This window comes from Streptomyces sp. NPDC047079 (assembly GCF_040643755.1).
In the GTDB taxonomy this organism is placed as follows: Bacteria; Actinomycetota; Actinomycetes; order Streptomycetales; family Streptomycetaceae; genus Streptomyces.
The window spans coordinates 1-57,553 of record NZ_JBEYUZ010000019.1 but is presented as its reverse complement, the minus strand read 5'-3'; the positions used below and the strand labels follow the sequence as shown (position 1 = coordinate 57,553).

49 protein-coding genes and 5 pseudogenes (1 of these 54 cut by a window edge) are annotated in these 57,553 nt (G+C 71.3%); 37 read left to right on the top strand and 17 right to left on the bottom strand.

The genetic code is table 11. The annotated features are described in order from the left end of the window. From ABZ823_RS23235 to ABZ823_RS23225, 3 genes are all read left to right on the top strand, one after another. Positions 1-470, top strand: partial view of a hypothetical protein gene (locus tag ABZ823_RS23235; protein ID WP_361663518.1) — the 3' portion only. The gene continues 82 nt to the left of window position 1, outside the view; the window shows 470 of its 552 coding nt (coding positions 83-552); its start codon lies beyond the left edge, outside the window; it ends in the stop codon at positions 468-470. Between the two features lie 174 nt (positions 471-644). Further along, positions 645-2,276 carry an RNase H family protein gene (locus tag ABZ823_RS23230; protein WP_361663515.1) on the top strand — a complete coding sequence of 544 codons (1,632 nt, stop codon included), beginning with the start codon at positions 645-647 and terminating at the stop codon, positions 2,274-2,276. A gap of 441 nt (positions 2,277-2,717) precedes the next feature. Next, a complete protein-coding gene (locus tag ABZ823_RS23225; RefSeq protein WP_361663512.1) occupies positions 2,718-4,778 on the top strand; it encodes a hypothetical protein in 2,061 nt (686 codons plus the stop codon). A 106-nt stretch (positions 4,779-4,884) separates the two neighbouring features. On the opposite strand, the gene ABZ823_RS23220 is transcribed toward ABZ823_RS23225, so the two are convergent. Continuing rightward, positions 4,885-5,115: a hypothetical protein gene (locus tag ABZ823_RS23220; protein ID WP_361663509.1), complete on the bottom strand. Its 231-nt coding sequence runs from the start codon at positions 5,113-5,115 to the stop codon at positions 4,885-4,887. Positions 5,116-5,315: 200 nt separating this feature from the next. Between ABZ823_RS23220 and ABZ823_RS23215 the strand changes: the two genes are divergently transcribed. The 4 genes from ABZ823_RS23215 to ABZ823_RS23200 all read left to right on the top strand — a co-directional run bounded on the left by ABZ823_RS23215 (position 5,316) and on the right by ABZ823_RS23200 (position 11,563). Then, on the top strand, positions 5,316-5,912 hold the full coding sequence (locus ABZ823_RS23215; protein ID WP_361663506.1) for a DEAD/DEAH box helicase: 597 nt from the start codon (positions 5,316-5,318) through the stop codon (positions 5,910-5,912). A 237-nt stretch (positions 5,913-6,149) separates the two neighbouring features. Beyond that, a complete protein-coding gene (locus tag ABZ823_RS23210) occupies positions 6,150-8,099 on the top strand; it encodes an MFS transporter (RefSeq protein WP_361663503.1) in 1,950 nt (649 codons plus the stop codon). 447 nt (positions 8,100-8,546) lie between these two features. Continuing rightward, positions 8,547-10,610 (top strand): PQQ-binding-like beta-propeller repeat protein, encoded by a 2,064-nt coding sequence (locus ABZ823_RS23205; RefSeq protein ID WP_361663501.1) that lies wholly within the window; start codon positions 8,547-8,549, stop codon positions 10,608-10,610. Between the two features lie 314 nt (positions 10,611-10,924). Continuing rightward, positions 10,925-11,563 (top strand): RraA family protein, encoded by a 639-nt coding sequence (locus ABZ823_RS23200; RefSeq protein ID WP_361663498.1) that lies wholly within the window; start codon positions 10,925-10,927, stop codon positions 11,561-11,563. A 20-nt stretch (positions 11,564-11,583) separates the two neighbouring features. Here the strand turns inward: ABZ823_RS23200 and ABZ823_RS23195 are convergent. After that, positions 11,584-11,779, bottom strand: a pseudogene (locus ABZ823_RS23195) (helix-turn-helix domain-containing protein); the annotation flags it as partial. Between the two features lie 267 nt (positions 11,780-12,046). On the opposite strand from ABZ823_RS23195, the gene ABZ823_RS23190 reads away from it, so the two are divergent. The 7 genes from ABZ823_RS23190 to ABZ823_RS23160 all read left to right on the top strand — a co-directional run bounded on the left by ABZ823_RS23190 (position 12,047) and on the right by ABZ823_RS23160 (position 19,305). Continuing rightward, positions 12,047-12,880, top strand: a complete 834-nt coding sequence (locus ABZ823_RS23190; protein ID WP_361663495.1) for a PIG-L family deacetylase — start codon at positions 12,047-12,049, stop codon at positions 12,878-12,880. 141 nt (positions 12,881-13,021) lie between these two features. Then, positions 13,022-14,038 carry a GlxA family transcriptional regulator gene (locus ABZ823_RS23185; protein ID WP_361663492.1) on the top strand — a complete coding sequence of 339 codons (1,017 nt, stop codon included), beginning with the start codon at positions 13,022-13,024 and terminating at the stop codon, positions 14,036-14,038. Beyond that, positions 14,035-15,891, top strand: a complete 1,857-nt coding sequence (locus tag ABZ823_RS23180) for a thiamine pyrophosphate-binding protein (protein ID WP_361663489.1) — start codon at positions 14,035-14,037, stop codon at positions 15,889-15,891. Before ABZ823_RS23185 ends, ABZ823_RS23180 begins: the two co-directional genes overlap by 4 nt. Next, positions 15,866-16,516 (top strand): SRPBCC family protein, encoded by a 651-nt coding sequence (locus tag ABZ823_RS23175; RefSeq protein WP_361663487.1) that lies wholly within the window; start codon positions 15,866-15,868, stop codon positions 16,514-16,516. Before ABZ823_RS23180 ends, ABZ823_RS23175 begins: the two co-directional genes overlap by 26 nt. Then, positions 16,513-17,529: a ketoacyl-ACP synthase III family protein gene (locus tag ABZ823_RS23170; RefSeq protein ID WP_361663484.1), complete on the top strand. Its 1,017-nt coding sequence runs from the start codon at positions 16,513-16,515 to the stop codon at positions 17,527-17,529. Before ABZ823_RS23175 ends, ABZ823_RS23170 begins: the two co-directional genes overlap by 4 nt. Before the next feature lie 64 nt (positions 17,530-17,593). Beyond that, positions 17,594-18,571, top strand: coding sequence for an aminotransferase class I/II-fold pyridoxal phosphate-dependent enzyme (locus ABZ823_RS23165; RefSeq protein ID WP_361663481.1), 978 nt, complete (start codon positions 17,594-17,596; stop codon positions 18,569-18,571). Positions 18,572-18,756: 185 nt separating this feature from the next. Beyond that, positions 18,757-19,305 carry a hypothetical protein gene (locus ABZ823_RS23160; protein ID WP_361663478.1) on the top strand — a complete coding sequence of 183 codons (549 nt, stop codon included), beginning with the start codon at positions 18,757-18,759 and terminating at the stop codon, positions 19,303-19,305. A gap of 203 nt (positions 19,306-19,508) precedes the next feature. Here ABZ823_RS23160 and ABZ823_RS23155 read toward each other — a convergent pair whose 3' ends face one another. From ABZ823_RS23155 to ABZ823_RS23140, 4 genes are all read right to left on the bottom strand, one after another. Then, the gene (locus ABZ823_RS23155; protein ID WP_361663475.1) at positions 19,509-20,603 is read right to left on the bottom strand and encodes a phosphatidylinositol-specific phospholipase C domain-containing protein; all 1,095 of its coding nucleotides are present in this window, start codon (positions 20,601-20,603) and stop codon (positions 19,509-19,511) included. Between the two features lie 175 nt (positions 20,604-20,778). Continuing rightward, positions 20,779-22,140 (bottom strand): VWA domain-containing protein, encoded by a 1,362-nt coding sequence (locus tag ABZ823_RS23150; protein WP_361663644.1) that lies wholly within the window; start codon positions 22,138-22,140, stop codon positions 20,779-20,781. A 5-nt stretch (positions 22,141-22,145) separates the two neighbouring features. After that, positions 22,146-23,006: a MoxR family ATPase gene (locus ABZ823_RS23145; protein ID WP_361663472.1), complete on the bottom strand. Its 861-nt coding sequence runs from the start codon at positions 23,004-23,006 to the stop codon at positions 22,146-22,148. Between the two features lie 149 nt (positions 23,007-23,155). Then, entirely contained in the window at positions 23,156-23,290 is a 135-nt protein-coding gene (locus tag ABZ823_RS23140) for a hypothetical protein (protein WP_361663469.1), read from the bottom strand. A gap of 507 nt (positions 23,291-23,797) precedes the next feature. Between ABZ823_RS23140 and ABZ823_RS23135 the strand changes: the two genes are divergently transcribed. Then, positions 23,798-24,715: a restriction endonuclease gene (locus tag ABZ823_RS23135; RefSeq protein ID WP_361663467.1), complete on the top strand. Its 918-nt coding sequence runs from the start codon at positions 23,798-23,800 to the stop codon at positions 24,713-24,715. Positions 24,716-25,010: 295 nt separating this feature from the next. Here the strand turns inward: ABZ823_RS23135 and ABZ823_RS23130 are convergent, their stop codons facing one another. Continuing rightward, a complete protein-coding gene (locus ABZ823_RS23130; protein WP_361663464.1) occupies positions 25,011-25,298 on the bottom strand; it encodes a hypothetical protein in 288 nt (95 codons plus the stop codon). 55 nt (positions 25,299-25,353) lie between these two features. After that, a complete protein-coding gene (locus ABZ823_RS23125; RefSeq protein ID WP_361663461.1) occupies positions 25,354-25,674 on the bottom strand; it encodes a hypothetical protein in 321 nt (106 codons plus the stop codon). Between the two features lie 207 nt (positions 25,675-25,881). Between ABZ823_RS23125 and ABZ823_RS23120 the strand changes: the two genes are divergently transcribed. After that, positions 25,882-26,376, top strand: coding sequence for a phospholipase domain-containing protein (locus tag ABZ823_RS23120; protein ID WP_361663458.1), 495 nt, complete (start codon positions 25,882-25,884; stop codon positions 26,374-26,376). Between the two features lie 580 nt (positions 26,377-26,956). Here the strand turns inward: ABZ823_RS23120 and ABZ823_RS23115 are convergent. Beyond that, positions 26,957-27,559 (bottom strand): hypothetical protein, encoded by a 603-nt coding sequence (locus ABZ823_RS23115; RefSeq protein ID WP_361663455.1) that lies wholly within the window; start codon positions 27,557-27,559, stop codon positions 26,957-26,959. A 581-nt stretch (positions 27,560-28,140) separates the two neighbouring features. Here ABZ823_RS23115 and ABZ823_RS23110 point away from each other — a divergent pair. From ABZ823_RS23110 to ABZ823_RS23075, 8 genes are all read left to right on the top strand, one after another. Continuing rightward, positions 28,141-29,415 (top strand): serine hydrolase domain-containing protein, encoded by a 1,275-nt coding sequence (locus ABZ823_RS23110; RefSeq protein WP_361663452.1) that lies wholly within the window; start codon positions 28,141-28,143, stop codon positions 29,413-29,415. A 326-nt stretch (positions 29,416-29,741) separates the two neighbouring features. After that, a complete protein-coding gene (locus ABZ823_RS23105) occupies positions 29,742-31,202 on the top strand; it encodes a hypothetical protein (RefSeq protein ID WP_361663641.1) in 1,461 nt (486 codons plus the stop codon). A gap of 156 nt (positions 31,203-31,358) precedes the next feature. Continuing rightward, entirely contained in the window at positions 31,359-31,922 is a 564-nt protein-coding gene (locus tag ABZ823_RS23100; protein WP_361663449.1) for a hypothetical protein, read from the top strand. Positions 31,923-32,144: 222 nt separating this feature from the next. Beyond that, complete coding sequence (locus ABZ823_RS23095) at positions 32,145-32,927, top strand: DUF2690 domain-containing protein (RefSeq protein WP_361663446.1); 783 nt, start codon at positions 32,145-32,147, stop codon at positions 32,925-32,927. Positions 32,928-33,087: 160 nt separating this feature from the next. After that, positions 33,088-33,867, top strand: coding sequence for a hypothetical protein (locus tag ABZ823_RS23090; RefSeq protein ID WP_361663443.1), 780 nt, complete (start codon positions 33,088-33,090; stop codon positions 33,865-33,867). A 283-nt stretch (positions 33,868-34,150) separates the two neighbouring features. Further along, positions 34,151-35,896 carry a phosphatidylglycerol lysyltransferase domain-containing protein gene (locus ABZ823_RS23085; RefSeq protein WP_361663637.1) on the top strand — a complete coding sequence of 582 codons (1,746 nt, stop codon included), beginning with the start codon at positions 34,151-34,153 and terminating at the stop codon, positions 35,894-35,896. Positions 35,897-36,004: 108 nt separating this feature from the next. After that, complete coding sequence (locus ABZ823_RS23080; protein ID WP_361663440.1) at positions 36,005-37,018, top strand: permease; 1,014 nt, start codon at positions 36,005-36,007, stop codon at positions 37,016-37,018. Next, positions 37,015-37,785 (top strand): TIGR03943 family protein, encoded by a 771-nt coding sequence (locus ABZ823_RS23075; protein ID WP_361663437.1) that lies wholly within the window; start codon positions 37,015-37,017, stop codon positions 37,783-37,785. The genes ABZ823_RS23080 and ABZ823_RS23075 overlap by 4 nt, the downstream gene beginning before the upstream one ends. Before the next feature lie 43 nt (positions 37,786-37,828). On the opposite strand, the gene ABZ823_RS23070 is transcribed toward ABZ823_RS23075, so the two are convergent. Beyond that, a complete protein-coding gene (locus tag ABZ823_RS23070) occupies positions 37,829-38,410 on the bottom strand; it encodes a helix-turn-helix domain-containing protein (protein ID WP_361663434.1) in 582 nt (193 codons plus the stop codon). Positions 38,411-38,712: 302 nt separating this feature from the next. On the opposite strand from ABZ823_RS23070, the gene ABZ823_RS23065 reads away from it, so the two are divergent. Both ABZ823_RS23065 and ABZ823_RS23060 read left to right on the top strand, forming a co-directional pair. After that, positions 38,713-40,164 (top strand): MFS transporter, encoded by a 1,452-nt coding sequence (locus ABZ823_RS23065; RefSeq protein WP_361663432.1) that lies wholly within the window; start codon positions 38,713-38,715, stop codon positions 40,162-40,164. A gap of 60 nt (positions 40,165-40,224) precedes the next feature. After that, complete coding sequence (locus ABZ823_RS23060; RefSeq protein ID WP_361663430.1) at positions 40,225-40,680, top strand: RpiB/LacA/LacB family sugar-phosphate isomerase; 456 nt, start codon at positions 40,225-40,227, stop codon at positions 40,678-40,680. Positions 40,681-40,782: 102 nt separating this feature from the next. Here ABZ823_RS23060 and ABZ823_RS23055 read toward each other — a convergent pair whose 3' ends face one another. Next, complete coding sequence (locus ABZ823_RS23055) at positions 40,783-41,304, bottom strand: hypothetical protein (protein WP_361663427.1); 522 nt, start codon at positions 41,302-41,304, stop codon at positions 40,783-40,785. A 208-nt stretch (positions 41,305-41,512) separates the two neighbouring features. Continuing rightward, a complete protein-coding gene (locus ABZ823_RS23050; RefSeq protein ID WP_361663423.1) occupies positions 41,513-42,307 on the bottom strand; it encodes a CDP-alcohol phosphatidyltransferase family protein in 795 nt (264 codons plus the stop codon). Between the two features lie 109 nt (positions 42,308-42,416). On the opposite strand from ABZ823_RS23050, the gene ABZ823_RS23045 reads away from it, so the two are divergent. The 5 genes and pseudogenes from ABZ823_RS23045 to ABZ823_RS23025 form a co-directional block, all read left to right on the top strand. Further along, positions 42,417-43,397 carry an NAD(P)-binding protein gene (locus ABZ823_RS23045; protein ID WP_361663420.1) on the top strand — a complete coding sequence of 327 codons (981 nt, stop codon included), beginning with the start codon at positions 42,417-42,419 and terminating at the stop codon, positions 43,395-43,397. Between the two features lie 171 nt (positions 43,398-43,568). Beyond that, a complete protein-coding gene (locus ABZ823_RS23040; RefSeq protein ID WP_361663417.1) occupies positions 43,569-43,967 on the top strand; it encodes a 6-carboxytetrahydropterin synthase in 399 nt (132 codons plus the stop codon). An 11-nt stretch (positions 43,968-43,978) separates the two neighbouring features. Further along, entirely contained in the window at positions 43,979-45,178 is a 1,200-nt protein-coding gene (locus tag ABZ823_RS23035; protein WP_361663634.1) for a glycosyltransferase family 4 protein, read from the top strand. After that, complete coding sequence (locus ABZ823_RS23030) at positions 45,175-46,116, top strand: class I SAM-dependent methyltransferase (RefSeq protein WP_361663414.1); 942 nt, start codon at positions 45,175-45,177, stop codon at positions 46,114-46,116. Before ABZ823_RS23035 ends, ABZ823_RS23030 begins: the two co-directional genes overlap by 4 nt. Continuing rightward, positions 46,113-47,117: pseudogene (locus ABZ823_RS23025) on the top strand (lysylphosphatidylglycerol synthase transmembrane domain-containing protein); the annotation flags it as partial. The gene ABZ823_RS23030 and the pseudogene ABZ823_RS23025, both read left to right, overlap by 4 nt. A gap of 392 nt (positions 47,118-47,509) precedes the next feature. Here the strand turns inward: ABZ823_RS23025 and ABZ823_RS23020 are convergent. After that, on the bottom strand, positions 47,510-48,274 hold the full coding sequence (locus ABZ823_RS23020) for a creatininase family protein (protein WP_361663630.1): 765 nt from the start codon (positions 48,272-48,274) through the stop codon (positions 47,510-47,512). A gap of 203 nt (positions 48,275-48,477) precedes the next feature. Between ABZ823_RS23020 and ribA the strand changes: the two genes are divergently transcribed. From ribA to ABZ823_RS23000, 4 genes and pseudogenes are all read left to right on the top strand, one after another. Next, positions 48,478-49,110 (top strand): GTP cyclohydrolase II, encoded by a 633-nt coding sequence (gene ribA / locus ABZ823_RS23015; RefSeq protein ID WP_361663627.1) that lies wholly within the window; start codon positions 48,478-48,480, stop codon positions 49,108-49,110. A gap of 258 nt (positions 49,111-49,368) precedes the next feature. After that, positions 49,369-50,109 (top strand): annotated as a pseudogene (locus ABZ823_RS23010) (FAD-binding oxidoreductase); the annotation flags it as partial. Next, on the top strand, positions 50,106-51,161 hold the full coding sequence (locus ABZ823_RS23005) for a saccharopine dehydrogenase (protein WP_361663411.1): 1,056 nt from the start codon (positions 50,106-50,108) through the stop codon (positions 51,159-51,161). The pseudogene ABZ823_RS23010 and the gene ABZ823_RS23005, both read left to right, overlap by 4 nt. Beyond that, positions 51,154-51,837: pseudogene (locus ABZ823_RS23000) on the top strand (saccharopine dehydrogenase C-terminal domain-containing protein); the annotation flags it as partial. The gene ABZ823_RS23005 and the pseudogene ABZ823_RS23000, both read left to right, overlap by 8 nt. Before the next feature lie 140 nt (positions 51,838-51,977). Here ABZ823_RS23000 and ABZ823_RS22995 read toward each other — a convergent pair. Then, positions 51,978-53,213, bottom strand: coding sequence for a serine hydrolase domain-containing protein (locus ABZ823_RS22995; protein WP_361663408.1), 1,236 nt, complete (start codon positions 53,211-53,213; stop codon positions 51,978-51,980). A 176-nt stretch (positions 53,214-53,389) separates the two neighbouring features. On the opposite strand from ABZ823_RS22995, the gene ABZ823_RS22990 reads away from it, so the two are divergent. Then, positions 53,390-53,827: a PPOX class F420-dependent oxidoreductase gene (locus ABZ823_RS22990; RefSeq protein ID WP_361663405.1), complete on the top strand. Its 438-nt coding sequence runs from the start codon at positions 53,390-53,392 to the stop codon at positions 53,825-53,827. Here ABZ823_RS22990 and ABZ823_RS22985 read toward each other — a convergent pair. Next, positions 53,824-54,735: an NAD(P)-dependent oxidoreductase gene (locus ABZ823_RS22985; RefSeq protein ID WP_361663402.1), complete on the bottom strand. Its 912-nt coding sequence runs from the start codon at positions 54,733-54,735 to the stop codon at positions 53,824-53,826. The genes ABZ823_RS22990 and ABZ823_RS22985 overlap by 4 nt on opposite strands. Positions 54,736-54,850: 115 nt before the next feature. On the opposite strand from ABZ823_RS22985, the gene ABZ823_RS22980 reads away from it, so the two are divergent. Then, the gene (locus ABZ823_RS22980; RefSeq protein WP_361663399.1) at positions 54,851-55,456 is read left to right on the top strand and encodes a TetR/AcrR family transcriptional regulator; all 606 of its coding nucleotides are present in this window, start codon (positions 54,851-54,853) and stop codon (positions 55,454-55,456) included. Positions 55,457-55,496: 40 nt separating this feature from the next. On the opposite strand, the pseudogene ABZ823_RS22975 reads toward ABZ823_RS22980, so the two are convergent. After that, positions 55,497-55,796 (bottom strand): annotated as a pseudogene (locus ABZ823_RS22975) (membrane-associated oxidoreductase); the annotation flags it as partial. Positions 55,797-55,833: 37 nt separating this feature from the next. Beyond that, complete coding sequence (locus tag ABZ823_RS22970) at positions 55,834-57,114, bottom strand: MFS transporter (RefSeq protein WP_361663396.1); 1,281 nt, start codon at positions 57,112-57,114, stop codon at positions 55,834-55,836. Positions 57,115-57,553: the final 439 nt, after the last annotated feature.

Genomic DNA, 57,553 nt, shown 5'->3' with positions numbered 1-57,553 from the left:
ACACCGTCAGCGCCTCGCAGGACACCCGGAGCGCCGGGGACGCGCAGGACACCCAGGACGACTCCGGCAGTGACACCTTCACCGTCGCCCTGGACAAGACCGCCACGTGGAACAACGGCGTCAAGGCGCACCTGAGCGGCTTCAGCCGGGGCACCTCCGGCGAGTACGCCAGCCCGTCCGGCAAGGCCTATCTGGCCTTCTCCGTCACCATGCAGAACGGCTCGAAGTCCTCGATCGACCTGAGCATGGTCAGCTTGTCCTGCCCGGACGGAGCCGACGAGATCTTCGACACGGACGCCGGCTTCAAGGGCACGCCGGACACGCACCTGCTGCCGGGCAAGTCGCAGACCTGGAAGGCGGCGTGTGCGTTCCCCAAGGCGGCCAGGAACGCTCAGATCGAGATCACGCCGACCGACACCTCCGACTCCGGCTCGTACCGCACGGCCATCTTCACCGGCCAGGTGCAGTAGCCAACACCGCGGACGGGACCCCGCTGGGTGCCCTCGTCGTCTCCGCACGGCGGCGGCTCACGCCTCCGCCGTCCTCGGTGCACATCGATGCCGCGCCCACGGGCCCGCCGCACCCACGCCCGCGCGCACCAGGTGCGGCCCCGCTCACCACCAACCGCGACCCGGAAGGCCATTGTGACGATCACCGAGCACACACAGCTGATCCGTCGCTTCGGCGACGACTTCACCGCCTTGCAGGAGGCCGTTCTCGCGCGAATGAACGGGATCTGCGCTCCGGAGGTCGCCGCGGCCTTGGAACACGCTTCGCTCGCCGGTCCCATCACCATCTCTCTCGCCCACGCCGAGGTCCTCGCGCGCGGGGCCGTCCGGCGTGCGGAACTCTCGGCTCAGACTCCCGAGCGGCTGCGACGGCTGCGAGCCCACGCGCGCAAGGTGCGACGCGCCCGGTCGCAGGCGGAGGCCGTGTACAAGGAGCAGCGTGCCCCCCGCCTCGCCGGCCGCGCCCGGCCGGTGGACATGCTGGAGCTGAGGGTGGCGCGCATGGCGTTCCCGGCGGCCTTCGCCGAGGCCCTGCGGCAGGAACTCCGCGACAGGGGGCTGCCGGACGGCACACCGCAGGCGCCGGAGAGCGACCTTGTCCGGTGGGCCTGCGACCGGACAACGGCAGGCGACGAACTGCCGGCACCGGTGCGCGAACTGCGGGACTGCGACGACGACGCCTTCGTTCAGGCCCTTCTGCGCGATGCCCGGGAGGAAGAGAACCCGTACCTCCCGCACGACTCGCTGGTCGAACGGTGGAGCCGCCATGCCCGTGTCGCGCTGGCCTGGGGCCGCTACGCGATCGGCCAGGCTGAACGGGACCTACTCGCCTGCTCTCTCTCCGTACGGCGCGCCCGACTTGACGCTCTGGACGACGCCTACCAGGACACCGCGGTTCTCGCTGCCCGCTCACGCGAAGCCCTGATCCGGGTCACGGAACTGCACGACCGGATGCAGGCCTGCGTGACCACGGGGCCTTTCGCGGAGCTCATCGCGCATTGTCGCGCCGCGGCTCTGGCACGCTTCGCCGGCGCCCAGCCCGAGTTGTGGCACAGCGTGCGTGAGCTGACCGTGAGGCACCAGGCGCACTGCCCCGAACAGGCCGACGGCTGCCCGCACTGTCACCGCACTCTCGCCGCCCTCCTTGCCGACGCCCGTCCTGCCGATGCGGGCGAGGACGGCGACGGCGAACATCCGACGGCAACGCCTCCGGCCGATGGGGACCGCTACGCCGTGCTCGCCGACCTTCCCGACACCGCCGTCGTAGCCGTCGCCGATGCCGCCATCGGTGACGAGTCCGCACTGTGCGGCTACGGCTGGGCTGCCGAAGACGGGACAACCGGATACGGCGACTCCCTCGCATCGAGCAGCGGCGAAGCCGAAGTCATCGGTATCTGCGCGGCCGCCCTAAGCCTCCTTGAGCACCACGAGGACGCACCCGTAGTCCTCCTGTGCGACAGCGCCCAGGCAGTCGAGGCAGTCAACACGGCCCTGCGCTCCACCGACCCGGCAGCCGCCCACCGCATCCTCCTCTTCCCGGAGAGCCGGCAGTTGATGGACCGCCTGTTGCGCCACCGCCACCGCGTCCAGGTCCGCTGGCTGAAAGGCCACATCGGACACGACCTGAACGAAACCGCCGACGCCTTAGCACGCCTCGCCCTCCGCCACGCCAAGGGCCGAATCCCTCCCTCCGCCGCCCGGAAGGAGGAGGCGCGGATCCTGCGCTCGCTCGGCTCCGGGGCCGGCCCCCTCTCGGTCGCTGCCTGAGCCCATGGCCCGATGCGGACACCCGCAGGTGACGCGAGGCAGCCCCAATTGTCACAGTGGTTCGCCTTGCCTTCCCGGTCGCGCCGCCCCGACACCAGAGCAGTTGGTAAATCCCCCCGGCTCGCACACATCACCTTCACAGGTAGCCTTTGGTTGCAGGGACCCTGCAGTTGATGTCTGTCTTCCGGCGCACTGTGCAGGTGCCGCGATGGGCCGCTTGTGAAAACTTGGTGGGGAATGAGGGGATACGCCTTCGCTTGTCGCGCGGCGTTAAGTCACGCTGGGCGGTGACGGTCGAGGACTGCCAGGCCGAGGGGCCGGCGCGCCAGGGGGCGTTCGGCAGCGGCCCGTTGTCCGCGGCGGCTCGGGTGACGCGCAAGACCGTTCCATGTCCTGGGGGTATCACGAACGGGGCATCGAAACCTCTCTTTTGGGGACAGAGTGGATCATTCTTATCAGGCGTGGCAGGAAGTGCTGGCCGAGGAGTTCTTCGGACGGCAGCATGCCGGCCACCCGACGCTGTTCTACGTGGACGACGACGTGGAGCAGGAGCTCAGGCACGGATACGGCATGGAGGAGCCCCTCACCCGGTGCGTGGGCAGGTTCCTGCGGCTGGGGACCGCGGAACCGTACAGCGCGTTGGAGGACTACCGATGGCGCGTGCGGCAGCAGGACAAGGACGCCGTGCCGGCCTTCCTGCCGCTGCTGGCCTGCTCGGTGATGGCCGCGTCCCGGATGGTGAACGACCGGAACCACCGGGCCACCGCCTACCATGCCCGCTTCTCCGAGCTGCTGACCGGCGACGAGAAGCAACTGGGCAGCCACCACTACGAGCCCATCTCCCGCATGTGGCAGGTGCTGGCCTCCTGGCAGCACAGCCGGAAGGGTGCGCGGGGCCTCTGCACCATTCCCGCCCCCGCCGACCTGCCCTCCAACCGCAGCATGATCGGGTTCGCCCAGTCCCAGGCGCTCCTCAGCGGCGCGGACCGGTCCTTCATGCCGAAGGTCTTCCGGTTGTTGCGGGAGCACGGTACGACCTGGCCGCTGCCGGGGGAGACGCTGCTGGCCCAGATTGAGATCCGGGGCATGGAGCAGCACTTCTCCAAGGGCTTCCGCAACGCTCTGCAGGAGGATGAGTTCCGCCCCTTCGTCGCCAAGTTGCTCGGCAACTACGCCGCTTCCTGGGACGGTTCGGACGAGCTGCTGCCCACCGGTGTCACCCGGGCTGAGCTCCTGGTGCGGCTGGACGCGGGGCGGCTCAGCTGGGTGGCGCGCCTGCGGTCCGCGGAGCAGAAGGAGCGCATCGAGCTCAAGGGCGGCCTCGTCCTCGAACAGCTCGGAGACACCGCCTACTACGAGGTGACGGGCCTGCCCGCCCCGAGCGCGGAAACCCTCGCCAGGGGCATCCGCCGCGACGGGGACAACCTGGTGCTCAGCCGGCCCTCCTGCTCCGTCTTGGTGCTCGCACGTGACGACGTGCTCGGCGTCTGGGCCGGCACCGACAGCTTGCGCCCAGGAGAGGCACACGTGGTGCTCGCCGCCCCCACCGCGCAGCGGGACGTGCAGCGGCTGCTGGACAAGGCCGCGACCACGGGCCGGAGCGCCGACACCAGCAAGCTGGCCTGGGTGCCGCAGGGCTGGTCCATGCACAAGCCCGTCACCTTCGACGACGCGGTCACCCTGCGCCGGGCGCTGAAGGAGGTCCAGGGCGCGGTCGGCCTCCTTCAGCCTCCGGCCCAGTTCAAGCTCCGCCTTGAGGGCGGGCTGAAGCTCGCGCCCTCGCTCGATTCCCGTTTGTACCTGCGGGGAGGCGAGCCCCAGCTGGTCCTCCCGGACGCCACGGAGGGCACGGGTGCCCTCCTGGTCGACGGAAAGGAGCGGCCCGAGCTCAGGAAGGCCGTCGCCGCGGGCCGCCCCGTCCCCCTGGCCGTGCTCCGGCTGGAGCAGGGCCGCCACACGGTGAGCTATGCAGGCGTGGAGATCGACTTCGCCACCGCGGACCAGGCCGTCGTCGAGCCGAAGATGACCAAGGTCTGCGGCTTCACCGTCGTGGACGGCAAGGCGTCGGAGTCACCCTCCCTCCTCGTCGAGCAGACCCTGCCGACCGGCATCACCGGCGCCCACTGCGCGGGCGCCACGGCCCGGGACGCGGCAGCCGTCATGGAGCTGTGCCGGAGGGACGCGGACGAGGTGCTGTTCGCGGCGGCCGACGGACGGCTGTGGACGCTGGAGGTCCCGGAGCAACCGGACTGGTGGACGGAGCGTCTCCCCGACACCCCCACCCCGCTCCGCTTCGAGGCCGAGTTCCAAGGCATCGGCGGCTGGCTCCTGGAGCGCCGGAGCGGACGCTGGAAGGGCCGCCCGGTGAACCCCGGAACACCGAAGCCGAAGAGCGCCGGCAATCCGCGCCCATGGGCCCGCGCGGTCCTCAACGCCCAGCAGGCGTCCGTCGAGCCCTCGTGGGCCGCGTACGTGCAGGCAGCGAAGGAGCTGGACCGATGACGGGACCGATGAGCAGCAACGAGTTCGGTGGGATCCTCCTGCGCTGGCTGAGCGAGAGCCGCAGCGGCAAGGCGTCCGCACTGCGCGACGGCGTCCGCAGCCAGGCTCAGGCATGGGGCCTGGAGCTGAAGGAGTACGCCGACTGGGAATGGACGCGCAAGGCCGCCGCCCTCGGCTTCATCGACGTGGACCTGCGCGCCGACCGCTGGTCGGTGGCCCCGCCGGTGCTCACCCGGCTGCCCCACGCCGACGGACTCGCGTTGCTGACCGGCGCGCGCACCGCGCAGATCAGCACGCGCATCGAGGAGGCGGCACAGGAGTGGATGGAGCTGATCACCGTCCCTCACCGGCCGGAGGCCGGTGAGGCGCCGCTGCCCGACACCCTCCTGTTCCAGTACGAGGACCCGCGGACCCTGCAGGAAGCCGCGGAGTTCCTCGGAGCCCGTCACGTGCCCTGCGCCGTTCTGCAGTTGATGGAGCTGCTTCCGCAGGCGGCGCCAGGCCCCGAGTTCGCACCGGTTCACGCTCCCCGACGGCGTGACCAGCCTCTACCGGCATCAGCACGACGCCCTGGTCGCCGCCTGCAAAGCCAAGGACTTCGTGGTCACCGCAGGCACCGGTTCCGGCAAGACGGAGTCATTCCTGCTGCCCGTCCTCGCCGACTTGGTCACCGAGTCCGCCCACTGGCAGGGCACCGGTGCGGTGCAGCGGGAATGGTGGCAGGGAGACGGCGACCACGTGCCCAGCCGGCAAAGCGAGCACGGGCACCCCGCCGCGATGCGTGTGCTGATTCTCTATCCCACCAACGCCCTCGCCGACGACCAGCTGGTCCGGCTACGGAAGTCGCTGGACAGTCGCGAGGCCCACGCATGGCTGGACCGGAAGCGCAACGGACACCGCTTCTACTTCGGCCGCTACACCGGAGCCACCCCCGTCTCCGGCAGCCGTGATTCCGAGCCGGCGAACTTCCGTCTCCGGCAGTACCTGCGAGAGGTCCAGGAACGGCAGCGCAAGGCCGACGAGAAGCTCGACGAGGAGCTGCGGCCCTTCATCCCGCGCCTCGGCGGAGCGGAGATGCACGCCCGCTGGGACATGCAGGCCGCGCCGCCGGACATCATGGTCACCAACTACTAGAGGGTGCGAGCCGTCGACCATGACCGAGGTGTAGCGGCCCGAGGGCCAGCCGTGATCTCCCCGCCCGATCACGGCTGGCCACCACATGTCATACGCAGGGGAAAACTGCCGCTGCACGACCCGTTGACGTCCATACCGTCCGGTCAGTACGTTCCCGGCAATCGCGGCGCCGACCCCTGTTCCGTCCCCACCCTGTCTCCTCCCCGCGCTGCCCCGCGCCAGAGAAGGGATCACCTCATGACTACGAGGACATTCCCCCCGCAGGAAACTGCCGCCGCTCCCCTCGACGTTGCCCGTCGGCTCTGGGATCGCCGGCTCCCCCGCTACCCCGCCAACGTTCCGCGGTACCGCTACCTGGCCATTACCGTGCTCGCGACGGTGGAGCTGTACTACCAGCTCTACATCCAGGGCGCGGTGGCGACGCAGATCATGGCGGACCTGCACCTGTCGTTCACCTCCTTCGTCTTCGTCTCGGTCGTCGGCAACCTCGTCGGCGCGTTCGCGTCGCTGTTCGCCGGCATGGCCGACCGCTGGGGACGCGCCAACCTCGTCGTCACCGGACTGCTGATCACGGCGCTGATCACCGGGCTGGCCCTTCCGAACGCGTCGAGCGGCACGGTGTACCTGGTGCTCTTCGCGGTGCTCAGCTTCGTCGAGGGCATTGTCCTGGTGGCCACGCCGGCGCTGATCCGTGACTTCTCGCCGCAGGTGGGCCGCGGGACCGCGATGGGTTTCTGGACCCTCGGCCCGGTGCTGGGAAGCCTCGTGGTGACCGAGGTGTCCAGCCACACCCTGTCCAGCCACCCTGACTGGCGGTTCCAGTTCTACCTGTGCGGCGTCATCGGCGCGATCGTCTGGCTGGTGGCGCTGTTCGGCCTGCGGGAGCTCTCCCCGGCCCTCCGTGACCAGCTCATGGTCAGCATGCGTGACCGCGCGCTGATCGAGGCGCGGGCCGCGGGCATCGACCCTGAGCAGGCGCTCAAGGGCCACTGGCGGCAAATGCTGCGCATCGACGTCATCGGCTCGGCCTTCGCGATCAGCGTCTACCTGCTCCTGTACTACGTCCTCGTCGGCTTCGCGGTCGTGTACTTCGCGACCGTCTACGGCTACTCGCCGGCTCGGGCGAACTCGCTGGCCAACTGGTATTGGATCACCAACGCCTGCACGCTGGTCGTGGTCGGCGTGCTGTCCGACCGGTTCCGTGTGCGCAAGCCGTTCATGATCCTAGGCGCGTTGATCAATCTGGTCGGCACGGTCCTGTTCGCGCTCTCGGCCACGCACCACCAGGACTACTACACCCTCGCGGTGTACTTCATGCTCGGTTCAGCAGGCGGCGGCATGGCCTACGTCGCGTGGATGGCGAGCTTCACCGAGACCGTGGAGCGGCACAACCCGGCCGCCACGGCGACCGGCCTGGCCATCTGGGGCTGGACCCTTCGGCTGGTGGTGACCGGCTCCCTGGCGATCCTGCCCCTGGTCGTGCCGGCGACCTCGACCCTGGTCGACCACGGCGCCCGGGTGCAGGAACTGGCGACGAAGTACAAAGAGCCGCTGGGCGTGCTGCAGTCCCTCGACCCGGCGACCGCGAAGGCACTCTCCGCCAACCCCGGCGACGTCCCGGCCCTGTCCAAGGCCCTGGGTGAAGTGGCCACCCAGCAGGGCGCGACACCCGCGCAGGCCCGGGCGGTCTCGGCCGCCGTGGTCAACCGGGCGCCCCAACTGGCGGCCGTCAAGGCGGTGCCCCCAGCGACGCTGGCGACACTGCGGACCGCCCCGGCCGACCCAGCAGCCGGTGCCACGGCGGTGGGCGCGATCACGGAGAAGCTGCACGTCACCCAGCAGCAGGCGACCGCGCTGCTGCAGAGCCTGGCCGACCCGGCGGTCCGGTCCGACCTGCAACTGGTCGACAAGTTCGGGACGGTGCTGAAGTCGGCCGACACGGCCGTTCCGAAGGCCGACCTGGCCTACCTCGAGGCACACGGTGCCGCGGTCCAGAAGGCAGCCGCGGACAACCCCCACCAGTGGCAGACCTGGTGGTGGGTGTGCGTCGCCGGACAAATCCTCTTCCTGCCGTTCGTCTTCCTGATGGCCGGCCGGTGGAGCCCCCGCAGGGCCCGCGAGGACGAGCGGGCGCACGAGGAGATGGTCCAGCGCGAGCTGGCCGCCCTGGCAGACGTGCGGGCCTAGTTCAGCCCCCGGGCCGGGGCCATCGCGCACCGGCCCGGACCGCGTCTCGATCCCTTTTGCCCAGCGGTGACGTGCCGGCAGCGGCCGCGCCGGCCCCACTGTCCGATTCCACCCGAGCCCACCCGGGCTCACCCGCTCGGGAGTTTCTCGACAAGGCGATCCAGGCGCACGGGGCCAGGGGCCTCTCGCAGGACTTGCGGCCGGCCAACGCCTACGCCGGCATCCGCACGCTCGGCACGGGCGAACAGGGCCTGCTCGGCGTGACTACTACACGGGCGAACAGGGCCTGCTCGGCGTGACTACTACACGGGCGAACAGGGCCTGCTCGGCGTGACTACTACGGAGTCGGACACAACGGAACAACGCCGGAGCCGTGGATCAGGAGGGTGTCATGTCCCGCTAGGGTTACCGACCGATCGTGCGAGTCGATGTCGCAGGGGGGCGGGGATGACCGCGGGGGATGGACGTCTCGGAGGCCTGGGGCACTACCAGGTAGCTGAGCTGCTGGGCGCGGGCGGGATGGGCGAGGTGTATCTCGCGCACTCGCCGTCGGGGCGAGTGGTCGCAGTGAAGGTGATTCGCGAGGAACTGGCGGCGAAGCCGGGCTTCCGCGATCGGTTCGCCCGCGAGGTCCAGGCGGCCCGACAGGTCAGCGGTGCGTTCACAGCTGCGGTCGTGGACGCCGACACGACCGGCCCTGTCCCGTGGATGGCCACTCAGTACGTCGATGGGCCATCTCTGGCAGCCGTGGTGGAGGGGAAGGGCCCGCTCTCCGCGGATACGGTGTGGCGGCTGGCTTCCGGTCTGTGCGAGGCCCTGCGCGACATCCATCGCGCCGGGCTGGTGCACCGGGACTTCAAACCGGGCAACATCCTGCTGGCCGACGACGGGCCGCGCGTCATCGACTTCGGCATTTCCCGTGTCGTGGACTCGACTGCGTTGACCCAGAGCGGACAGTTCATGGGGACGCCACTGTTCATGGCGCCGGAGCAGTTCCAAAGTCCGCAGGACGTCGGCCCGCCCGTCGACGTCTTCGCCCTGGGCGCGGTCCTGGTATACGCGGCAACAGGGCACGGCCCGTTCGACGCCGACACGCCTTTTGGGATCGCCTGGAAAGCCGTCTACGAGGAGCCGGATCTCACCGGCTTGCCGGACTCCCTGCGCCCGGTGGTGGAGCCCTGTCTGCGCAAGGCTGCGGCCGAACGGCCCGACGCAGAGGCCCTGTTGACACTCCTGTCGACCGGGCGGGAACGCCGGGCCGACCAGACTCGGGTCCGCGGCGCCGCGCTCACGCGGACCCGTCTTGGGCAGCTGCGCCATGGCGGCCTCGGGTTGACGGCGATGGCCTGCGCGGCCGTGGTGGTTGGCGTTGCGCTGTTGTGGCGTGGACCTGCGGGCTATCGCGGCGATGGCGGCCGAGTCTCCGCTGCGGCCAGCCCGAAACCCGCCTCGTCGGCGGCACCGATTCTGCTGCCCGGCTGGAAGCCCTGGACGACGCAGCTGACGAAAAAGGAATCCTCCCCGGATTCGAGCGCCGACTGCCAATACGAGCGCGCAGCGCTGTGGTGTACCAACCTTGACGCACTTGCCGTCCGCGTGGATCCCCGTACCGGCAAGGTGGTCTGGCAACAGCCTGGTCCCGGGAAAGGCAGCCCGCCGCAGATGGCCGTGACGAGTGGGGGCGAAGTCCTCGTCGTCGCGGACGTCGGCGACGGCTCCAGCCCCTCGTACCGGCTGTGGAGATTCGACGCGGAAAGCGGCCGGCTACGGGGCCGCCGCGACATCCCTGGCGCTGATGCGTGCCGCTTCTCCTCCGAAACCTTGGTGTGCGAGTACGGCGGTGGGATCACTGCCTGGGAGCCGACGACCCTGGAGCGCATGTGGAGTGGCGACACGGGGTGGAAGCCGTTCATCTCCCTCGACAGCTCCGAACCGGACCGCATCTACACGGTGAAGCGGGCTGCGAACGGTCGCGCCACGATGGTCGGAGAGGTCACGCAAGGTAGCGGCACTCTGCTGTGGCAGCGCGACCTGCCCCGCGACGCGGATCTCCTCAGGGTGTCCGAGGACTTCCTGTACCTTGCCGCGCCCGACAGGGGGAGCATGACCCGGCTGATGCGGATCAACCGCAAGACCGGGACCATCAGGACCGTGGAACTGGGCGTCCCCGAGAGTTTCCTGGGCGTAGTGGGCGACGTTCTCTACACGTGCCGCGCCGGTGTGGTCAGCGCGTACAACGTTCCCTCGGGGCGCCGCCTGTGGTCCGCCACCACGCTGCACACGGAGCTGTCTGGGCCTGCCGTGGACGGCGACCGGGTCCACTTCACCGCCGAAGACGGCACCGTGATCGCGCTGGACCGGCACACCGGCGGCAACCTGTGGCAGCAGGCTCCCCCGTCGTTCAGCGGAGAGTTCTTCAGCGACCTACCTCGCACCATCACACTGGGCGACATCATCATCGCCGAGGCGCCCGGTCTACGGCTCCGCTCCTTCCAAGCAAAGGCCCGGTGAGTGGCACCGAGTCCAGGCGCCCCTACGGTTCATGGCGTCGGCTCCTCCTGCACCGCAATCGGACGACCCGTAAGTGGTGCCTTCATCTTCCCCGTGACTGCGCAGGCTTCGGCTATCTGCTGGCGGGGGACCTGGTCGCGCCGACGTCGGGAGCAGGCGCCACCGGGCGGCGCCTGCTCCAGGGGGCACAGCCCGCAGAGGTGGTCGGCGTCGACGACGGCCTGGGCAAAGGTGGTGGGTGCTTCCTGTTTCTACAGCCCGGAGAAGGACGCGGCCGCAGGTCCGCGGCCGCAGCAACGATGAACAGGAGAGACATGGCAGACGCCACGAAAGCCGCCGTCGTCGGGTTCGCCGACATTCCGACCACCACCCTCGCCGATGTCGTGGGCCGCGAGCGGGTCATGGACATCGGCATCCGTCCGCTGTGGCAGCCGGTGCTCCGCGTCGCCGGACCCGCGTTCACCGTGCGGTGCGCTCCCGGCGACAACCTCATGCTGCACGCCGCCATCCACCGGGCCGAGCCGGGCTCGGTCATCGTCGTCGAGTCGGGCGACCTGAACTACGCGCTGGCAGGCGGAAACGTGTGCGCTGTCGCTCAGCGCCGGGGCGTCGTGGCCTTCGTCGCGGACGGGCTGATCCGAGACCTCGCCGAGGTCCGTGACATGGGCTTCCCCGTCTTCGCCCGGGGCGTGATCCCCATCCCCGGCGCCAAGAAGGTCGTCGAGCCGCTCAACGTCGAGGTGCGCTGCGGCGGGGTGAGGGTGAGCGCCGGCGACATCGTGGTGGCCGACGAGGAAGGCGTCGTGGTCGTCCCGGCAGCCCGCGAGGATGAGGTGCTGACCGCCGCCCGGGCCAAACTGGACAAGGAGGCCGGCGAGACCCTCGACATGTGGGAGGAGACCCACCGCACCCGTATCGACAAGATCCTGCGCGACCGGGGGTTCGAGGACTGACGCGGCGGGCGGCGTCGCGGTTCGCGCATCCGCGGCTCGACCGCGGTCCACGATCGAGCCCTTCGACGCCCGCTGGTACTTCGGCGGCGCGCCGTCCCCGATCGCCCTGCGGACGGTGTTCCGCGAGATCCCCAACTTCCTCGCAGTCGCCCGGATCGACATCTGCTCGGTCCCGTGCAACCGGCGGATCTCCGCCCAGTCCTCCACGCCGATCACCCTTTCTGCCGGCCTGGCTCAACGAGCCGGACCCTCCGAAGGAGGTCAACTTTCAAGCGTCGCTACTGGTCCACTTTTCAGCCGTCGCCAACAGCCGGGAACAGCCGGTCGGGCCGGCACTGTTGCATCGACCGAGAGACCGGCGCCGCACGGTCGGGGGGAACATGGAGACCACAAGGTCGTCGCCCCGACAGGATCCGGCCCTCGGGGTCGCGGTAGCCCGCCGCGCACTCGGACCGAGACGCATTTCTGCAGGAGGACTGTTTCATGACTGACCGGCCCTTGACGCTCATGGCAGTGCACGCCCACCCCGACGACGAGGCCACCGGAACCGGAGGAGTCCTCGCGCGGTACGCGGCGGAGGGCATCCGTACGGTTCTCGTGACGTGTACCGACGGCGGTTGCGGCGATGGACCCGGAGGTGTCAAGCCGGGCGACCCCGGGCACGATCCGGCGGCCGTTGCCTTGATACGGCGTCAAGAACTCCAAGCGAGCTGTGACGTCCTGAAGGTCAGCGACCTGGAAATGCTGGACTATGCCGACTCCGGGATGACGGGCTGGCCGAGCAACGACGCCCCCGGATCCTTCTGGCAGACCCCCGTGGAGGAAGGCGCCGCCCGACTCGCGGTACTCATGCGGCACTACCGACCCGATGTGGTCGTCACCTACGACGAGAACGGCTTCTACGGCCACCCCGACCACATCCAGGCCCACCGCATCACGATGGCGGCGCTGAAGATGACCGCGCTGACACCGAAGGTGTACTGGACGACGATGCCCCGCTCGATGATGCAGCGGTTCGGTGAGGTCATGCGCGAGTTCCATGAGGACATGCCGGAACCGGATCCTGCCGAGGCCGCCGCGATGGCCGAGATCGGCCTCCCCGACGAGGACATCACCACGTGGGTGGACACCACCGCGTTCAGCGGCCAGAAGTTCGACGCGCTGGCCGCGCACGCCAGTCAGGGCGAGAACATCTTCTTCCTCAAAATGGGCAAGGAGAGGTTCGGCGAGTTGATGGGCGTGGAGACCTTCGTACGTGTCCAGGACGCCACCGACGCGGCCCTACCCGAGAACGACCTCTTCGCCGGACTGCGCTGATCCGCGGCGGACCCGTGATGTGTTTCACCCTGCATTCGCCTGACGCCTTGCGCCCGGTCAGCGCAGTGCGCCCGGCGCGTGGCAGGAATCGTCAACAGCCTGTCATTGTGGACGGCCCTCCGCTGGGAACAGGCTGTCACCATGAGACAACGACGTGTTGTGATCGTGGTCTACCCCGGTGCCCAGACCCTGGACGTCAGCGGACCGCTCGAGGTCTTCGACACCGTGAACCGACTGATGGCCGAGGGGGCGAGCGCCTACGGTCTGCAGTGCGTTTCCCCTGATGCGCCGTCAGTGGCCACCTCTGCCGGCCTCGTCGTACAGGCCGACCCGCTGGAGGCTGCGGAGGGGGAGATCGACACCCTCCTCGTGCCCGGTGGGCCGGGTGTCAAAGAGGCTTTGACAGACACGTCCTTCGTGACCTGGATCAAGCGCGCCGCGGCACGGTCCCGACGCGTGGCCTCCGTGTGCGGCGGGGCATTCCTGCTGGCGGAGGCCGGTCTCCTCGACGGACGACGGGCCACCACGCACTGGGCCTTCGGGGAACAGATGGCGCGTCGCTACCCCGAGGTGACGGTGGATCCCGAGCCGATCTACATCCGGGACGGCCCGTACATCACCTCGGCGGGGGTGTCGACCGGTATCGACATGGCTTTGGCCCTGGTGGACGACGACCTCGGGGCGGCGCGCGCCCTGGAGGTGGCGAAGTACCTGGTGCTGTACTTCAAACGGCCCGGTGCCCAGACCCAGTTCAGCATGGTTCTCGACACTCAGCTGACCGATCGGGAGCCGATCCGGGGCGTTCAGGACTGGATCCAGGAGAACCTCCATCGCACGCTGCCGGTATCCGAACTCGCCCAACGCGCGAGCATGAGTCCACGTCACTTCGCCCGTGTCTTCGGGCAGACGGTGGGGATGACACCGGGCCAGTACGTGCGGCGATTACGTATCGCCCGGGCCCGTCAGCTCCTGGAGGCGACCGATCTGTCGGTGCGCCAGATCGCGAGCCGCTGTGGATTCACCGCGATCGAGACCTTCCTGCGCGCGTTCGCCGCCGTCGTCGGTCTCACCCCCGCGCAGTATCGGCACCACTTCCAGCTGCGGACGCACTCAGGGCTGACCGTCGAGTCGGCATGGGCGGAACGGAGGTCGGCATGACCCGCCGGATGCGTCTCGTGGACTACGTCGCCGCCGAATTGGAGCGGATCGGTGTCCGGTACGTGTTCGGCGTGGGTGGAGCCAACATCGAGGACCTGTACGAAGCGGTGCACCGTGCCCCGGGCCGCATGCGCGGTGTCGTGGCCAAACACGAGTTCTCCGCGGTCACCATGGCGGACGGGTATGCCCGGACCACCGCGCGCCTCGGCGTCGTCGCGGCCACGTCGGGGGGCGGTGCGATGAACCTGGTTCCGGGACTGGCGGAGGCCCACGCCTCGCGCATCCCGGTACTGGCCCTGGTGGGACAGCCGCCCACCTTTCAGGAGGGCCGGGGCGCCTTCCAGGACTCCAGCGGCAAGGCGGGCTCCTTCGACGCCCTGGACGTCTTCGCACCCGTCTCACGCTTCTGCGCCCGAGTGACCGAACCCGACGCGATCCCCGGGCTGCTGGCCCACGCGATCACCGTCGCACAGACCGAGCCCCGGGGCCCCGCCGTGCTGCTCCTGCCCAAGGACGCCCAGCAGGGACACCTCGAGGTGCCCGCGGTGACGGGAGCCGCGGCACCCGCGAACCCCGGAGCATCCCCGAGGGCCGGGCGATCCCCGGGAGCGCACACGGCGGCGTACACCCCCCTCGCGGTGAGACCAGGGGAAAAGGCAGCGCAGACGGCAGGGGCGCCGCACGCGCCCGCCGCCCCGCATCCGGATCTCGCCTGCCTGGCCGAGGCGGTCGGCGTGCTGGAGGAAGCCTCCCACGTCATGGTGATCGCCGGCGAAGGCGCGGCCGGGACGAGGGCGCGCGAGGAGCTGGCCGGCCTGGTGCGGCACCTGGGAGCCTGCGTGGCCGTCTCGCCGGACGCCAAAGACGTCTACGACAACCGCAGCCCCCGGTTCGCGGGCGTTGCAGGGGTGATGGGCCAGCCCGAGGTCGAGGACTGCCTGCGCAAGGCCGACGCCTGCCTGCTGGTGGGCACGCGCCTGCCCGTCCTGGCGCGGGGAGGACTGGGGTCGCTGCTCGCGGAGATGCCCGTGGTCTGCGTCGATCCGGAGCCGCCCTTCGTTCCGGGAATCCCCCTGCTCGGGCCGGTGGCCGGCACTCTGCGGACACTTGAGCGCCGTCTGTCGCCGCGGCCTGCGGCCTGCCCGGCCCATCACCCGTCGTCCCTCCTGCGCCTCCCCCCGGATTCCGGTCCGAACCCCGGTCACACCTCAGTCGTCGGCGCGATCGCCGAGGCGCTGCCACAGGACGCCCATGTCTTCGTGGACGCCGGCAACGTGGGGGCCGCCGCCATCCACGCTCTGCCGGCTCCACGCGACGGCCGCTTCGTCGTGGCGGTGGGCATGGGAGGCATGGGCTACACCTTCGGCGCCGGGATAGGCGCCGCGTTGGCCACGGGCCGGCGGACGTACGTGGTGGCCGGTGACGGGGCGTTCTTCATGCACGGCATGGAGATGCACACCGCCATCGAGTACGACGCGCCGGTCACCTTCGTCGTCCTGAACAACAACGCTCACGCAATGTGCGTCACCCGCGAGGAACTCTTCCAAGGCGGCGCCCGCCTCGAGAACGTCTTCCACCCGTCCCGCATAGCAGCCGGCGCGTCCGCGATGTTCCCCAGGCTGCGCGTCACCTCGGCCGAGAACCCGGCACAGCTGCGATCCGCGTTGCTGCACAGCAACGACTGTGGTGGGCCGGCCCTGGTCGCCATGGACGTCGACCACCGCGAGATACCACCGTTCCAGCCCTTCCTGACCGCCTCCCCGGCCGGTCCGGGCACCTCCCTCGCGCCCGGACACCGACCGATCCACGATGAGGAGAAGCACAGGCATGACCGACCGATCCACGTTGGCTGACATCCCGGGCCTTGTGCGGGTGGAGAACACCAGCCCCGAGGAACTGGCCGCCCGCTGCCGGGAGATGACCTCGGACACCTACCCGCACCAGCAGGTCTACGGCGAGTACTGCACCATCGAGGAGTACGTCGATTGCCCGCCGGAGGCGACGTACGACTATCTCAGCCGCGGCCACCACCTGGAGGAGTGGACGTGCAGCCTGCGCGGGTTCGAGCCCGCGGGCACACCGGGGCTGTGGGTGGGCCACGACCTGCTGGAGAAAGGCACCCGGATCTACTGCCGGACCGAGGCCCACCCGGGCGCGATGACCGTCGACTACCACTGTGCCTGGGACCAGGGCGACGAGCTGTGGATGGTCTACCTGATGAGGGTGGTTCCGGCCGCCCTCGTCCTCGGCCGCTCCGGGTCGGTGATCACCTGGACCAATTGCCGCCACCCGTACTACGGGCGCAATCCCCACCCGGACCTGGCACCGCATCCCGACCGGCGATGGGTGGGTGAGTACTGGGACTTGTTCTATGCCGGTCACACCCTCGAAATGCACAATCTCAAGGCGATCCTGGAGTACCGGCACCGCAACGGTCTGCCTGTCACCAGCTCCCCGGCCAAGCAGGTGGCCGGATGACGCCAGTGAGCCTGACCGACGTGTCCACCTACCTCCCCGGCGAGCCCGTCCCCGCCGCCTTCTTCACCGAGCACCCGGCGGCGGAGGACAAGCTGCGCGACAGCCCGATGTTCAAAGTCCCCCCCTCGCGCCACCACGTGGCCCCCGACGAGACCAACGCGGACATGATCGAGCGTGCCGTCCAGCCGCTGATCGAACGGCACGGCCGCACGGCGATCCGCCGCGTCGACGTCCTGCTCGTGCACAGCCAACTGCCGGACCAGCCCTTTGTGGGCGCCGGCACCGAAGTGGCGCGCCGACTGGGCCTGGCGCCCCGGTGGCTGATCGACGTGGCCAACGCCGGCTGTGCCTCCTTCGTGCACATGCTGGACCTGGCTCGGCAGATCCTGCTCGACGGCGACGCCCGTACGGCCCTGATCTGCAACGCACAGAGTGCCGCGGGCCAGCTCTTCACCCAGTCACAGGTGCGCGGTCTGTCCCAGGCCGCCATCCCGGGCGACGGCTGCGGAGTCGGCTATGTGACAACCTCCGCACACGCCCCTGTCCTCGGGATCGAGAGCCGGCACATCGCCGCCCATGCCGGCGACATGACCATGGTGCGCGACGACGGGCGCAAGTACTGGGAGGCCGGCGAAGCCCAGGTCCACATCGGGTTCACCGAGACCGGAGTCACCAACGTGCTGGAGCGGGGCAACCGCCTGGTGCCGCAGGTCGTGCGAGACCTGTGCAGTCGCCTGGGAAGGAAGACCGCCGACATCGACTGCCTGATCACCAACCAGCCCAACCGTGCCTTCCTACGCAACTGGCGTGACGCGCTGGGCCTGCCCGTCGAACGCCACCCCGACACCTTCGACCGGTGCGGCAACCTCTTCGGCGCCGCGATGCCCGTCACACTCGACGACGCGATCCGCTCCCAGCAGATCCGGGAGGGCGACCTGGTGGTGCTGGCCGGATTCGCGCACGCCGGGGACTACGCCGGCGCCGCCGCGATCCGCTGGGAGCAGGGATGGTGACCGCGGTGTCCCCGTCCCCGCGCCTGCTGGGACTCAACGAGAGCCCGTACCCCCACTGCCGTCCGTGCGGAAGGCGATCCGGAACACCGCCGACCGGGCCCACCGTTACCCGCCGTTCCACCCCGACCAGCTCGCCCGGCGGATAGCCGGCTGGTGCGGTGTGGACGGTGATGCCGTCGCTGTCGGCAGCGGCTCGGTGGGCGTGGCGCTGCAACTCCTCCAGGCTGTGATCCGGCCGGGCGACCGCATGGTGTACGCCTGGCCCGGGTTCGACGCCTATCCGATGCTCGCGCGAATGGCGGGTGCCGAGCCGGTTCCCGTACCACTGCTGCCCGACGGGCGGCAGAACCTGGCCGCCCTGGCCGGGGCGATCGACGCGACCACCAGCGTGGTGGTGGTCTGCAATCCGCACAACCCGACGGGCAGCCTCGTCACCGCCCCCGAACTCGCGGAGTTCCTCGCCCGCGTACCGGACCATGTCACCGTGCTGCTGGACGAGGCGTATGTCGAGTTCGTACGCCACCCCGAGGCCCCCGACAGTCTGCCCCTGCTCGCCGGCCGGCCGAACCTCGTGGTCTTGCGGACCTTCTCCAAGGCCTACGGACTGGCCGCGCTGCGGGCGGGCTACGGCCTGGGCGATCCCCGTCTGGTGGCACGCATACGGGGTCAGCAACTGCCCTACGGCATCAACGCCGTGGCCGCCGCCGCGGTGGAGGCCACGTTGGAGGCCGGCGAGGAACTCGCCGCACGCGTGGACGCCGTCATCTCCGAACGGGAACGCCTGCACCGCCGGCTCGCGAGGTACGGGCTGCCCGTCCTGCCCAGCCAGGCGAACTTCCTCTGGCTCGCCTCCGGGCCCGATACCGGCACCGACCAGAGGGCGCACGCGCTCAACACCGCCCGGATCCACGTCCGTCACTGGCCCGGGGAGGGCATACGGCTGACGGTCGGCCATCCGCAGGACGGGGACGCGGTGCTGTCCGCCGTGGCGCCGGTGGGGAGGGGGGCTGTGGCTACCCGTACTACACGTTCGGCACGGTAGCCGCGGGCCAAGCTGCGGGCGATCGCGACAAAGGGTGTGCCCGGGGTGCCGCCGGGCGCCCCGGCAACCCCCGTTATTGACGCGTACACGTAGGCCTACTGGCGGACGCGTGTAGATGTCGACACACTTCGTTCTGCGCCACCTGCACACCAACCCCAACATCGGCGTCAGCAGGAGGAATCCGAATGAGCAGTCCCGCCGCGCAGGTCCGTCTTCGTCTGCAGCCGCGCGTCCGGGCCGTGGCCGGCATCCTGGCCCTCGTCCTGACCGTGCTCTTCGCACCCGGCGTGGGCCTGGCGTCCTCGTCGCAGAACGCGTATGCCGTCACCAAGCTGACGCAGGCCCAGGCGGAGAGCAGGTTCCGCAGCGCCGGCATCACCTGGTCCTCGTCCGGCAACTGCACGAACCGCAACAACCCCAGCTGTACGTCGTTCGAGCAGCTCAACCTCACCACCGCCCAGGGCGCCGTCACCCTGAAGAACGCCAGCGGTTGCGCGCTCAACATCACCGGCGGCACCGAGACCGGCCACGCCAGCGGCACCTACTCGCACTGGAACGGCTACAAGCTCGACTACAGCAAGTACACCTGCATCGGCAACTACATCAAGACCTACTTCAGCTACTCCGGCCTGCGCGGTGACGGTTACCCGATGTGGACGTCCGGTTCCGGGAACGTCTACACCGACGAGGGCAACCACTGGGACGTCCTCTACTACAACTGCGGCGGCTGCTGACCGGCGCTCCCAGGGCCCGCACCCGGCTCCTTCCGGGTGCGGGCCCTGCCGCGTATCGGGAGCTGCACAGGAAGGTCGGTATTCGGGCAGTTCCACTCCCGGCGGTCGGCACTGGCCTGTGCGGTCACTGCTGACTGGCCGAGCTCTGCCCCAGCCTCTGGGAGCCGGGGGGCGCCTGGTCGTACCGCGTGAGCGCTGTCAGGTCAGCCGCGGGGTACGACCATCGACTGGACGTCGGGCAGGCCACGCCAGTCGTTGGAGGCGACCGTGGCATGAGCCTTGGCCAGTGCGGTGATCCGGGCCCGGGCGTCGGCGACCGCGGGGTTGGTGTCGTCCAGGGCGGGCGGCACGTTCTGCGCGTCGGTCATGATCAGCAGGTAGTGGCGAGTGTCGTACCAGCTCGTGTCGATGGAGCCGCCGAGGTACGTGGCCGCGTCGCCGTCGAACACCACGAACCAGGGGCGCAGCGAGGTATCGGAGTAGCGGGTGCGCGGGTCGCCGGCCTGGGCGCTGTGGACCGACGGGAAGATGTTGGCCTGTGCGGTCCTGCCCTGGGTGTGCAGGTCACGCAGATAGCCCGCGTACTCCTTGTCCGTCCACAGGCTGTCGGTCGGGTTGTTCTCCTCGACGGTGCCCGGAATGATCTCGAAGATCACCTTGCCGGCGAGCGCCTGCCGGGTCGGCCAGTTGTTGGCCTTGGCTGCGTCGTCCAGCGTGGCGTACTGGCCGCCGCCGGGCTTGTTGAGCAGGTCGTTCGGCTTGAAGACCAGGTTGCCGAGGTGGGCGCTGATCGACTGGTCGAGCTTGGCCGGGCTCATCCCGAAGTTGGCCTGGAAACCGGCCTTCATCTCCAGCTTGATGATCAGCGGGGCATGCCCCGGATGCGCGCCGAGCCAGACCCGTACGTCGTCCAGGCAGCTTTCCAAATCCTTGTTGGCGCTGCCGGTGTACAGATCGGCGGGGGTTGACGCGTTGACGCAGTTGTTGCTGTTGCTGGTCAGGCTGTCGTGGCTGACCTTCCACTCCTGGGTGAAGTAGTCGTCCCAGACGTCCAGTTCGATCATCGAGGTGCCCGTGTCGAGCGCCTGCGCGAGATGGGTGAACGCGGCGGGGTCGTAGGTGTTGTGCAGGCCGGACGTGGTGGCGCCCGAGAGCGGGAGCGTTTCCGCTCCGGTGGTGCCGGCGGCTGCCGTGCCGCCTCCGGCGCCGGCGATGGTGAACGCCAGGCAGGCGGTGAGCGCGCCCATCAGCGCCGTACGCAGTCCAACGGAAACCCGGCGGTTCAACTGACCGGTCACGTGTCCTCCAGTGGGTGGCTTTGCGTCAGGACATTGACGGTCACGCATGAATCGACGGAGACATGACATGTAATGCGGTCGGGATTCCTGCTGTCAGCTTCCCCGCTCCAGCGGTATGCGGAATTCGGTCACCAGCGGACCGTTCGTACCGAGCCGCCGTTCGAGGACTGGTGGCTCAGACCGGCAGTAGCCGGGCGATCAGCGCGCTGAGCTGCTCTGCGTTGCGGCACTCGTGCATCTCGACGAGGTCGGCGTAGGCCGGCGCGGCGGAGTCGCCCGTGCCCCACTGGGAGCGTGGCTCGGGGTTCAACCAGTAGACACGGCGGGCGCGTTCGGACAGGTATCGCACGGCCGACAGGTTCGGGTCACTCATGTTCGTACGGGCGTCCCCCAGGACGAACACGGTCGTGCGCGCCCCCACGGCGTCGGCGTACCTCTCGGTGAACTCACCGAACGCGCCGCCGTAGTCACTGCTGCCGTGCCAGCCCGTCACCGTCGCCTCCGTCCGGATGCGGGCGCCCAGGCCCTCCGGGTCGGCCGCGCCGTGCACCAGCATCCCGGTCACCTCGTCGATGCGGTTGACGAAGGCGAACACCCGCACCTTGCTGAACTGGTCGTGCAGCGCCTGCACCAGCAGCATGGTGAAGTCGGAGAATCCCGACACTGAGCCCGACATGTCGCAGAGCAGCACGAGTTCGGGGCGCACCGGGCGGCGCCGGCGCAGTACGGGTCGCATCGGCACCCCGCCCGTCGACAGCGACGCGCGCAGGGTTCGGCGCAGGTCGATCGTGCCGCGTGCGGCACGGCGGCGGCGCGCGGCGAGCCGGGTGGCCAGCTTGCGCGCGAGCGGCTGAACCACCCTCCGCAGCTCCGCCAGTTGGGCGCGCCCGGCGAACAGGAAGTCGACGCGGTCAGGCGTCGTGGCCACCGCCCGTCGCGCGATCTCCTCCCTGCCGCGCCGCTCGGCCACACGGCGCCGGGCCTCCGCGGCGACCTGCCCTCGGAAGACCTCGATGCGCCGGCGGATCTCGTCCTCCAACAGCCGGTCGGCGAACCCGGCCCCCTCGGCCTGCGCCCTGACGGTGTCGCGGACGCGCGCCAGCAGCGTCTGCGGACGGAGCCGGTCGAGCGTCTGGTACGACGACCAGCCGTCCGACCCCGGCGAGGACCCGTACCCGCCGAAGCCGTTCACCGCCTCCACCGCCAACTGCGCCATCAATGCCTGGTCATCGGCGGCCAGCGCGGCCGCGAGCCGGTCCCGCAGAGCATCCCGGTCCGGAGGCGTTCCGGTCTCCGGCCCCCCGACACGAGACGGAAAGTACACATCGAAGACCGCATCGAACGCCCGCCGCTGTCCCGGGTTGTGCAGCAACGTGGCGGCCAGGCCTTCGCGCAGCCGCTCGCGATCCGCCAGGCCGAGCGCCTCCACCGCCTGTGCGGCGTCCACGGTCTCGCCGGTGCCGACCCGGACGCCGTGCGAGCGCAGCGCGCCGACGAGGCCCGTCAGTCGCTCCGCCACCCCCGACTCCGGCGCCACGGCGTTCACACGGCGTCCAGATCGAGCTTGGCCGCTGCCTTGAGGATGTCCTCCTGATGCTTGAGGATCACGCCGAGGCTGTCGCGTACGACGGTGTCGTCGAGGGTGTCGGCTCCGAGCGCCAGCAGCGTGCGCGCCCAGTCGATGGTCTCGGCGACCGACGGGACCTTGCGTAGTTCCATGGCACGGAGCGCCCCGACCACCCGCACCACGGACTGTGCCAGTGCCTCGTCGAGGCCCGGCACCTTGAGCCGGACGATGCGACGTTCCAGTTCCTCGTCCGGGAAGCCGATGTGGAGGAAGAGGCAGCGGCGGCGGAGCGCCTCCGACAGCTCTCTGCTCGCGTTCGACGTCAGCACCACGAAGGGCCGGCTGGTCGCGGCGATCGTGCCCAGCTCGGGGACGGTGACCTGGAAGTCGCTGAGCACTTCGAGCAGCAGACCCTCCACCTCGACGTCGGCCTTGTCGGTCTCGTCGATCAGCAGCACCTTCCGCCCGTCCCCGCGGATGGCGGTCAGCAGCGGACGTGCCAGCAGGAACTCCTCGCTGAAGACGTCCGTGCGCGTCTCGTCCCATGTCTCGTCACGGCCCGCGCTGATGCGCAGCAGTTGCTTGGCGTGGTTCCACTCGTACAACGCCCGCGACTCGTCGATGCCTTCGTAGCACTGCAGGCGGACCAGTCGTGCCCCGGCGACCTGCGCGACGGCCTTGGCCAGTTCCGTCTTGCCAACCCCGGCGGGGCCCTCCACCAGGAGCGGTTTGCCCAGGCGGTCGGCGAGGAAGACCGTCGTGGCGACCGCAGGCGAGGCCAGGTACCCGGTCTCGGCCAGGCGTGCGGAGACATCGTCGACGGATGTGAAGAGCAACGGTGCCTCCCGTGGGCGCGCAAGTCGGACGCTTCCCTATCCAAGCGCTTGCTCATGTCCTGTGTCACTGTGAGAGGGCGCACGTCGCAGAAGTGGAGCGATCGCGTTCGCAGTCCGCAGTGCTTGCAGGGTGAGCGCGGCGACGGTACTCACGCCTGGGGGGTGATGACCGCGCGTCCCTGGATCTTGCCGTCCTGTAGGAGCTGGTAGGCCTCGCCGACGCGTTCCAGGGGGAAGTACTCGACCATCGTCTTGATCTTTTGCTGCTGGGCAAGAGTGATCACTTCGATGAGTTCGGGGATGAAGCCCCAGTAGGGGGAAGCGACCGAGCACTCGTGCGGGGGGCCCGAGAAGCTGTATCTGGATGGCCATCTGGCCCAGACCGCCCGCTCCGATCACCACCGCGGTCGAGCCCGGCCCCAGCAGGTTATTCGCCGCATATGCCATGACCACAAACCCGCTACCAGGGGAATATGATCGCTTCTGCCTGTTTCATCGCCGGACCCCGGAGCTCGTCGTGTGCCGCCATGGCGAGTGAGACTTCGGAGCCGGTGGCAAGGAGCATCACCTGCTGCTCACGCCCGCGGTGAGTTCGTGGCCTCGGTTCACGGGCCATGCTCATCGAAACAGTCCACTGCCGGCCTTGCGCTGCTTCCCGCTACTGCGGGCGTCATGGCAGCGCATACCATAGGGCAGCTCGGCATCGGCCTGTCATTTCTCTGTCAGGCGTGCGTTCCGCCCTGCCTCGCGCAGCGACTTGCTGAGCCGGGAGCGAGTACATGAGGGGGAGCGTGGCCGAGACGCCGCAAAGGGCTGTGCCGCCGCAGACGATGCAGATTTCGTCGTGGCAGCAGGCCGAGCGCAACGCAGCCCGCTGGATGCGCCACTGGGGCTATGCCGATGCCACGGCACGCCCTGGAGGCCCGGACTCCGGCGTCGATGTCCGCGCCACCGGCGCACTGGGACAGGTAAAGTACCAGGCCGCCCAGGTCGGGCGTCCGGAACTGCAACGTTTCGTAGGGGCGCGCCCCTACGGATCGACCGCGCAGCTGATCTTCTTCACCGGCAGCGATTACGCGTCCACCGCCGTGGCCTACGCCCAAGAGTGGAACATCGCTCTGTTCAGGTACGGCCTGGACGGCACGATGACGCCGGTCAACGACACGGCACGCCGCATCCACCGCTCTTGCGCACCCCCCGTGCCCACAGCGGTTCGAAACCCCGAAACGGCGGGGGCGCAGACGTTCTGGCGGCGGAACTGGCGCGTGGTCGCGGGTGTTTGTCTCCTCATGGCACCGCTGGGCTCGATCGGAGACGAGAAGACCTACACCGGCCCGCTCGCCCTGGACGTCCTGAAGTTCGTCGGCATCCTTCTGACGTGCTGGTCGCTGGGCGCGTTCCTGATCGCCGCACGGGCCGGCGTCCGTATCAACCTCCAGATCCGGCCCTTCCGGGTGGCCATCGCTGCCCGGTCAGGCGCGGCCCCGGCGGCAGCGGTGGGCAGAACTCGTGCGCCACGCCCCGCGCTTGACCGTGCCACTGGGGCCTCGGCAACACAGCGGGACGGCTTGGTGGCCGAGGCCGCAGGTCTGCTCCGTGCCGGCAGCAAGCAACATCACGTCGACAAGATCCTTAGAGAGCGAGGCGTCGGATTCATGGAGCGAGGCCGCATTCTCAACGAGGCCAAGGTACTCAACAGACGTCCCTGAGCAGCGGCCTCACTCCGTTACGGATCGGAGGCGCCCGTACGCCACCACGACCGTATCGTCGGTGGTCGCCTCGGCCCTCGGACACCCCCGTGACGACGGCCACGACCTCACGGTCGCGGCCCTCGTTGCGTGGCCGTAGGTGATCCCCCGGCCTTTGGCGATCACGGTCACCGGCGGGCAGGTCGGCGACGCGCCTTCGTGCGCCGCCACGATGGCGCGCTCCGGGTCTCCCTTACTGGGCAGGCCGTACGGGGACAGCGGCCGGGGGACACGGTCGGTCCGGGTCGGGCCGAGGTCAGCAGAACCAGCCGTCCTGGACCCAGCCATGGCGGTTGATGTTGCCGTAGGCGAAGCCGTAGGCCCAGCCGCTCTGCTTGCTCTCCACGGTGAAGGTCTGGCCCTTGTACAGGGTCCCCATCCAGGCGCCGCCGGGGTCGGTGCGCACGTACAGGTCCTGGGCGCACACGGTCTCGCGCTGGCCGATCGTGCCGTTCGCGGCCTGGGCGGGCCCGGCGGCCAGCAGGAGCCCCACGGTCAGGGCTCCCCCGGCTACGACTGCTCGGACGGTCCGGAATGCGGGCATGACGATTCCTTCCGAAGGTAGGGGCGGGGGCGGAACGGGTCTGGAAGGGGGCGGCTCACCAGGAGCCGTAGCCACCGAGGCACTCGTTGCGGACATAGCCCCAGTCGCCCTTGCCGAAGTCGAAGGTGGCGGCCCAGCCGTTGTAGACGGGGTGGACGCCACGGGTGTGGCCGACCTTGTCGCCGTAGTAAAGGACTCGGATCAGTCCGCTGGGGCCGGAGGAGCTGTTGTAGTTGGCGTAGAAACTGGCACTCTGGCACACGATCACTGCGTGCTCGGGAGCCACCGCGGCCTGGGCCGGCTGGGCCACCACGCCGATCGCCGCGGCGGCGACCGTGGCCACCGAGGCGGCCAGGGCCTTCGTCGCCATCCTCATGTTTCGTCCTCTCCTGTCGCCGGGGGGCATCCGATCCGCGGGTTCCGTGTGACCGCCGGGGCAGACGTCAACACCGCCCAGAAAGCCGGGCGTTGCGGATCGGAGTGCGACACAAGAATGACCTCCCGTCGTCTATGCGGGTAGACGGGCGAAGTGAAATTTACATGCCCACGCCATTACGTGGAGCGCCCGCGGACATGCGCATGGGTGACCCGGCGTCTGTTGCCCTCGGTCACGGCGACCCTGCGCCACTCCGGACACCCGGAGCACGCCACGGTGGAGCTGGAGCTGCGCAACGCCGGCGGCACCGAGGTGGCCTTCACGCTCACGCCGAACGACTTCGCCGGAACGGAGCAGACGGTGTGGGTCGGGGGCGGCGACCCCACCCGGCTGACGTGGCGCACCGACGACGGGCGCTACGACGTCACCGTCACCGCGGGCACCGGCACCCGGTTCGTCCGGCGCTACGCGGGAACCGTGCACGCCGGGTCAGCCGTCGCCGGGGTGGGACCGGGCGCCGGCTGCGGCCCGGGTCCCTCCCACTCCCGGCGGTACGTTCACTCCTCGGGGCGAAGTTGTATAGCCAACTTCTCCGACCGTCACAGGGGGACACGTCCTGGAGGTGTCTCCGGAGTGGCGGCGTGGCGAATCCCGCCCCCTGGTCGGCACGGCCCGGCGGCGACCTCCGCTGCGCCGCGGTAGGTCCCCGGTCGCCGAAATGCGCGTGTGCGACGCCGCCGTCCCGTTCTGCGAGCGGCGAGCAAGAGTTCTGCCATGCCGGCGGGATGCCGAGTGACAGCCGGCGGCGACACCACTGTGGGCCGTGTCCCTGGCCGCGGAGATCTCCGTGGTCGGCTGTCGTCGACAGCCGACCGGCCGCCCCGCCCATGCCGATCTCACCACAGTAGGACGGGACGTCACCCGTCCGGCGGAACTCGCGGTGGGCCGGCCTGTCACCCGTCCGGAAGACGAGGCGGCACCGGACCGGGAGTCGGTCGTCCTCCCCGCGCCTCGTCATCCGCGGGACCACGGCGGCGCCCTAGAGCCGGTAGGACGCGGCCTGGCGGGTCCGGCAGGCCGCGCCTCACGGCGTCGGCTACGTGCCGTCTCCTGATGCGTGCCTTAGCTCACCGTCTCGTTTCTCGGGCACTCGACACGCGGGTCTCTCGGTAAAGGATTAGCCTGAGACGCAGACGCGCCTTTCAGGTTCCCCGCAGACCGGAACCCCGGCCCGATTCCGGCGGGCCGGGGTTCTCGTTGTGTGGTCACGCGAGTGACCGTGTCAGTACCCCTTGTCGTCACGGTGGACGACACGGAAGCTGCCCACCACACCGTGCCTGACCTTCACGCCGCCCCTGACGCGGCGGGGGAAGAGGCCGTTGCTGGAGCTGTGGGGACCGACCGTGGCGATCGGAGCGCCGTTGTCGCAGGTCGCACCGTTGAAGACCTCGACCGTCTTCTTGCTGTCGTTGCGGACGTTGAGGCTGTTCGCCCCGAGGCCGCTGACGACCGTGATGCAGCCGTGGTCGTGGGCGGAGTACTCCCGCTCGTTCACGAAGATACGACCCTCGCGGTGGTGCTTCTTCTCGTGGTCGTTGTCGTCGTTGTCCTCGTCGTCGTGGTCCCGGCCCTCGTTGCCCTTGGAGTTGTCTCCGTTGCCGTTGCCGTTGCCGTTGCCGTTGTTGCCGTTGCCGTTGCTCCCCTGGGGGTAGGCAGGGGCAGCCGGCGCGCCCGCCGCCGGAGCGGCGGCCGGGGCGGCAGCGGGGGCCGCGACCGCGGCCGCCTGGGCCGGCTCGGAGGCGGCGTTGGCGTAGGTGATGCCGGTGGCCACCAGAGCCGCGCCGGCCGCCAGCGCGGCGGTCACCACAGTGGAACGCGTTGCCATGTTGTTTCTCCTGTCTGAGAGACGTCGGCTGTGAGCCGATGCGAGATTGAACGTACAGATCATCTTCTTGTGTGTCATATCAGACATGCTGAAAATATGAAGAAGAATACGTTTGGAGTAATGGTGGCGCTGACGACCCGTCATTCCGGGCCCGGCGGGGGTCGTCGGCGCGGGCCGCACGTGGGTAGGTCTCCGGCCCCCGGTACGAGGTGACGCCTTATGGGTTCCTCATGTGACGTCAACTGATCCCGGCCAAGCCGGTATTGGTGTGGGTACCGGGGGAGCGGGCCGGTGATTCCGGTGCCGGACGGCGGGTGGGCCGACCGGCTGACGGGACACCCGCGCCGACGGGCGCACTCACCCGGGGACGGGGTGAAGTGACGGGTCCGGTCGCGGTCCCGGGCGGCGGGCACGGCGAACGGGTGAACCGGTCGCGGCGTCGGCGTGTCGCGTTCTTGGGCGGCCGCGGACGGGTGACATACCGACAGGCGGCGTGATCGGAGCGCTCCTAAGCTGACCTCAAGACCCGTGACCTGCGTCGTGCGCAGGGCCGCGGCTCCGCTCACGGTGGGAGGCGGCCCATGGCGCGTTGGTGTGGACGGTTGCGTAGAGGTGTGGCGATTGCCGCCGCGGCGGCGGCGATCGGGCTGCCGGTCGCCGCCGGGGCCGTGTGGGGAGCCGTGCACGGGGTGGCGGAGGTCGGGCCCGCCACCGTCGATGTCGCCGTGCCGCACATACCCGGTTCCGCGCCCCCGTCCGCAGATGAGGCACCGGGCCTCGGCCCCGAGGTGAAGCGGCGGCTCGATGCGGCCGTCCGGGGGATCATGAAAGAGGCGCGCGTTCCCGGTGTGACCGTGGGGCTGTGGATGCCCGGCAAGGGCACTTACGTACGTGCGTTCGGGATCGCCGACCAGCACAACGGCCTCCCTATGGCGCCGGATCTGTACATGCGGATCGGCAGTGAGACCAAGACGTTCACCGTGACGGCGTTGCTCCAGTTGGCCGACCGGGGCAGGGTGGCCCTGGACGATCCGATCGGGAAGTACGTCGACGGTGTGCCGGGAGGAAGTCGGATCACCCTGCGCCAGTTGGCCGGGATGCGCAGCGGACTGTTCAACTACTCAGAGGACGAGGCCTTCTTCAGGGCGCTGACGTCCGATCCACGGCGGTCGTTCACACCACGGCAGCTGCTCGGCTACTCCTTCAAGCATCCCGCGCTGTTTCCGCCCGGGCAGAAGGTCGACTACTCCAACACCAACCTGCTCCTGCTCGGCCTGGTCGTGGAGAAGGCCGGCGGCCGGCCGCTGGGGGACTACATCCGGGACAACATCCTTCGGCCGGCCGGGCTGGGTCATACGCTCTTCCCGTCCGACGCCGCCTTCCCGGGCCCGCATGCTCAGGGGTACACGAACCAGACCGCGAGCGGAGAGATCGAGAACGCGACCGACTGGAACCCCTCCTGGGCCTGGGCGGCCGGTGCGATGATCTCCGACCTGCGGGACCTGCGGGTGTGGGCGCGCACGGTGGCCACCGGCACCCTGCCCGACGGAACCCCCCTGATCAGTCGGGCCCTCCAGAGGCAGCGGCTCACGGTGCGACCGACCGCCATCCCCGGTGCCGGGTACGGGCTCGGCGTCTTCGATGTCAACGGGTGGATCGGGCACAACGGGTCGCTGCCGGGCTACGAGTCCTTGACCGTCCACCTCCCGTCGGCGCGGGCGACCCTAGTGGTTCTCCTGAACACCGACATCGACCATGGCGGGCAGGAGCTCAGCACCCGCTTCGGTGAGGCCATCACCAAGATCGCCACGCCGGGGCACGTCTTCAGCCTGCGGGTACGGCCGACGGCCGGGTGAGGGCCCGGGCCTCCCGCTGCCCATGGGGGAGGCCCGGGCCCGGCGGGAACCCGGAGGCGCGGCGGCGGTCCCCCGGTCGTCGGCCGGGCGCGCACCGGCCGCACACCTCTTCGAAGTCTCCCGTTTCGAGCGGGAGTTGACGCGGCTCGGTGCGTGGCTCACATCACAGCGGGCCGTGGGGTGAATGTGGAGCGCGGCTTCACATCTTCATGGCATGCTCACGCCCTGTTACCCGTCGGTATTCACGGACCGCCGGGTTCTTTCGGCAACCCCCCACCACCACAGGACAGGTCTTGCGTATCCGCAAGTGGCACCTGCGTGCCCTCATGCCCGCACTCACCGCATCCGCCCTCCTGCTCGCCTCCGGCTGCTCATCGGGGCCCGGTCCTTCCTCCGACTCCGCCGCGGCGCCCGCCGCGCAGGCCGAGGCATCCGCCGCGGCGGCCAAGGACTCCGACCGGCCACTCGCGGTCGCGGCAGCCCCCGCCGCCACGCCCACCGCGCTCGCCCGGCCGGGCGAGACCGGCGGGCGGGCCCACCGCAGCACGCTCAAGGTGAGCTCCTACGACCGCCACACCCGACGGGCCGTCATCTCACAGGCCGTCAAAGGGACGCCGCGTCCTTCCGTATCGTCCACGGCGCCAGGGTCGTCCGCGGCCCCCGAACCACCGACGGCACCCCCGTCCGGCACCCCGAGCCCCTCTGTCGAGCCGGGGCGGATCGCCGTCGGCGACGTCATCGCCAGCGCACCCGCGCCCGGCGCTCCGGACGGCCTCCTCGCCAAGGTCACCAAGGTGATCGGGGAGAGCGGTGACGGCACCGAGGTGCAGACCGCGCCGACCACCCTCGACACCCTGCTCGGTGACGACCAGGCCAAGGGCACGGTTCCCGTCGACCCCTCGTCCTTCGATGTCGAGCGGCTGCTGCCCGATGTGAAGGTCTCCTGGGCCAAGACGGGGGAGATCCACGCCGGGCCCGAGGGGGCGAAGGTCCCGCTGGGCAGCCTGCGCGTCGACCTGCGGGCCGACGTGCCCACCCCCGCGGGTGCTCCGGTGACGGCGGACGCCACCGTGGCCGGGTATGTGCAGGTCGCTCCCGAGGTCGACTTCTCCTACGGCGGTGGCGGCTCGGGCAGCGCCGCCGCACAGGCCGGGCCCGTCTCGGCGTTCCTCGGCGTGTCGGGCGACTGGACCTCGCAGTGGTCCCTGAAGGGCCGCGCCGGGGTGTTCGCCAAGCCGGTGCGGGTGCCGTTCGCGAAGCTCCACGCCGACCCCGTCCTCCAGGTCGGCCCGATCCCCGTCGTCGTCAACCTCGACCTGACCTGCTATGCCGAGATCAGCGGCGACGGCAGCGTGACCGTCGCGGTGGAACAGGACCTCAAGGGCGACTTCAAGGCCGGCGGCACCTTCGCCCCGGGCAAGGGGTGGACCCCCGTGAACGAGTCCTCGATGACGAGCACACCGGTGCGCACCTCCCTCATGGCCGCGGGGAACGTCAAGGCGGTGCTGGGCGCGCAGGCCGCCGTCGGCCTGTACGGCGCGGTGGGCGTCACCGCCGACCTTGCGCCGTATCTGCGCGGCGAGGCGTCGGCCGCGGCGAGCGCGGCGGCGGGCCCGGGCACGCGACCCACGGCCACCGCGGTCGGGTCGTGGGCGCTGTACGGCGGTGTCGACCTGACCGGCGCGCTGCACCTTCAGCTGTCCGTCTTCGGTACGCCCTTCTTCCGGCACACGATCCCCCTGGGCGCGCTGCACCGGGAATGGAGGCTCGCCGGAAGCAGCGTGTAGCGGCCTGGAGGGGTGACCGGCCCGGGCGCCGTCCGTCCCGTGGGACGTTCCGCCCATCCCCGGAACAGGGAGACGGAATTCCCGGTCCGCGGCATGGAAACGCTGGGCGATGTCAGATCACGCCTCGTGATCGGCAACGTCAGCACGGAGGTTTCCATGATTCGTCGGACTCTGCAGGGCGGCCTGCTGGCCGCGGTCGCGATGCTCTCGCTCGTGCCCGCGGCCGCGGTCGCCGCGGACGGCGACCGGGCCATGTCGGCGCCGGTCGTCGCGACGGTCCCGCACCGCCAGCACACGCTCCCCGCCCCCGTCCGGCACACGCCGGTCCGGCACCGCGCCCCCCGCTCCCTGTCCTGCCACCGCTTCATCCGCCACGGACACCATGTCCGTCACGCCGGCTACGCCTGCCACCTTCGCCACATCCCGCGCAGGGCGTACCCGCACCACAGCGGCTACGGCACGCGCACGGCGTACCGGCACCACTCGTACCGTGTCGTGGGGCGTGTCGCCACGCGTCATGTCGCGCTGAACATCCGCTCCGGTCCCGGCACCGGCTATCGCGTGGTGGGACACCGCCACGCCCAGGGCAGGCTGCTGCTGGTCTGTGAGAGGCACGGTTCGTACGTCCACGGCAACCGGCACTGGTACCGGCTCGCCGGCGGCAGGGGCTACGTCTCCGCACACTACGTGCGTACCCGCAGCGCCGTGCCCTGGTGCTGACGTGCCCGTTTCCCCTCTCCGGAGGGGCGGCCTGCCCGGTCACCCGCGGGTGCCGGGCAGGCCGTTGGCGCGCCCCGCCCCGTAACTGACCTTGTTCATACCGGTTTCCATGTGTGGCGGCACCACAGTCCCGGGAACACATCCCGACAAGCAAGGGCGAACCGCCCAAAGTGGAATCGGCGTTGAGGGACAGGCAATGCGACAGCCCCAAGGATCCAGACCGTGAAGGCCGGCGCAGCACAGACGGCGGCGACCCCGCCGGTGGAGCGGGACGGACCGTTCGTGACGGAGCTGCGCGGCCTGAAAGAGCGCACCGGTCTCAGCCTCGCGGCCCTGGCCGCACGTACCCCGTACAGCAAGTCCGCCTGGCACCGCTATCTCAACGGCGCCCAGCGGCCACCTCGTTCGGCCGTGGAGGCACTCGCCCGTCTCGCCGGTGTGGAGCCGGCCCCCGTACTGGCCCTGTGGGAGGCGGCCGACCGTCCGCAGGGCCCGTACGAGCCGTCGTCCGACGTCCCCCCGCGGCCCGTCCGGACCCGGCGACTGCCCCTGTCGGCCCTGGCCCTGTTCGTCGCGGCGGCCGCGGTGGCCCTCACCCTCGTCGCGGCACACCGCTCCGGGGCGCCGTCCGGCCGTCCGGCCGCGGCCTCGCCCCGCTGCCGGGGCGTGTCCTGCCAGGGGCAGCTACCCGATGTCTCCGCCTGTGACCGGGACGCGCAGACCAAGAGCGCCGTCCGTGACGCCTCCTACGCGGTGCGGCTCCGGTACTCGCCGTCCTGCGGCGCCGCCTGGGCCGAGGTGCGGGCGCGGGCCACGGCTGCCCGCGTGATCTCCGTCCGGTCGGGGCGGGACGTGCTCTCCGCGTCGTACCCGGGAGACGGCACCGCGGGGTCGAGCAGCCCCATGCTCGCCGTGACTTCACCCGAAGGGGTGGAGGCGTGCGCCGAGGTGGACGGCAAGGTGGCGTGTACCGGCCTGGATAGGGAACCGGCCGGGATGCGCTGAGTGGATGATCGGCCTGGAGTGGACGCGCGGGGTGTGCCGTGCCGGCATTCTCAGCCTGACGAATGTCCTACATGTTGTAGGGTTTGGCTCGTTCGCCCGGCCGGTCGGTACCGGCCGGCCCGTTGTCGCCGATCGGGGGATCCGCGTGCAGGAGTCCGACGTGCCGTCACCAGCGGCAGGCCCGCCCTTCGACCGGATGGTGGACCGGGCGCTGGACTCCCCGGAGATCGCGGCGGCGATCGCCGCCGGTGCGGGCGCATCCCGTGCGGAGCTGCGCGGGAGGGCCCTGGCGGCGCGCGCCGACCTCGTCGGTGTCGCCCCCGCAGAGTACGGCCACTACCTCGCGCTGCGGACCACCGCCTTCGACCGTCACGGTCACACGGGTGACCACGAGGGCGCGCGGAGCGATCCCGCGCAGGACGGCGGCTGTACGCAGAGTGGTGCTCCGGGCCACGGCGCCTGTACGCAGGGTGATGCCGGGGGAGGCGGCGGGCGCACCCGCGGCGGCGTCCCGGGCGGCGACGGCCGTACGAAGGAGGGGATCCTGCCGGTTCTCGCGGTGCTCGTGCCGAGCCTCGGGGCCGTGGCCACCGGTGTGTTCCTGCTGTGCGGCTTCGGGCTGCGGGCCTTCGCCGTGCGCCCGCACATCGGCGACGGGCTCGTGATGGCCGGGGTGATCGCCGCCGCCGTCACGGCAGGCGCGGCTCTCGGGGATCTCGCCTGGATCCTGGTGACGGGCGCCCGCGGCCGTTCCCGCCGCGGCGGCGACGATCCCGCCGAGCGTGATCCCGAAGTGCGCCGGGCTCGTGAGGTCTGGGAGAACGCCGTGGTGGAACGGGGAATCGTGCCGTTCCTGCTGGAGGGCGTGGAGTCGGCGCGCACCGATCCGGCGTGCGCCTCCCAGGGACGAGCCGTGGGAACGGAGGGACGGGCTCGGTAGGCGCGCCGGGCCGGAGCCGGAGGAGTGGACCCGTCCTTGCCTGACTCCTACCCTCGACGGGGTTGCCCGCACTCTCACCGACGGTAGTCTCGGGAAGAGTGCCCGGGAGAACCAAGGGCAGACCGTCCCGCCCCCAGTGTCCGCTTCCGTCCACGCCGGTCGCTCCGGCTTCTCGTCAAGGTGAGTCCTCGCGGTGCCCGCACAGCAGCAAGCAGTGATCCCCCAGCAACGCGCCCGGCATCCGCAGGGCACCTCGGAGGGGCGACCGCCGCTCCTTGCACGCCTGCGCCCACGCGCGGCCGCCGCCACGGTCTGGTACCTGCGGCTGCAAGCCGTGCTGAACATCGTGGCGGTCCTCTCGCTGCCCTTCCGCGAAGAGGTCCACGAGCACAACGTCGGTGAGTTCTTCACGCCCTACCTGGCCACCGCCGGACTGGTCTCGGCGGCCCTCGCCCTGTTCCTGGCGCTGGTGATGCGGCGCCGCAAGCGGGCCGCGTGGATCTTCAACATGCTGCTGGCCGGTCCCCTCTTCGCGCTCTACGTCCTCGCCCTCACCCAGGACGACTACCGCCCCCACGTCTTCAACTGGATCTCTGCCCTGCTCACCGGCCTGTTCGTGGCCGCGCTCCTGATCGGCCGCAGGGAGTTCCAGGCCGTGGGCGACCGCTCCAACCCCCGGCTCGCGCTGATCGTGGGCGCCTGCGGCATCCTGATCAGCGGCGGCGTCGGCACCCTGCTGGTGAACGCCACCAACAAGGTGGCCGGGGCCACCCTGACGGACAAGATCGCGTACACGCTGCTGCGAGGCGTCAGCGTCGGCCCGCTCGCCGACCGCATCGACGCTGTGCAAGCGCCGCGCTGGGTGGACATCATCATCAACCTGCTGATCGCGGTCTCGTTCCTGCTCGTCCTGTACGCCTGCTTCCGGGCGCCGCGCGGCCGGGAACTCCTCGGCGAGGCGGACGAGCAGCGCTTGCGCGCCCTGCTCGCCAAGCACGGCGAGCGGGATTCCCTCGGCTACTTCGCGCTGCGCCGCGACAAGGCCGTGATCTGGTCTCCGAGCGGCAAGGCGGCCATCACCTACCGGGTGGTCGGTGGCGTCACCCTGGCCTCCGGCGACCCGATCGGCGATCCCGAGGCATGGCCCGGCGCCATCGACGCATGGCTCGCGGAGGCCCGTCGGCACGCCTGGACGCCCGCCGTCATGGGAGCGAGCGAGGAGGCCGGAACGATCTACGCCCGGCACGGTCTGGACGCCCTCGAACTGGGTGACGAGGCGATCGTCGAGGTCGCCGACTTCAGCCTCGAAGGGCGCGCGATGCGGGTCGTGCGGCAGGCGTACAACCGGGTTCGGCGGGCCGGGTTCACCGTGCACATCCGCCGCCACGGCGACATACCCGAGTCCGACATGGCCACCTTGATCGAGAGGGCCGACCACTGGCGCGACGGCGGCGGCGAGCGCGGCTTCTCCATGGCCCTGGGCCGCCTCGGCGACCCGGCCGACGCCGACTGCGTGATGCTGGAGTGCCGTGACGACCGGGGTGAGCCCCGGGCCCTGCTCAGCTTCGTCCCCTGGGGCGAGCAGGGACTGTCCCTGGACCTGATGCGGCGCGACCGCGGCTGCGAGAACGGCCTGATGGAGTTCATGGTGATCGAGCTGCTGCTGCGCGCCCCCGAACTCCGCATCAAGCGGGTGTCGCTGAACTTCGCCATGTTCCGCGCCGTCTTCGAACGCGGCTCACGTCTCGGTGCCGGGCCCGTCCTGCGGCTGTGGCGCTCGGTGCTGACCTTCTTCTCCCGCTGGTGGCAGATCGAGTCCCTCTACCGCGCCAACGCCAAGTACCGTCCCGTGTGGGAGCCGCGCTTCCTGCTGTTCGAGAAGAGCAGCGACATCCCGAGAATCGGTATCGCCAGTGCCCGCGCCGAGGGATTCCTGACCGTGCCGGGCCTGCCGTCCCTCTTCCGCCGACGGCACGCCCCGGCCGGCGGGCAGGGGCAGCCCCCGCTCGCCCACGAGAAGGGTCATTGAGCGGCAAAGTTCCGGGTCCGGGCTGAGACGGGACGCGTCGGGCGACGTACAGGGGGCGGGGGCCGCACCCCTCCCGCGCCGCCCGCTCCTCCCGGAGGTACCCCGCCCGTGACCATCGTCAAAGCACCCCCGGCCCCGGTCGACCGGCGCCACGACGAGGAGCCTTCGCAGGGCTGGCAGTTCACCTCCTCCCACGGCCTGGTCCTGCTGCTGCTCCTGCTGGTCGTCGGGCAGGGCCCGATCCGGCGCGCGCTTGGGGCGCCCGTGATGCAGAGCTGGATGACCGTGTTCCTCGCGGTGGTCGTCCAGGCCCTGCCCTTCCTCGTCCTCGGCGTCCTGCTGTCCGCGGCCCTCGCGGTGTTCGTCCCGCCGTCGTTCTTCGCCCGCGCACTGCCGAAGCGGCCCGCCCTCGCGGTGCCGGTCGCCGGGGTGGCCGGGGCGGTCCTGCCCGGCTGCGAGTGCGCCTCGGTCCCGGTCGCGGGGGCGCTGGTGCGCCGGGGTGTCACGCCCGCCGCGGCGCTGGCCTTCCTGCTGTCCGCTCCCGCGATCAACCCGATCGTGCTGACCGCCACCGCCGTCGCGTTCCCCCGCAACCCAGGGATGGTCCTCGCCCGGTTCGTGGCGAGCCTGCTGGTGGCGTGCACGATGGGCTGGCTGTGGCAGCGCCTTGGACGCACCGACTGGCTGAAGCCGCCGGCCCGCGCGTCCTACGAGGGGCACAGCAAGGGGGCCGCGTTCTGGGGGTCCGTACGGCACGACGTGATGCACGCGGGCGGTTTCCTGGTCGTCGGCGCCATGGCCGCGGCCACTCTCAAGGCCGTGGCGCCGGCGAACTGGCTGCGTACGGCGGCGGACCAGCCGGTAGTGGCGATCCTCGCGCTTTCGGCCCTCGCGGTGCTGCTGTCGATCTGTTCCGAGGCGGACGCGTTCGTCGCCGCGTCGCTGTCCCAGTTCTCGCTCACCGCACGGCTGGCGTTCCTCGTGGTGGGGCCGATGATCGACCTGAAGCTGTTCGCGATGCAGGCGGGCACCTTCGGGCGCTCCTTCGCGCTGCGGTTCGCGCCCGCCACGTTCGCGCTGGCGGTCCTTGCGTCGGTCCTGACCGGGGCGGTGCTGCTGTGAACCGTCAGGCACAAGCGGCCGTGCTGTTCCTGGTCGGCGGGGCGATGCTGCACGCCGGCACGACCTCGCTGTATCTGCGCTACGTCAAGGCCGGGCTCCAGCCGCTGCTGCTCGCCGCCGGGGCCGTCCTGATCGTGGCCGCACTCGCGACCGTCCGGTACGAACTGCGCCGGTCGCGAACGGCCCGGCGGCGCCCAGACCGGGCGGAGCCGCACGACGTCGTCCTCGGCGGCCACGACGACGGCCACAGTCACGGCCACCGGGAGCCGCGGATCGCCTGGCTGCTCGTGCTGCCGCTGTTCGCCCTGATCCTGGTCGCCCCGCCCGCGCTCGGCTCGTACAGCGCCCTGCGCGCCGGAACGGCCCTCCAGCCGCCCCTGGCCTACCCGGCCCTGCCCTCCGGGGACCCGGTCCCGCTGAGCCTGGTGGACTACGCGGGCCGCGCGGCGTACGGCCACGGACACTCCCTCGGCAACCGCACGGTGGAGATCACCGGGTTCGTCGCCCTCGACCACGGCGGCACCCCGTACCTCGTCCGCATGGCGCTCAACTGCTGCGCCGCCGACGCCCAGCCCGTCAAGGTCGGCCTGACCGGGAAGCTGCCGCCGGTTCTCCAGCCCGACTCCTGGCTGCGGGTCACCGGCACCTACAGCGCCCGGCGGGCCGAGGACCCCGTCAACGGCGGCGTCATCCCGTTCCTCGACGTCGTCGAGGCCACGCCGGTGCCGACGCCGAAGGACCCCTATGACGAGAGCTGGAACCAGTGACGTCCCGGCCCGCGGCGCCCCGTCCGGGAGGTGAGCGGCCCGTTCAGCCGACGGGTGTCCGTACCCCGTCCAGGGCCACGGACAGCACCCGGTCCCGCTGGGCGTCGTCCGCGAAGTTCGTCGCGGTGATCCCGGCGACCATCCGGAGCAGATCGTCGAAGCCGATGTCCGTGCGGGCCCGGCCTGCCTTCTGAGCCCGCTCGAACAAGGGACCGCCCGCCTGGTACATGGACTCCCGGCAGGCGAGGAAGATGTCCGACTCGCCGTCCATCGCCTCGCGGATGGCCCGCTTGGTCACCGTGTAGTCCACGAACCGGCGCAGCCAGGAGGTGAGCGCCTCCCACGGCTCGCGGTCCGCCACCTCCGTGGCCACCCGGCACAGATCGTTCACCTCGCCCGCGTACACGCTCTCGAAGAGGTGACGGCGGGTCGGGAAGTTGCGGTAGAGCGTGCCGATGCCGACCCCGGCGCGGCGGGCGATGTCCTCCAGGGACGCCTCCGCGCCGTTCTCCGCGAACGCCTCGCGTGCGGCGGCGATCAGGGCGTCGTAGTTGCGGGCGGCGTCCTTCCGGTGCGGACGCTGGGCCGCCACGATCTCACTGACGGGGAACGGCTGAGCCGTCACTGCTGCCTCCCTGGACGGAACCGGCTTGAAGCGGAGGTGCGCCTCCGTTACAGTGGAGGCATACCTCCACTTTAGCAGTGGGGGTGTGTTCGGCCTGGACGTGTGCGGCCGCACACGTCGCCGACCCCCTCGTATCCCTCGATCCGACGCCGGGCCCGCGCATGGCGCGCCGCCCGGCTCCCATCCGCTCGCGGCCGCTGCTCGCGGCCGTCGGCGTGTCCCGCGCCGCCCCGCGACGCGACCGAACCCGTACGACCTCGGCCCGGCTACCCGGGCCCCACCTGGTCCGGAGAGGCTTTTCGATGCCACGGAAGTCCACCCGTCTCACCTTCGCCGTCCTGGCGACCGGTGCGGGCGTGTTCTCCATGTTGCAGTCCCTGATCGCGCCGGCCCTGCCGACCGTCCAGCACGCGCTGCACACCTCGCAGTCCACCGCCACCTGGGTGATGACGGCGTATCTGCTGTCCGCCTCGGTGTTCACGCCGATCCTCGGCCGGATCGGCGACCTCGCCGGCAGGAAGCGCACGCTCGTCGCCGTACTGCTGACCGTGCTGGCCGGGTGTCTGCTCGCCGCGCTCGCCCCGGACATCGGCATACTGATCGTCGCCCGGGTCATCCAGGGTGCCGGCGGCGCCCTGTTCCCGCTGTCCTTCGGCATCATCCGCGACGAGTTCGCCCCGGGCGAGGTCAGCGGCAGCATCAGCAACCTGTCCGCCGTGATCGCCGCAGGCGGTGGCGTCGGCATAGTGGCCGCGGGCCCCATCGTCTCCGCGCTCGACTACCACTGGCTGTTTTGGATCCCGGTCGCCGTCGTCGCCGTCACCACCCTGATCGCCCTGCGCTATGTGCCCGAGTCGCCGCGCCGGGCCGCGGGACGCGTCAACTGGTCCGGGGCCGTGCTGCTTTCGGCGTGGCTGGTGGCCCTGTTGCTGCCGCTCAGCCAGGCGGGCCAGTGGGGCTGGGGCTCGGCCCGGGTGATCGGCCTGATCCTCGCCGCGGTGGTGCTCTTCGCGCTGTGGCTGTTCTCCGAGGCACGCTCCCGCAGCCCGCTGATCGATCTGTGCGTCATGCGGCTGCCCGCCGTGTGGACCACCAACACCGCCGCACTGCTGTTCGGTGCGGGGATGTACTCGATCTGGTCCTTCCTGCCGGGCTTCGTGCAGACGCCAGCCTCCGCGGGATACGGCTTCGGCGCTTCCGTCACAGCGTCCGGACTGCTCATGCTGCCGATGCTCGTCGCCATGTTCCTCTCGGGCGTGCTGAGCGGTCGTCTGGAGCCGGTGCTGGGAGCCAAGGCGCTGCTCACGGCCGGTGCCGCACTGGGCGCCCTCGCCTGCGGCTTCCTCGCCCTCTGGCACGACCGGCAGTGGCAGGTGGCTTTCGTGGCGGGCGTGTTCGGGTTCGGCATCGGACTGGCCTTCGCCTCGATGGCCAACCTGATCGTCGGCAGCGTGCCGGTCGAGCAGACCGGTGCCGCGACCGGTATGAACGCCAACATCCGGACGATCGGCGGCTCCATAGGCGCCGCCGTCACCAGCGTCCTGGTCACCGGCCGACTCCAGCCCTCAGGGCTGCCCTACGCCTCCGGCTACACCCACGGCTTCGGCCTGCTCGCCCTGCTCTGCCTCGCCGCGGCCCTGGCCGCACTGCTCGTCCCGGTCCGGCGAGCCACCCGGGTCACCGGTGTGCCGCGCGCCTTCGAGCAATCGGCCGGCGTCGAGCCGGAGGCCGCCGCGCAGGGGGCGCGCGGCTGAAGCCTCGAAGGTGCGGCGGCCCCTTCGGGCCGCCGCACCCGAGCGGGTAGGCTCCGGAACATGCGGATCTCCGTTTCCTCCGACATGGACGAACCCGTGGCCCGCAACCTCGTGGGGCAGTTGCGCGGCCGTGGCCACGAGGTGCTGGTCCACGGCGCCCTGCGCCCCGGCGACGACGCCCAGTGGGCGTCGTGCTCGGAGGCGGCGGCCCGCGAGGTGGCCGACGGGACGGCGGACCAGGCCGTCGTGTGCTGCTGGACCGGCACCGGGGCGTCGATCGCCGCGAACAAGGTGCCCGGGGTGCGGGCGGCGCTGTGCACGGACGCCTACACGGCCGACGGCGCGCGCCGCTGGAACGACGCCAATGTGCTGGCGCTCAGCCTGCGGCTGACGTCCGAGCCGCTGCTCAAGGAGATCCTCGACGCCTGGTTCGCGGCCGAGCCGAGCGGGGACGCCGACGACCGGGAGAACGTGGCCCGTATCGGCAGGCTCGACCTGGACCGGCCGGCGTCCTAGCGGACCGCCGCCGTACTGGTTGCCGTGGCGGCCCGCCGAGGGACGTCGCCCGGGCCCTGCGGTGGTGGGCACGACGGCGGTCGGCTCCCGCCACCGCCCTGGTCAGCGGTTGCCGTTGAAGTAGGTGACGTCCCAGTGCGAGCCCTCACGGGCGTAGACATTGCCCGCGGGTGACTTGTACTGCTTCGCGTGGTCGCCGGCCCGTGGGCCGACATAGCGGAGCTTCGTGGTGACGTAGGTGTCCACGCACGACGTCACCTTGATGTCGACCTTGTATCCGTTCCAGTGGCTGTACGTGCCGGCGGCGTGTCCCGTCTCCGTGCCTCCGGTGAGAGTCACCGGGCATCCGCTCGCCCGCTTGAAGGCGATCACGCCGGAGACGGTGGTCTGGTTGATCCGGTCGAAGGAGGTGCACCGGGAGTTGTTCCGGTTGCTGCACCCGCCCGACGAGGTCCAGCCGATTCCCGCCTGCCGTAACTGCTGGGCGGCGGCCGCGTGGGTGTACTTCGCGGGCGCGGCGGCGACGGAGGGTGCGGTGGCCGCGAGCAGTCCGCCGGTCAGCAGGACGGCGGAGGCGGCGAGTCCGGCGGAGCGGGCCCGTCGGGGGTCCATGGCAGGCTTCATGGCAGTCGTTCCTCTCGTGAACGGCTCGGTGACTACCTCCGCATCACTGCCCACAGGCTCACCTCGGACGAACTCCCGCAACGGGGGCGCGCGGAGGCATCCGGCGCATCCCGCACTTCTTCACGCGCGGCCGGGAGAGCAGGCACACCAGGCGTCGGCACCGCGTCCCGGAACAGGCGCGGGGGCGAGACGCCCTCCCCGGGCCGGATCAGCCGCCCGCCACCAGTTCGGGCACCGGCTGCACCACGGTCTCCTCGGCCGCGACCGCCGTCCCCGCCAGGCCCTCGCGCCGGTCCCGTACGCTCCACAGCCACAGCACATCCCGCCCGAACGACCACACCAGCGACGCCAGCGCGCACGCGACGATCCCCGCGGTCGCCGCGTACGGCAGGTAGCCGGACCCGGCCGCCAGCAGCGCGACCCCCTGGGCCGCCGCCACCGTCTTGCGCGCCATGCTCGGCGGCAGTTCGCCGTTCAGCCACGGCAGCACCCGGGCGGCCGCCACGAACAGATACCGCATCCCACCGATCAACAGCACCCCCGGGCCCAGCGACATCGACACATAGACGCTCAGCACCAGGATCAGAAACGCGTCGACCTCCATGTCGAAGCGCGCGCCCAGCGCGGTCGACGTGCCCGTGCGGCGGGCCACCTTGCCGTCCACGCCGTCCAGTATCAGCGCCACCGCGGTCAGGCCCACGAGCAGCGTCACCGGCGGTGAGCTCTCGAACGAGTCCGCGACCAGCGCCGTGACACCGCCCACCAGGGTCGCCCGGCCCAGGGTGACCCGGTTGGCCGGGCCGAAGGATCGCAGCCGGGAGCGGACCACGGCACGGGTGAGCACGGCCCAGGTGGCGAGCGCGAACGCCAGGCCCGTCAGCCAGCCGGCCGGACCCATGCCGATCGCCGTGCCCAGCAAGGTCAGCAGCAGCACCTGCACGCCCGCCCCCACGGTCGTCTCCTGCTGCAACAGCCTCGCCTCGTACATGTGGTTCAGGGCCACCGCTCACCCTCCGGCCAAGTGACAGATTCGATCTTCGCCGCGTACCTTGTGCGCGACTTCTCGTAGCTGCGGTACGTGAAGAGTCGGCCGATCGTTCAGGAGGACGCACATGGACCTCACAGCTCGGGCCTTCTGGCTGCGCTCGCCGGGGCAGGGAGAGGTACGGGACGTCGAGCTGCCGGAGCCCGGTGACGGCGACGTGCTCGTGCGCGCGCTGTACTCGGGTGTCAGCCGCGGCACCGAGACCCTGGTGTTCCGGGGCGGCGTGCCGGAGAGCCAGCACGCCGCCATGCGCGCCCCGTTCCAGGAGGGCGACTTCCCGGCCCCCGTGAAGTACGGCTATCTCAGCGTCGGACGGGTGGAGCAGGGTCCGGAGGACCTGGTCGGGCGCACGGTCTTCTGCCTGTATCCGCACCAGAGCCGGTACGTCGTACCGGCCTCGGCCGTCACCGTCGTACCGGACGCCGTGCCCGCCCAGCGTGCCGTCCTCGCCGGCACCGTGGAGACCGCCGTCAACGCGGTCTGGGACGCGGGTCCCCTGGTCGGGGACCGGATCGCCGTGGTCGGCGGCGGCATGGTCGGCAGTTCCGTCGCGGCCCTCCTCGCCCGCCATCCCGGTGTCCGCGTCCAGCTCGTGGACGCCGATCCCGGCCGCGCCGAGACCGCCGGCGCGCTCGGGGTGGACTTCGCACTGCCCGAGGACGCGCTCGGGGAGTGCGACCTCGTCGTCCACGCCAGCGCGAGCGAACAGGGGCTCGCGCGGTCCCTGGAGCTACTCGCCCCGGAGGGTACCGTCGTCGAACTCAGCTGGTACGGCGACCGGCGCGTCACCCTGCCGCTCGGCGAGGCGTTCCACTCGCGCCGGCTCACCCTCCGCAGCAGCCAGGTCGGCACCGTCTCACCGCGCGCGCGGTACGGACGCACGTACGCCGACCGGATGGCACTCGCCCTCGAACTGCTCGCCGAACCCGCCTTCGACGCGCTCATCACCGGCGAGTCCGCCTTCGAAGACCTCCCCGAGGTGCTGCCGCGCCTCGCGCGTGGTGAACTCAAGGGGTTGTGCCACCGAGTCCGGTACGCCGCTGACTGAGGTCCGGCCGAGCCCCGCCGTCCGAATCCGGACTCCCGGGAAACCCCCAGGGCATTCGCGGAAAACCTCGAAACAAGGAGAACAGGCAGCTGAACAACGCGCCGGGGCCGGCCGTACTACACGACATGCCCCGGCAGGGGACCAGACGCACCGCACCTGGAGGGTCGTCCGTTGTTCAGCATCACCGTCCGCGATCACCTGATGGTCGCCCACAGCTTCCGCGGCGAGGTCTTCGGACCCGCGCAGCGCCTGCACGGAGCGACGTTCCTCGTGGACGCCACCTTCCGCCGCGCCGAGCTGGACGACGACAACATCGTCGTCGACATCGGACTGGCCACACAGGAACTGGGCGCCGTGGTGAGCGAGCTCAACTACCGCAACCTCGACAACGAGCCCGACTTCGCCAACACCAACACCTCGACGGAGTACCTGGCCAAGGTGATCGCCGACCGCCTCGCCGAGCGGATCCACAAGGGGGCCCTGGGCGAGAGCGCGCGGGAGATCGCCGGCATCACCGTCACACTCCACGAGTCGCACATCGCCTGGGCGAGTTACGAGCGTGCCCTGTGACCGACACCACCATCGACCACGCGTCCCCGGACTCCCTCGACCGGACGCCCCGGACCCGGCTGGCCTACGTGCCCGTGCAGAACACGGTCCTGAGGAACGCCGACATCATTCCCATGTCCCTGCGCACCGTGCACTTCGTCATGCCGGGCGGCGTCGACGACCCGGCCACCCCCAGCGGCGGCAACGCCTACGACCGCCGCATCTGCCTGGACCTGCCCGGCTTCGGCTGGCAGGTCCGCCGGCACACCGTCGACGGCTCGTGGCCCCGGCCCGGGGCGCCCGCCCGCGCGGAACTCGCCCGAACCCTGCGGGAACTGCCCGACGGTACGGTCGTCCTCCTCGACGGCCTGGTCGCCTGCGGCGTCCCCGAGATCGTCATACCAGAGGCCGAACGCCTGTGCCTGGCCGTCCTCGTGCATCTGCCGCTCGGGGACGAGACGGGCCTCGCCCCCGGGGCCGCGGCCGAACTCGACGCCAGGGAGCGCGCCACGCTGCGGGCCGTGCCCGCCGTCGTCGCCACCAGTGACTGGGCCGTGCGCCGGCTCGTCTCCCACCACGGACTGGCCCCCGACCGCGTCCATGCCGTCCCGCCCGGCGCCGACATCGCGCCCTTGGCCCCCGGCACCGACGGTGTCTCACGGCTGCTGTGCGTCGCCGCTGTCACCCCGCGCAAGGGCCAGCACCGGCTGATCGAGGCCCTCGCGTCCGTCAAGGACCTGCCGTGGAGCTGCCAGTGCGTCGGCGGGCTCGGGCACGACCGGGAGTACGTCGCGCGGCTGCGCGCCCTCATCGACGAACACGGCCTCGGCGACCGGCTGCATCTCGTCGGGCCGCAGTCCGGCGCCGCACTGGACGCCAGTTACGCCGCCGCCGACCTCATGGTCCTGACCTCGTACGCGGAGACCTACGGCATGGCCGTCACCGAGGCGCTCGCCCGGGGCATCCCGGTCCTCGCCACCGACGTCGGCGGCCTGCCGGAGGCCGTCGGGCGCGCGCCCGACGGCGGGGTGCCCGGCATCCTCGTACCACCGGAGGACCCCGCCGCGCTGGCCGCGGAGCTGCGCGGCTGGTTCGGCGAGGCGGACGTACGGCGCCGGCTCAAGGCCGCCGCCCGTGGCCGCCGGGCCGCGCTGGACGGATGGGCGACCACGGCTCGCGGCCTCGCCGGCGTCCTGGCCGGGCTGCACCACGAACCCGGGAGGGCGGCATGAGCACGAGCACGACCCCCACCGGGCCCGAGGCCCACACGGCGCCCGCGGATGCCTCCGGGCCCGCGGCCCTGCCCGTCATACCCTCACCCGGCGGCATGGAGCCCGAAGTGCCCCGATACGCCCCCCAGTGGCTTCAGCTGCGCGAACCCGCGGACGCGGCGGCCCGGGCGCACGAACTGCTCGACCCGCTGCGGATACGGCTCGCCAACCGGTCCGGGCGCCCCGCCGAACTGGTCGTGCACGACCTGGGCTGCGGAACAGGTTCGATGGGCCGCTGGCTCGCGCCGCTCCTGGACGGCGCCCAGCACTGGGTCCTGCACGACCGGGACCCGTATCTGCTGCACTTCGCCACGGTGGGCGCCCCGAAGACGGCCGGCGACGGCAGCCGGGTGACCGTCACCACCCAGCGCGGCGACATCGGCCGGCTCACCCCGGACGCGCTCGCGGGGGCATCGCTGGTGACCGCGTCCGCGTTGCTCGACGTCCTCACCGCCGACGAACTGGAGACGCTCGCCGCGGCCTGCGTCGGCGCCGGCTGCCCGGCGCTGCTGACGCTGTCCGTCGTCGGGCGCGTCGAACTCACGCCCGCCCACCCCATGGACGAGGAGATCTCCGAGGCCTTCAACGCCCACCAGCACCGCGGTGGCCTCCTCGGCCCGGACGCGGTCCGTGCGGCCGGTGAGGTCTTCGGACGGCTGGGCGCGAGCGTACGCATCCATCCGAGCCCCTGGCGGCTCGGCGCCGAGCGGGCGGAACTGACCGGGGAATGGCTGCGTGGCTGGGTCGGTGCGGCCGTGGAGCAGCGACCGGAGCTCGCGGCCCGTGCGGATACGTATCTGCGGGGCCGTCTGGAGGCCTGCGCGGAGGGCCGGCTGCGCGTCGTGGTGCACCACAGCGACGTCCTGGTCCTGCCGCGACCGGCAGGAGGGGCGGGATGACGGCGCGGACGGCCGCCCCGGAGGAAGCGGGGGAGGGGATGCTCGGGGCCCCGGCCGCCGCGCTCCTGCCCGCCGACGCCGTTCCGCCCGCGCGCGTCGGGCCCGTCGCGCCCGACGCGCCCGACGGGGCGGACACCGGCCCGGTCACGGACAAGGCGCTTGCGACCCGCCGCCGCCTCGTCCCGCGTGCCCTGCGCACCCACCTCGGCACGGTCGCCGGAGCCGCCATCCTCGGTGTGCTCCTGTGGCGGCTCGGCACCGGCGTCTTCCTCGACGGACTGCGGAGGATCGACGCCCCGACCCTGCTCGCCGGGCTCGGGATCGGCGTGCTGACCACCGTGTTCAGCGCCTGGCGCTGGTGCCGTGTCGCCCATGCCCTGGACATCCGGCTGCCGCTCGGCGCCGCCGTCGCCGACTACTACCGCGCCCTGTTCCTCAACGCGGCGCTCCCCGGCGGCGTGCTCGGCGATGTGCACCGCGCGGTGCGGCACGGACGAAGCGCCGGTGACGTCGGACGCGGTGTGCGCGCCGTGGTCCTGGAGCGCACCGCCGGTCAGGTCGCCCTCGTGGCGGTCGGCGTGCCGGTCCTGCTCACGATGGACTCGCCGGTGCTCTCTCAGGCCCGACGTCTTGCCGGGCTGCTCGCGCTCGCCGCCCTCGGCGCACTCGCCGTGGCGGCGGCGGTGCGGATGGGCCGGGCCCCCCGCCGGCCGCGCCGGCCCCACGCGCTCGGAGCCACGCTCGCCGAGGCGCGCGGCGCCCTGCTGGCCCGCGGCAGCTGGCCCGCAGTGCTGCTGTCGTCCGCCGTCGTGCTCGCCGGACACCTGCTGATGTTCCTGGTGGCCGCGCGGGCCGCCGGATCGCACGCGTCGCCGGCCACGCTGCTGCCCCTGGCGCTGCTGGCCCTCATCGCCATGGGGCTTCCGCTGAACGTCGGCGGCTGGGGCCCCCGCGAGGGCGTCACCGCCTGGGCGTTCGGCGCGGCCGGCCTCGGCGCGGACACGGGGCTGGGCGTCGCCGTGGTGTACGGCGTCCTCAGCTTTGTGGCGAGCCTGCCCGGGATCGTCGTACTCCTCGCACGGTGGTACGCGGGACTGCGGAGCACGCGTGCGACGACGGACGCGGAGCCGGCCGCGCAGGACGCACGGGTCCGCGGGGAGGGCGAGGAAGGCATGCTCGCCGGGAGGGCCGAACAGATCGCTCCCGACACCGCGCCGGACCTCTCCGCGCCGTCGACGGAACCCTCCGAGGCGCCGGAGGGCCCCTCCGGGCCGTGGAAGGTGCCCGGCACGCGGGGCACGGAGCGCACCCCCCACACGCTCCGTGCCCCCGTGCCGTACGTTCCCTCCTCGCGTTTACCTCCGGGGCGCGCCGCGTTGCTGACCAGGCGTCATCAGCGCTGTGAGCCCTCGGGGTTGGTGGTCTCCGGCCGGCCGCCGACCGACTCCTTCGAGGAGGCCAGGGAGAAGTACGCCGCGAAGGAGTCGGCGAGCGCCGCGAGCAGGTGCTTCCCCTTGTCCGCGGAAGCCAGCGAAGGCCGCCCGATGACACCGGACTCCGTATAGGCCGACATACCGAGGGTGAGGAGATGCCTGCGGTCGTCGGCGATGAAATCCGTGGATTCGTAACCAGGCCTGACCAATTCGGGATGGCAGTGCAGAAGAATGGAGGTCTCGATTTCCCCGGCATGCATGTCGCTGAGCAGCGAGGTGCGCACACCGGCCTGCTCCCGGGCCGCCTCCCAGTCCTCGGCGGCCGGGAAAAGCGCCATCCGTACACCGCTGCCCGCGGATTCCTGGACGACATTGCCGAGGACGTAATTCCCGCCGTGACCGTTGACGAGTACCAGGGCCTCGACGCCGGAACGGCGCAGCGATGCCGCGATGTCCCGTACCACCGCGTGGAGAGTGACGGAGGAAATGCTCACGGTTCCCGGCCAGTCCGCGTGCTCGTGCGAGCAGGAGATCGTCACCGGAGGAAGGAGGTGAACCGGATACGCCGCGGCGACCTCGCGGGCGATCGCACAGGCGACCAGCGTGTCGGTCGCCAGCGGAAGGAAGGGTCCGTGCTGTTCGAAGCTGCCCACGGGAAGGACGGCGACCTGGCGGCTCAGACCCTCCGCCCGGGCCCGTACGTCGTGCGAGGTGTCCGACGGCAGCACAGCCGCGCCGCGCCCCGGCGAGTGTCCGGAGGCAACCGCGTCATCAGCCGGCCGCGTCCCAGAAGTATCCGCATTTCCCGAACCGTTCATGGCTTCACGGCCTTTCGTCTCGTACCGCCTGCGCTTACAGATAGGAACAGATCATGACAGACATTGACGGGGTGCCCGGCGGGAATGCCCACCTCTCGGGAGTCCCCCGGATGGTGAATCGCCCCTCTTCCGGGGTCACCCGAGTCGTGAACGCCCCCCTGCCCACGAAGTACGGTGATTTCCAGGCCGTCGGCTACCTCGACCACGACCGGGGCGATGAACAAGTCGCCCTGGTGTACGGCGACATCGAAGAGGAGGGCATGCTCGTCCGCCTCCATTCCGAGTGCCTGACCGGGGACGCCTTCGGGTCCACTCACTGCGAGTGCGGGCCCCAACTCTCCACCGCACTGCGGGAGATCGTGGCCGAGGGACGGGGCATCCTGGTCTATCTGCGCGGCCACGAGGGCCGTGGCATCGGGCTGCTCGGGAAGCTTCGCGCGATGAAGCTCCAGGCGGAGGGCCTGGACACGGTCGAGGCGAACCTCGCCCTCGGTCTGCCGGTGGACGCGCGCGACTACCGGGCCGCCGCGGAGATCCTGCACGACCTCGGCGTCCGGTCCGTGCGACTGCTCTCCAACAACCCGCGTAAGCGGGACGCGCTCGTCAGGCACGGCATCAAGATCGACGAGCAGGTGTCGCTGCTGATCCCGCCCTGCGAGAACAACATCACCTATCTGCGCACCAAGCGGGAGCGGCTCGACCACTACCTGCCGCACCTGGACGCGGTGGTGCACTCCTCGTGAGCGGGTGCGCGGCGGCCGCCCGGCGCCGGCCGCCGCGCCCGCACCCCCGGCGGCGCAGCCCCGGCCCCCTGCGGGTGACACCGCCCCGGACGCCCTGGTGACGTCGGCGCGGATCCCGGAAACAATCAAGGAATGACCGACGACGTCCTGCGCCTGTCCGGCGACCAGGTCCTGGAAGACCTGATTCCGCTGGGCGGTGTGGTCAGGGGCCGCCGGGAGGCGCGGAAGAGTACCGACGACATTGTCCTGCACCTCAGGCTGCTGGCCGCCGCGTACTCGCCCGAGGACGGGCACTGCACCCCCGAGTCGGTGGTGAACGGCTACGCCGCCGGTGCCCGCCGGCACGGCGCGAGGGTCCTGCGGCACTGCGAGGCCACCGGCATCGAGCTCCGCGGCGACACGATCACCGCCGTCGTCACCGAGCGGGGCCGCATCGAGACCGACACCGTGATCTGCGCCGCGGGCGCCTGGTCTCGGGCGGTCGGCGCCATGGTGGGCGTGGACCTGCCGGTGGAGCCGCTGCGCCGCCAGATCGCCGTCACCGAGGCGGTACCGGACCTGCCGCCCGGACTGCCCATGACCATCGACTTCACCACCAGCCTCTACTTCCACAGCGAGGGCCCGCGGCTCCTCGTCGGCATGTCCGACCCCGACGAGCGGCCCGGCTTCGCCACCGAGACCCACGACCGCTGGATCCCGCGGCTGTGCGCGGCGATGGAACACCGGGCGCCCGCCCTGCTCGACCTGCGCCGCACCGGTGGCTGGGCGGGCCTGTACGAGATCACCCCCGACCACAACGCGCTGATCGGCGAGGCGACCTCACCCTCTCGCTTCCTGTACGCCACCGGGTTCTCCGGCCACGGCTTCCTCCAGGGGCCGGCCGTCGGCGAGATCCTGAGGGATCTCTGCCTGGGCCGCGTACCCTTCGTCGACGTCAGCCCCCTGAGCGTCGACCGTTTCGCCGCCGACGCCCTGCGCCCGGAGGTCAACCGCGTATGACCGCACTCCATCTGTGGCTCCGCCACGAGACCCGTACCACCGAGCGGCGTACTCCCCTCGTGCCGTCCGACGCCCGACGCCTCATCGAGAGCGGGGTGACCCTCACGGTCGAGGACTCGCCGCAGCGCGTCTGCCCGACCGAGGACTACGCGGCGGTGGGCTGCCACATCGCCGAGCCCGGCTCGTGGGTGACGGCACCGCGGGACGCGGTGATCGTCGGACTGAAGGAACTCCCCGACGAGCCAGCGGCGCTGATCCACCGTCACGTCCTCTTCGGTCACGCCTACAAGGGACAGCCCGGCGCCTCGGCCCTGCTGCGCCGGTTCCTCGCGGGCGGTGGCACCCTGCTGGACCTGGAGTACCTGGTGGACGACACCGGGCGCAGGCTCGTCGCGTTCGGCTACTGGGCCGGTTACGTGGGCGCCGCACTCGCGCTGCTCCACCATCGCGGCCGGCTGACCGCGCCGCTGCGGCCGACCTCGAAGGAGGAGCTGGACGAGCGGCTGCGGGCGGTCGCGGGCGAGGCGCGGGCCCTGGTGATCGGCGCGCTGGGGCGCAGCGGACGCGGCGCGCGGGTGGCACTCGGCGTGGCCGGTGCCGACCCCACGTGCTGGGACCTGGCCGAGACCCGCGACCTGGACCGCCCGGCCCTGCTGGACCACGAGCTGCTGGTCAACACCGTACTCACCACGAGCCCGGTGCCGCCGTTCCTGACGGACCAGGACCTCGACGACCCCGGCCGACGGTTGCGCACCGTCTGCGATGTGACGGCCGACGTGGGGTCGCCGCTGAACCTCCTGCCCGTCTACGACACCCCGACCGACTGGGACCACCCGGTCCGCCGGCTGCGCGAGGAGCCCGTTCTGGACCTCATCGCCATCGACAACCTGCCCTCCCTGCTGCCGCTGGAGGCGAGCGGGGACTTCTCGGCGGCGCTGACCCCGCTGCTGCTGGACTTCGAGGTGGACGGCGCCTGGGGCCGCTGCCGGGAACGGTTCGACGCGGCGGTCCGTGAACTCGGCGCGGGCGAAGGGAAGCCGAGCGATGGCTGAGCCCACGAAGGTGCCGGTCCCGGCGAGCGGCACGGTCCACTGGGTCGGCGCGGGGCTGTCGACGGGCAGCGGGCTCGCGGCGGTCTGTGACACCGCCGCCCGGGTCCGGCTGTGGCACCGGACCGAGGAGCGCGCCGGGCAGGCCCTGGCCGGGCTCGGCCTCGCGGGACGCGCCGAACCGCGCGCGTTCACCCTGCCCGCGCTGGCCGCGGAGCTGGCGCCGGGCGACGTGGTCGTCTCCATGCTCCCGGCGCCCGAACACGCGGCCCTGCTCGGCGTCTGCGTGCGGCGGCGGGCCCACTTCGCCTGCTCCAGCTATGTGTCGGACGCGGTCCTCGACCTGGTGCCGACCGCCGGCGCGGCGGGCCTCGTGGTGCTGACCGAGGCGGGCCTCGACCCCGGCATCGACCATCTCTTCGCACATGCCCTGATCGCCCGGGCCCAGGAGGAGATCGGCGCCGGGACGCCCGCGGAGGGGTGAGCCTGACCTCGTACTGCGGCGGCATTCCCGCCGTCCCGAACGACTTCCGGTACCGCTTCAGCTGGGCGCCCCTCGGCGTCCTCAACGCGCTGCGCTCACCGGCGCGTCACATCGAGGAGGGCGCCGAGACGACGGCGGTCCGGCCCTGGGAGGCGACCCGCCCCCCATGCCGTCGACGGCGAGAGCTTCGAGGTCCGCACGGGAACATGAACGCCGGGGGAGGGGCGACCGGGTGCTGCCCCTCCCCCTCCGGACCACCGGGGCCCGTCAGGCCCCCCGGCAGCCGACCGCAGCCTGTCGGGTCCCCCGGCGGGCGACCTCAGCCCATGAGCCCGTCAGCCCCGTTTCGCCGTCAGCGCCTTGTGCACGAGGCGCTTCAGCTCCGGGTAGACGGTGTGCGAGCCCGTGGGGCGGAGCTGGGTCAGGAACAGGACCGTCAGCTCGTGCGCCGGGTCGACCCAGAACGTCGTGGTCGCCACTCCGCTCCAGCCGAACGCGCCGCGCACCGCGGGCGATTGGGTGATTGCGGGATCGGTGACTACGGAGACGCCGAGCCCGAAGCCGAGGCCCGCCTTGCCGGGCTCGCGGTGCGCCGCGCTGCCGTAGGAGCGCAGGTCGGCGCCGCCGGGGAGGTGGTTGGAGGTCATCGCGGCGACCGTGTCCGCGCTCAGCAGCCGGATGCCGTCCAGTTCGCCGCGGCGGCGCAGGAACTCCATGAAGCGGTGGTAGTCGTACGCCGTCGAGACCATGCCACCGCTGCCGGAGAGCAGCCGTGGCCGGCCGTGCACGGGTAGGCCCGGGACCGGGGTGATACCGCCGCCCTCCGTCTCTCCGTACAGCTCGGCGAGCCGTGGCGCCTGCTCCTCGGTGACCCACAGGCCCGCGTCCTCCATGCCCAGCGGGGCGAAGATCCGTTCGGCGAGGAAGTCGTGCAGGTCCCGGCCCGAGACCACCTCCACGAGCCGGCCGAGCACATTGGTCGCCACCGAGTAGTTCCACTGGCTTCCCGGCTCGAACTGGAGGGGCAGCCGGGCGTAGGCCTCGCAGGTCTCTGCGAGGTCCGTGCCGGGCACCACGGACGACTCGATGCCCGCCTCCCGGTACAGGGCGTCGACGGGGTGCGTGTGGTAGAAGCCGAACGTCAGCCCCGCCGTGTGGGTGAGGAGATGGCGGACCAGGATGGGCCGCTGCGCCGGACGGGTCCGGATGTCCGCGCCGGAGCCGTCGACGTAGACCCGTGGCTCGGCGAATGCGGGCAGGAAGTCCGCTACGGGCGTGTCGAGCCCGAAGCGGCCCTCCTCCAAAAGGATCAGCGCGGCGACCGAGGTGACCGGCTTGGTCATCGAGTACATCCGCCACAGCGTGTCGGTCTCGACCGGGAGCCGCTCCTTCACGTCGCGGTACCCGTACGTGGTCAGATGGGCCGTGCGGCCGTGCCGGGACACGGCCACCAGGTAGCCCGGCAGCCTGCCCTCGTCGACCTGGTCCGCGAAGTGCCGGTCGAGGCGGGCCAGCGCCTCGGGGTCCAGGCCGACCTCGTCCGGCTCCACCTCTTGACGCAGGTGTCCCATCGTTCTCCTCCGGTTTTCCCCGGTGCCGTCCCGGGGCTTCCGGGTCCAACCTTTCACGGCCCGTGGCCGGGCCGGGCCGATCCCGGCCCGGCTGCGACCCGGATCACGGACCGACTGGGCACGATGCGCAGCGCTCCCGGGGAATGGGTGGCTCGGGCGGGGGAGTTGACTGAGGTATGACTCAGGACGCCACGCAGAACGCGCTGCTCGCACTGCTCTCCGAGGGCCACGGCGGAGTGCTGGTCACCCTCAAGCGCGACGGCCGGCCCCAGCTGTCGAACGTCATCCACGCCTACGACCCGGACGAGAGGATCATCCGGGTCTCGCTCACGGACGACCGGGCCAAGACCCGCAATCTGCGCAGGGACCCGCGGGCCTCGTACCACGTGACCAGCCCCGACCGATGGGCGTACACGGTCGCCGAGGGCACGGCCGAGCTCTCGCCGGTCGCGCAGGACCCCTACGACAAGACGGTCGAGGAACTCGTCCGGCTGTACCGCGACCTGCAGGGCGAGCATCCCGACTGGGACGACTACCGCGCCGCCATGGTCCGCGACCGGCGCCTGGTCCTGCGGCTGCGCGTCGAGCGGGCCTACGGGATCCCCCGGGGCTAAGGAGCCGGGAGCCCTCGAGGCCAGGACCCGAGGAGGCCGTCCTCGGTGCGCGCCTCGATCGCCCGCAGGACGGCCACCATGTCCTCGCCTCCGTACCCCAGCGTCACGGTCTCCTCGAAGAGGGCGTGGCAGACGTCCAGGAGCGGCGAGGCGAGTCCCGCCTTGCGGGCGGCCTCGGCGACCAGCCGGTTGTTCTTCAGGACGTCGTGGGCCGCCGCCTGCACGGCGAAGTCGCGTGCGAGCAGCTTCGGCGCCTTCATCCGGGAGACCCCGCTCGCCATGGGCCCCGCGTCCAGGACGTCCAGGAAGAGCCCCCGGTCCAGGCCGTGCCGGTCGGCGAAGTGGTACGCCTCCGAGAGGCCCGTCACCAGGGTGATCAGGAACAGGTTGACCGACAGCTTCATCACCAGGGCGTTCGGTGCGGCGCCGCAGACGAACGTCTCGCGGCACATCGGCGCGAGCAGGGGCCGTACGAGGTCCACCGCTGCTTCCTCCCCGGCCAGCATCGCCACCAGCTGTCCGTTCTCCGCCGGGACCCGGGATCCGGAGACGGGGGCCTCCACATAGCGCCCGCCCGCGGCGCGGACGTCGGCCTCCAGATCCCGTGAGTATCCGGGCGAGGTCGTACCCATGTGGACGACGACGCGTCCGGCGACACGCTCGGCGAAGTCCGGGGTGCCGCGGCCCAGGGTGGAGTCGATCGCGAGGTCGTCGGCGAGCATGAGGATCACGACCTCCGCCCGCGCGAACACTTCGGCAGGGTCCGCCGCCGGCATGGCGCCGGCCGCGCGCAGCGGCTCGGTGCGTTCCGGGGTGCGGTTCCAGACGACGAGGGGGGTGCCGGACCGGGCAAGGCGCAGGGCCATGGGCTGCCCCATGACCCCGAGTCCGATGAAGCCGATGTGCACGATGGGGCCGCCTTCCGCTCGGGGCCTCGGTCTATGACGGCTGTCATAGTAGCCAGCTTTATGACGCCGGTCATAGGGTGGGCGGGCAACGAGGTGTCCAGCCGGGAGGTCGACGATGGCGGCGTCCGAGCGTGGGCCGCGGGAGCGGATGGTCTTCAGCGCGGCCCAGTTGATCCGGCGCGACGGCGTCACGGCGACCGGGATGCGCGAGGTCGCCGCTCACGCGGGGGCGCCGCGCGGCTCCCTCCAGCACTACTTCCCGGGCGGCAAGGAACAGCTCGTCAACGAGGCGGTGGACTGGGCGGGCCGGTACGCGGCGGGGCGCGTCGCCCGCTTCCTCGCGCAGCTGCCCGAGCCGACGCCGAGCGGGCTGTTCGCCGCGATGGTGCGGCAGTGGACGGACGAGTACGGGTCCGCCGGGTTCGCGGGGGGCTGCCCGGTCGCCGCGGCGACCGTGGACTGCGCGGAGGGCGTCGACTCCACCAGGGCGGCGGCAGCGGCCGCGTTCGCGCGCTGGACGCGCCCGCTGGCCGACGCCCTGACCGGCATGGGGGTCCCGCCGGACAGGGCGGAGCCGCTCGCGACGCTCATGATCAGTGCGCTGGAGGGCGCCCTCCTGATCGCCCGGGCCGAACGGGACGTGCGCGCCCTGACGACCGTGGTGCGGGAACTGGGACCCCTGCTCGACGCGAGCGTCGAACGCGGGGCGGCGGACGGCTGACCCGGTCTCCGGAGGGTCTTCCCCGATCCCGTGCTCCTGAGCGGCTGACGGTCCTGGTGACGCCGGTGACGACCGTCGTCGCGAGGACCCGACCGGTGACGATGAGGACGTACGACAGTGCCTGGCACCAGCCGGTCGGGGCGAAGGCGCTCTCCTGGCCGAAGGAGATCACCGGAAGCAGCAGGTCGAGCGTGTGGAACCCCGGGTTGAAGTCCGGGGCCTGGGACGCCTTGATCGGACGGGGGTGGTGCTGGGCGTACACGACCGAGCCGACCGCCAGGAGGGACAGCAGCCAGACCGTGGCCCGCAGCGGGCGGTAGCCGTAGCCGATGGTGACATCCCATCAGCCCGGACTCTGGCCTGCCCCTCACGGAGTGTCAACTGGCCTTGTTCGCCTGCAGATTCTGCTCCTGGCGCGATGCGACGAGCGCGCGGAGCCGTGGGCTCGTGGCGGGCGACAGGCGCAGCCGGCGGATCGGGGGTACGGCGATGAGGGCGGCGGCGCAGCCCAGGGCGACCACCGTCGCCACCAGGAGCGGGGGGTGCACGCCGAAGACGGTGCCGACGGGCCCGGACAGCGCCTGGCCGAGCGGGACGGCCAGGATCGAGCCGGCCACCTCGTAGGCGGACACCCGGCCAAGCCGGTCCTCCGGGATCTGGGTCTGCACCGCGGTGGCCCACTGGACACCCCAGAACGCCCAGCCGATCCCGCTCACCCCGTAGCCGAGCATGAGCAGCGGCAGGGCGGGGACCAGGGCCGCGGCCAGCGGCATCAACGGGAAGAGGAACATGGCGAGCCCGCCGCCGAACAGCGGGCGGGACGGGCGGATCCGGATGGCGACCAGACCGCCGAGGACACAGCCGGCCCCGAACGCGCCCTCGGCGTAGCCGAAGGCGGCCTTGCCGTGCGCGGCGATGACGGACGCCGCGCCGAGAGGGGTGAGCGGGCCCCACACGAAGACGCCGAGTACCCACCAGATCAGGATGACGCCCCACAACCAGGACCGGGAGCGGAACTCGTCCCAGCCGGCCCGCAGATTGCGCAGCGTGGTGGCCGACCGGTCCACCGTGAACGGCGGCAGCCGCAGCGCGACCAGACAGATCCCGCTGACCGCGAAGGTGGCGGCGTCGACCGCGAACACCCAGGCGGCCGAGGCGGTGGCGACAAGCAGCCCGGCGAGTGTGGGCCCGGCCATCGTGGCGATGCCCTGGCTCACCCGCAGCACTCCGTTGGCCTGCCGAGGGTCCGCGGAGACTTGCGGCACCAGGATGGTGAGGCCCGGCTGGAACATCGCGGTCGCCGTACCGCCGAGCAGTGAACCGGCGACGACGAACCACAGGGGCGGGTGCCCGACACCGAGGCCGACCGCGAGCGACCCCTGGATCAGGCACCGCACGGCATCGGAGCCGATCATCAGCGGCCTGGGGTGGAACCGGTCCGCGAACACCCCGCCGAAGACGACGAAGAGGGCGAACGCCCCCATCCAGGCACCGAGCGCGAACCCGACCGCGCTCACCCCGTACCCGAGGGAGAGCATGGCGACGGCCATCGCGACCGGGATCATCGTGTCACCGAGCATCGAGACGATGCGGGCGGTGAAGTAGAGGGCGAAGTTACGGGTCCACAGGCGGGCGGGCGCGGAGACGGACACGCTCATGGTCGGTCATGGTGACGGCAGGGCCGGCCGGTTTCAAGGTCTAGACCACAACCGCGTGGGCCGTGCCCGGCCGACGCGCCGTCCAGCGGCGCCGTGCACCGGTGGCCGACCCGGTCGCGCACCTGGAACCGCATCCAGGCTGCCGCGAGGACGTTCGGCGAGATGGGACCCCGATGACGAGGCCCGGGCCGCGCCGTGTGCGCAGGCGGCGATCCGCGCGACACGGTGTGGCCCGGGCCCCAGCGGTCTGGGCGGTACCTGCCGGTTTCCGCCGGGCGCGCAGCGCCGGGCAGGGCACCTCGCCCCGTACGGATCACCCGAGGGCGTCCGATAGGGGCACTAGGGGCAACGCCGTTCAGTTAGGCGTGAGGACTGTTCGTCAAGAGTGGTGAACGAGGCAGCGGAGCTGCTGTAGAAGAGGTTTGTCCTCCAAGACATC

Coding starts and splice junctions, on each gene's coding strand:
- ABZ823_RS23210 (WP_361663503.1), top strand. CDS start 6,150: ATGACTACGAGGACATTCCCCCCGCAGGAAACTGCCGCCGCTCCCCTC.
- ABZ823_RS23205 (WP_361663501.1), top strand. CDS start 8,547: ATGACCGCGGGGGATGGACGTCTCGGAGGCCTGGGGCACTACCAGGTA.
- ABZ823_RS23200 (WP_361663498.1), top strand. CDS start 10,925: ATGGCAGACGCCACGAAAGCCGCCGTCGTCGGGTTCGCCGACATTCCG.
- ABZ823_RS23190 (WP_361663495.1), top strand. CDS start 12,047: ATGACTGACCGGCCCTTGACGCTCATGGCAGTGCACGCCCACCCCGAC.
- ABZ823_RS23185 (WP_361663492.1), top strand. CDS start 13,022: ATGAGACAACGACGTGTTGTGATCGTGGTCTACCCCGGTGCCCAGACC.
- ABZ823_RS23180 (WP_361663489.1), top strand. CDS start 14,035: ATGACCCGCCGGATGCGTCTCGTGGACTACGTCGCCGCCGAATTGGAG.
- ABZ823_RS23175 (WP_361663487.1), top strand. CDS start 15,866: ATGACCGACCGATCCACGTTGGCTGACATCCCGGGCCTTGTGCGGGTG.
- ABZ823_RS23170 (WP_361663484.1), top strand. CDS start 16,513: ATGACGCCAGTGAGCCTGACCGACGTGTCCACCTACCTCCCCGGCGAG.
- ABZ823_RS23160 (WP_361663478.1), top strand. CDS start 18,757: ATGAGCAGTCCCGCCGCGCAGGTCCGTCTTCGTCTGCAGCCGCGCGTC.
- ABZ823_RS23130 (WP_361663464.1), bottom strand. CDS start 25,298: ATGCCCGCATTCCGGACCGTCCGAGCAGTCGTAGCCGGGGGAGCCCTG.
- ABZ823_RS23125 (WP_361663461.1), bottom strand. CDS start 25,674: ATGAGGATGGCGACGAAGGCCCTGGCCGCCTCGGTGGCCACGGTCGCC.
- ABZ823_RS23115 (WP_361663455.1), bottom strand. CDS start 27,559: ATGGCAACGCGTTCCACTGTGGTGACCGCCGCGCTGGCGGCCGGCGCG.
- ABZ823_RS23110 (WP_361663452.1), top strand. CDS start 28,141: ATGGCGCGTTGGTGTGGACGGTTGCGTAGAGGTGTGGCGATTGCCGCC.
- ABZ823_RS23105 (WP_361663641.1), top strand. CDS start 29,742: ATGCCCGCACTCACCGCATCCGCCCTCCTGCTCGCCTCCGGCTGCTCA.
- ABZ823_RS23100 (WP_361663449.1), top strand. CDS start 31,359: ATGATTCGTCGGACTCTGCAGGGCGGCCTGCTGGCCGCGGTCGCGATG.
- ABZ823_RS23065 (WP_361663432.1), top strand. CDS start 38,713: ATGCCACGGAAGTCCACCCGTCTCACCTTCGCCGTCCTGGCGACCGGT.
- ABZ823_RS23060 (WP_361663430.1), top strand. CDS start 40,225: ATGCGGATCTCCGTTTCCTCCGACATGGACGAACCCGTGGCCCGCAAC.
- ABZ823_RS23055 (WP_361663427.1), bottom strand. CDS start 41,304: ATGAAGCCTGCCATGGACCCCCGACGGGCCCGCTCCGCCGGACTCGCC.
- ABZ823_RS23045 (WP_361663420.1), top strand. CDS start 42,417: ATGGACCTCACAGCTCGGGCCTTCTGGCTGCGCTCGCCGGGGCAGGGA.
- ABZ823_RS23030 (WP_361663414.1), top strand. CDS start 45,175: ATGAGCACGAGCACGACCCCCACCGGGCCCGAGGCCCACACGGCGCCC.
- ribA (WP_361663627.1), top strand. CDS start 48,478: ATGGTGAATCGCCCCTCTTCCGGGGTCACCCGAGTCGTGAACGCCCCC.
- ABZ823_RS23005 (WP_361663411.1), top strand. CDS start 50,106: ATGACCGCACTCCATCTGTGGCTCCGCCACGAGACCCGTACCACCGAG.
- ABZ823_RS22995 (WP_361663408.1), bottom strand. CDS start 53,213: ATGGGACACCTGCGTCAAGAGGTGGAGCCGGACGAGGTCGGCCTGGAC.
- ABZ823_RS22990 (WP_361663405.1), top strand. CDS start 53,390: ATGACTCAGGACGCCACGCAGAACGCGCTGCTCGCACTGCTCTCCGAG.
- ABZ823_RS22980 (WP_361663399.1), top strand. CDS start 54,851: ATGGCGGCGTCCGAGCGTGGGCCGCGGGAGCGGATGGTCTTCAGCGCG.
- ABZ823_RS22970 (WP_361663396.1), bottom strand. CDS start 57,114: ATGAGCGTGTCCGTCTCCGCGCCCGCCCGCCTGTGGACCCGTAACTTC.